50 protein-coding genes are annotated in these 52,820 nt (G+C 68.1%); 12 read left to right on the forward strand and 38 right to left on the reverse strand.

The window, feature by feature from the left end; translation table 11 throughout:
- Window positions 1-234 precede the first annotated feature (234 nt).
- The 3 genes from phnE to AC3WQR_RS22835 are packed head-to-tail and all read right to left on the reverse strand — an operon-like array spanning window position 235 to window position 2,974.
- Window positions 235-1,233 (reverse strand): phosphonate ABC transporter, permease protein PhnE, encoded by a 999-nt coding sequence (phnE, locus tag AC3WQR_RS22825; protein WP_492743850.1) that lies wholly within the window; start codon window positions 1,231-1,233, stop codon window positions 235-237.
- Window positions 1,230-2,030 (reverse strand): phosphonate ABC transporter ATP-binding protein, encoded by an 801-nt coding sequence (gene phnC / locus AC3WQR_RS22830; RefSeq protein ID WP_492743852.1) that lies wholly within the window; start codon window positions 2,028-2,030, stop codon window positions 1,230-1,232. The genes phnE and phnC overlap by 4 nt, the downstream gene beginning before the upstream one ends.
- Before the next feature lie 8 nt (window positions 2,031-2,038).
- On the reverse strand, window positions 2,039-2,974 hold the full coding sequence (locus AC3WQR_RS22835) for a phosphate/phosphite/phosphonate ABC transporter substrate-binding protein (RefSeq protein WP_492743854.1): 936 nt from the start codon (window positions 2,972-2,974) through the stop codon (window positions 2,039-2,041).
- A 187-nt stretch (window positions 2,975-3,161) separates the two neighbouring features.
- On the opposite strand from AC3WQR_RS22835, the gene AC3WQR_RS22840 reads away from it, so the two are divergent.
- Window positions 3,162-4,037 (forward strand): HAD-IIA family hydrolase, encoded by an 876-nt coding sequence (locus AC3WQR_RS22840; RefSeq protein ID WP_492743856.1) that lies wholly within the window; start codon window positions 3,162-3,164, stop codon window positions 4,035-4,037.
- On the opposite strand, the gene AC3WQR_RS22845 is transcribed toward AC3WQR_RS22840, so the two are convergent.
- Window positions 3,974-4,903, reverse strand: a complete 930-nt coding sequence (locus AC3WQR_RS22845; RefSeq protein ID WP_223301301.1) for a MurR/RpiR family transcriptional regulator — start codon at window positions 4,901-4,903, stop codon at window positions 3,974-3,976. The two genes, AC3WQR_RS22840 and AC3WQR_RS22845, sit on opposite strands and share 64 nt — an antisense overlap.
- 134 nt (window positions 4,904-5,037) lie before the next feature.
- Here AC3WQR_RS22845 and AC3WQR_RS22850 point away from each other — a divergent pair, with 134 nt between their 5' ends.
- On the forward strand, window positions 5,038-5,346 hold the full coding sequence (locus AC3WQR_RS22850; protein WP_492743858.1) for a hypothetical protein: 309 nt from the start codon (window positions 5,038-5,040) through the stop codon (window positions 5,344-5,346).
- A complete protein-coding gene (locus AC3WQR_RS22855) occupies window positions 5,343-5,696 on the forward strand; it encodes a VOC family protein (RefSeq protein ID WP_492743860.1) in 354 nt (117 codons plus the stop codon). Before AC3WQR_RS22850 ends, AC3WQR_RS22855 begins: the two co-directional genes overlap by 4 nt.
- 90 nt (window positions 5,697-5,786) lie before the next feature.
- Here the strand turns inward: AC3WQR_RS22855 and AC3WQR_RS22860 are convergent, their stop codons facing one another.
- From AC3WQR_RS22860 to urtA, 8 genes are all read right to left on the reverse strand, one after another.
- Window positions 5,787-6,137, reverse strand: coding sequence for a hypothetical protein (locus tag AC3WQR_RS22860; RefSeq protein WP_056582144.1), 351 nt, complete (start codon window positions 6,135-6,137; stop codon window positions 5,787-5,789).
- A gap of 231 nt (window positions 6,138-6,368) precedes the next feature.
- Window positions 6,369-6,713, reverse strand: coding sequence for a zinc ribbon domain-containing protein (locus tag AC3WQR_RS22865; RefSeq protein WP_095947570.1), 345 nt, complete (start codon window positions 6,711-6,713; stop codon window positions 6,369-6,371).
- Between the two features lie 4 nt (window positions 6,714-6,717).
- Window positions 6,718-7,950 (reverse strand): formamidase, encoded by a 1,233-nt coding sequence (gene fmdA / locus AC3WQR_RS22870; protein WP_492743862.1) that lies wholly within the window; start codon window positions 7,948-7,950, stop codon window positions 6,718-6,720.
- Between the two features lie 24 nt (window positions 7,951-7,974).
- Window positions 7,975-8,664, reverse strand: coding sequence for an urea ABC transporter ATP-binding subunit UrtE (gene urtE / locus AC3WQR_RS22875; RefSeq protein WP_062478384.1), 690 nt, complete (start codon window positions 8,662-8,664; stop codon window positions 7,975-7,977).
- A 15-nt stretch (window positions 8,665-8,679) separates the two neighbouring features.
- Window positions 8,680-9,423, reverse strand: coding sequence for an urea ABC transporter ATP-binding protein UrtD (gene urtD / locus AC3WQR_RS22880; RefSeq protein WP_095744996.1), 744 nt, complete (start codon window positions 9,421-9,423; stop codon window positions 8,680-8,682).
- Window positions 9,424-9,444: 21 nt separating this feature from the next.
- The gene (gene urtC / locus AC3WQR_RS22885) at window positions 9,445-10,641 is read right to left on the reverse strand and encodes an urea ABC transporter permease subunit UrtC (RefSeq protein ID WP_492743864.1); all 1,197 of its coding nucleotides are present in this window, start codon (window positions 10,639-10,641) and stop codon (window positions 9,445-9,447) included.
- 28 nt (window positions 10,642-10,669) lie between these two features.
- Window positions 10,670-11,584, reverse strand: coding sequence for an urea ABC transporter permease subunit UrtB (gene urtB / locus AC3WQR_RS22890; protein WP_354343384.1), 915 nt, complete (start codon window positions 11,582-11,584; stop codon window positions 10,670-10,672).
- 78 nt (window positions 11,585-11,662) lie between these two features.
- The gene (gene urtA, locus AC3WQR_RS22895; RefSeq protein WP_492743866.1) at window positions 11,663-12,931 is read right to left on the reverse strand and encodes an urea ABC transporter substrate-binding protein; all 1,269 of its coding nucleotides are present in this window, start codon (window positions 12,929-12,931) and stop codon (window positions 11,663-11,665) included.
- 244 nt (window positions 12,932-13,175) lie between these two features.
- Here urtA and AC3WQR_RS22900 point away from each other — a divergent pair, with 244 nt between their 5' ends.
- From AC3WQR_RS22900 to AC3WQR_RS22910, 3 genes are all read left to right on the forward strand, one after another.
- Complete coding sequence (locus AC3WQR_RS22900) at window positions 13,176-16,571, forward strand: hybrid sensor histidine kinase/response regulator (RefSeq protein WP_492743868.1); 3,396 nt, start codon at window positions 13,176-13,178, stop codon at window positions 16,569-16,571.
- Complete coding sequence (locus AC3WQR_RS22905) at window positions 16,543-17,436, forward strand: response regulator transcription factor (RefSeq protein WP_062474629.1); 894 nt, start codon at window positions 16,543-16,545, stop codon at window positions 17,434-17,436. Before AC3WQR_RS22900 ends, AC3WQR_RS22905 begins: the two co-directional genes overlap by 29 nt.
- Before the next feature lie 90 nt (window positions 17,437-17,526).
- The gene (locus AC3WQR_RS22910; RefSeq protein ID WP_492743870.1) at window positions 17,527-18,297 is read left to right on the forward strand and encodes a TIGR04325 family methyltransferase; all 771 of its coding nucleotides are present in this window, start codon (window positions 17,527-17,529) and stop codon (window positions 18,295-18,297) included.
- A 29-nt stretch (window positions 18,298-18,326) separates the two neighbouring features.
- On the opposite strand, the gene AC3WQR_RS22915 is transcribed toward AC3WQR_RS22910, so the two are convergent.
- Window positions 18,327-19,241, reverse strand: a complete 915-nt coding sequence (locus tag AC3WQR_RS22915) for an amino acid ABC transporter substrate-binding protein (RefSeq protein WP_492743872.1) — start codon at window positions 19,239-19,241, stop codon at window positions 18,327-18,329.
- 10 nt (window positions 19,242-19,251) lie between these two features.
- Entirely contained in the window at window positions 19,252-19,683 is a 432-nt protein-coding gene (locus AC3WQR_RS22920) for a VOC family protein (protein WP_062474623.1), read from the reverse strand.
- 109 nt (window positions 19,684-19,792) lie between these two features.
- Between AC3WQR_RS22920 and AC3WQR_RS22925 the strand changes: the two genes are divergently transcribed.
- The 5 genes from AC3WQR_RS22925 to AC3WQR_RS22945 all read left to right on the forward strand — a co-directional run bounded on the left by AC3WQR_RS22925 (window position 19,793) and on the right by AC3WQR_RS22945 (window position 23,587).
- The gene (locus AC3WQR_RS22925) at window positions 19,793-20,713 is read left to right on the forward strand and encodes a LysR family transcriptional regulator (RefSeq protein ID WP_095947563.1); all 921 of its coding nucleotides are present in this window, start codon (window positions 19,793-19,795) and stop codon (window positions 20,711-20,713) included.
- Between the two features lie 24 nt (window positions 20,714-20,737).
- The gene (locus AC3WQR_RS22930; protein WP_489057074.1) at window positions 20,738-21,634 is read left to right on the forward strand and encodes an SPFH domain-containing protein; all 897 of its coding nucleotides are present in this window, start codon (window positions 20,738-20,740) and stop codon (window positions 21,632-21,634) included.
- Between the two features lie 45 nt (window positions 21,635-21,679).
- Window positions 21,680-21,883 carry a type II toxin-antitoxin system antitoxin gene (locus tag AC3WQR_RS22935; RefSeq protein ID WP_062474617.1) on the forward strand — a complete coding sequence of 68 codons (204 nt, stop codon included), beginning with the start codon at window positions 21,680-21,682 and terminating at the stop codon, window positions 21,881-21,883.
- A 49-nt stretch (window positions 21,884-21,932) separates the two neighbouring features.
- Window positions 21,933-22,781 (forward strand): substrate-binding domain-containing protein, encoded by an 849-nt coding sequence (locus tag AC3WQR_RS22940; protein ID WP_492743875.1) that lies wholly within the window; start codon window positions 21,933-21,935, stop codon window positions 22,779-22,781.
- A 71-nt stretch (window positions 22,782-22,852) separates the two neighbouring features.
- On the forward strand, window positions 22,853-23,587 hold the full coding sequence (locus AC3WQR_RS22945; protein ID WP_369632557.1) for a transporter substrate-binding domain-containing protein: 735 nt from the start codon (window positions 22,853-22,855) through the stop codon (window positions 23,585-23,587).
- Between the two features lie 152 nt (window positions 23,588-23,739).
- Here the strand turns inward: AC3WQR_RS22945 and AC3WQR_RS22950 are convergent, their stop codons facing one another.
- The 24 genes from AC3WQR_RS22950 to alaS form a co-directional block, all read right to left on the reverse strand.
- Complete coding sequence (locus tag AC3WQR_RS22950) at window positions 23,740-24,147, reverse strand: hypothetical protein (RefSeq protein ID WP_492743877.1); 408 nt, start codon at window positions 24,145-24,147, stop codon at window positions 23,740-23,742.
- A gap of 85 nt (window positions 24,148-24,232) precedes the next feature.
- Window positions 24,233-26,470 (reverse strand): M1 family metallopeptidase, encoded by a 2,238-nt coding sequence (locus AC3WQR_RS22955; protein ID WP_492743879.1) that lies wholly within the window; start codon window positions 26,468-26,470, stop codon window positions 24,233-24,235.
- Window positions 26,471-27,126: 656 nt separating this feature from the next.
- Window positions 27,127-28,443 carry an MFS transporter gene (locus AC3WQR_RS22960; protein WP_487847162.1) on the reverse strand — a complete coding sequence of 439 codons (1,317 nt, stop codon included), beginning with the start codon at window positions 28,441-28,443 and terminating at the stop codon, window positions 27,127-27,129.
- A gap of 41 nt (window positions 28,444-28,484) precedes the next feature.
- Entirely contained in the window at window positions 28,485-29,642 is a 1,158-nt protein-coding gene (locus AC3WQR_RS22965; protein WP_492743882.1) for an alpha/beta hydrolase family protein, read from the reverse strand.
- A 15-nt stretch (window positions 29,643-29,657) separates the two neighbouring features.
- A complete protein-coding gene (locus AC3WQR_RS22970) occupies window positions 29,658-30,764 on the reverse strand; it encodes a porin (protein WP_492743884.1) in 1,107 nt (368 codons plus the stop codon).
- A gap of 57 nt (window positions 30,765-30,821) precedes the next feature.
- Complete coding sequence (locus AC3WQR_RS22975) at window positions 30,822-31,790, reverse strand: PDR/VanB family oxidoreductase (protein WP_492743886.1); 969 nt, start codon at window positions 31,788-31,790, stop codon at window positions 30,822-30,824.
- 35 nt (window positions 31,791-31,825) lie between these two features.
- Window positions 31,826-32,869: a Rieske 2Fe-2S domain-containing protein gene (locus AC3WQR_RS22980; protein WP_139701712.1), complete on the reverse strand. Its 1,044-nt coding sequence runs from the start codon at window positions 32,867-32,869 to the stop codon at window positions 31,826-31,828.
- 11 nt (window positions 32,870-32,880) lie between these two features.
- Complete coding sequence (locus AC3WQR_RS22985) at window positions 32,881-33,102, reverse strand: recombinase-like helix-turn-helix domain-containing protein (protein ID WP_062474598.1); 222 nt, start codon at window positions 33,100-33,102, stop codon at window positions 32,881-32,883.
- A 30-nt stretch (window positions 33,103-33,132) separates the two neighbouring features.
- A complete protein-coding gene (locus tag AC3WQR_RS22990) occupies window positions 33,133-34,296 on the reverse strand; it encodes an FAD-dependent monooxygenase (RefSeq protein WP_492743888.1) in 1,164 nt (387 codons plus the stop codon).
- 32 nt (window positions 34,297-34,328) lie between these two features.
- Window positions 34,329-35,315 (reverse strand): Bug family tripartite tricarboxylate transporter substrate binding protein, encoded by a 987-nt coding sequence (locus AC3WQR_RS22995; RefSeq protein WP_492743890.1) that lies wholly within the window; start codon window positions 35,313-35,315, stop codon window positions 34,329-34,331.
- A 14-nt stretch (window positions 35,316-35,329) separates the two neighbouring features.
- Window positions 35,330-36,301, reverse strand: a complete 972-nt coding sequence (locus AC3WQR_RS23000) for a VOC family protein (RefSeq protein ID WP_095947548.1) — start codon at window positions 36,299-36,301, stop codon at window positions 35,330-35,332.
- Between the two features lie 13 nt (window positions 36,302-36,314).
- Window positions 36,315-37,790, reverse strand: coding sequence for an aldehyde dehydrogenase (locus tag AC3WQR_RS23005; RefSeq protein ID WP_062474590.1), 1,476 nt, complete (start codon window positions 37,788-37,790; stop codon window positions 36,315-36,317).
- A gap of 8 nt (window positions 37,791-37,798) precedes the next feature.
- Window positions 37,799-38,599, reverse strand: a complete 801-nt coding sequence (locus AC3WQR_RS23010) for an aspartate dehydrogenase (RefSeq protein WP_354343357.1) — start codon at window positions 38,597-38,599, stop codon at window positions 37,799-37,801.
- A gap of 20 nt (window positions 38,600-38,619) precedes the next feature.
- Window positions 38,620-40,317 carry a thiamine pyrophosphate-binding protein gene (locus AC3WQR_RS23015; protein ID WP_492695778.1) on the reverse strand — a complete coding sequence of 566 codons (1,698 nt, stop codon included), beginning with the start codon at window positions 40,315-40,317 and terminating at the stop codon, window positions 38,620-38,622.
- On the reverse strand, window positions 40,310-41,149 hold the full coding sequence (locus AC3WQR_RS23020) for an SDR family oxidoreductase (protein WP_492743892.1): 840 nt from the start codon (window positions 41,147-41,149) through the stop codon (window positions 40,310-40,312). Before AC3WQR_RS23020 ends, AC3WQR_RS23015 begins: the two co-directional genes overlap by 8 nt.
- 17 nt (window positions 41,150-41,166) lie before the next feature.
- Window positions 41,167-42,000 (reverse strand): IclR family transcriptional regulator, encoded by an 834-nt coding sequence (locus AC3WQR_RS23025; protein WP_070060330.1) that lies wholly within the window; start codon window positions 41,998-42,000, stop codon window positions 41,167-41,169.
- Window positions 42,001-42,036: 36 nt separating this feature from the next.
- Complete coding sequence (locus AC3WQR_RS23030) at window positions 42,037-42,906, reverse strand: alpha/beta fold hydrolase (protein ID WP_159272146.1); 870 nt, start codon at window positions 42,904-42,906, stop codon at window positions 42,037-42,039.
- Window positions 42,907-42,925: 19 nt separating this feature from the next.
- Window positions 42,926-43,474, reverse strand: coding sequence for a cupin domain-containing protein (locus AC3WQR_RS23035; protein WP_492678473.1), 549 nt, complete (start codon window positions 43,472-43,474; stop codon window positions 42,926-42,928).
- A gap of 43 nt (window positions 43,475-43,517) precedes the next feature.
- Window positions 43,518-44,333 (reverse strand): SDR family oxidoreductase, encoded by an 816-nt coding sequence (locus AC3WQR_RS23040; RefSeq protein ID WP_492743894.1) that lies wholly within the window; start codon window positions 44,331-44,333, stop codon window positions 43,518-43,520.
- Between the two features lie 20 nt (window positions 44,334-44,353).
- Complete coding sequence (locus AC3WQR_RS23045; RefSeq protein WP_492743896.1) at window positions 44,354-45,337, reverse strand: Bug family tripartite tricarboxylate transporter substrate binding protein; 984 nt, start codon at window positions 45,335-45,337, stop codon at window positions 44,354-44,356.
- A 191-nt stretch (window positions 45,338-45,528) separates the two neighbouring features.
- On the reverse strand, window positions 45,529-46,788 hold the full coding sequence (locus AC3WQR_RS23050) for a D-amino acid dehydrogenase (RefSeq protein WP_369632546.1): 1,260 nt from the start codon (window positions 46,786-46,788) through the stop codon (window positions 45,529-45,531).
- A gap of 153 nt (window positions 46,789-46,941) precedes the next feature.
- Window positions 46,942-47,472, reverse strand: coding sequence for a MolR family transcriptional regulator (locus AC3WQR_RS23055; protein WP_492743899.1), 531 nt, complete (start codon window positions 47,470-47,472; stop codon window positions 46,942-46,944).
- A gap of 40 nt (window positions 47,473-47,512) precedes the next feature.
- Window positions 47,513-48,529: a 2-dehydropantoate 2-reductase gene (locus tag AC3WQR_RS23060; RefSeq protein WP_492743901.1), complete on the reverse strand. Its 1,017-nt coding sequence runs from the start codon at window positions 48,527-48,529 to the stop codon at window positions 47,513-47,515.
- A gap of 33 nt (window positions 48,530-48,562) precedes the next feature.
- Complete coding sequence (gene alaS / locus AC3WQR_RS23065) at window positions 48,563-51,187, reverse strand: alanine--tRNA ligase (protein WP_492743903.1); 2,625 nt, start codon at window positions 51,185-51,187, stop codon at window positions 48,563-48,565.
- A gap of 261 nt (window positions 51,188-51,448) precedes the next feature.
- Between alaS and AC3WQR_RS23070 the strand changes: the two genes are divergently transcribed.
- On the forward strand, window positions 51,449-52,270 hold the full coding sequence (locus tag AC3WQR_RS23070; RefSeq protein WP_492743905.1) for a ferritin-like domain-containing protein: 822 nt from the start codon (window positions 51,449-51,451) through the stop codon (window positions 52,268-52,270).
- Window positions 52,271-52,820 lie beyond the last annotated feature (550 nt).

Consider the following 52,820-nt stretch of genomic DNA (forward strand, 5'->3'; position numbering starts at 1 on the left):
GCCCCCCCCGCCGCCGCACGCGGCAAGGCTCAGGCACAGGAGAAAGCCCGCCGCAGCGAGGCCATACCGGGAAGAACGTGAGGTCATGAAGGTGTCCTTTTCTGGATCGAAGGGGCGTGGGAAGAAAAGCAGGGCGAAGCCGGGCCGTGCAGGCCTCGAAGGGCTTGCACCGGAACGGGAAGAAACGGGGAGAACTCGGGTGCCCGAAGTGGGCGGACGGGTGGGTGTCAGCGCTCAGGCATAGCGGCTGCGCAGCCGGGCTGCGACCCTGTCGAGCACGAGCACCGTGAGGAAGATCGCGATCAGGATCGTTCCGACGTGCGCGTAGTTGTACATGTCGTAGCGGCCCTTCAGCTCCTGGCCGATGCCGCCCGCGCCCACCAGCCCGACCACGGTGGCCATGCGCACGTTGCGGTCGAGGATGTACAGCGTGTAGGCGATGAACTGCGGCATCACCTGCGGCAGCACCGCGAAGCGCATCACCTTCAACTTGTTCGCACCGATGGCTCGCAGCGCCTCCTGTGGCTTGTCGTCGGCGGTCTCGATGTCTTCCGCGTAGAACTTGCCGAGGAAGCCCGCCGAATGCAGTGCGAGCGCGAGCACGCCGGCAATGGGACCGAAGCCGTAGGCGAGCACCAGGAACAGCGCGCTCACCAGCTCGGGCACCGCGCGGAACATGCCGACCACGCCACGCGCCAGCGTGTAGACGGCGCGGTTCGGCGTGTAGTTCTTCGCGCTGCACCAGGCCAGCGGCGCACTCAGCACAATGGCCAGCAGCGTCGCCCAGATGGCGATCTCGAAGGTCTCCAGCATCTTCACCGCCACGTGCCAGAGGTAGCCGAAGGGCTCGACCAGCACTTCGCGCCGGTCGACCACCTCTTCCATCTGCAACGTCTGCGGGTTGAGCTTGGGCTGGCGCGACTCCTCGGTCTCGACATGCGAGAACCACGGCAGCCGCTCGCGGTCGAAGCCCTCGATGCGCGACACCTCGGTGCGCTCCGACACCTGCGGCGGAAAGAGCGACCTGGCGATGGTGCCCAGGCCCGACAGCACCTGCGACTGGTCGCGCAGGCCGACGGCCGCGAGCACGCCCTCGCCCGTGAGCGACAGCATGCGGCCCATTTCGACGCGCTGGCCGGCGAAGAAGCCGACCACCACCACGAGCAGCAGCACGGCGAGGCTGCGGGCGCCGAAGGGGCGCGGCAGCTCCCAGGCGGATGCGGGGCGGCTCATGGCACCAGCTCCAGCGCGCCGGCATGCAGCGGCAACGGCGCTTCGGGCGCGGGCCGCGCGGGCGTCGGCGTACGGCCGTAGACCGCGTCGAACACCTTCGGGTCGAAGGCCGCGGGCGCGCCGTCGAACACCACCGCGCCGTGGCGCAGCGCGACGATGCGGTCGGCGAACTCGCAGGCCAGCTCGATCTGGTGCAGGCTGCACAGCACCGTGGTGCCGCGCTCGCGGGCCTGCGTGCGCAGCAGCGACAGCACGTCGTGGCTGGTCTGCGGGTCGAGGCTGGCCACGGGCTCGTCGGCCAGCACCAGCGGCGGCTCGAGCATGAAGGCGCGCGCGATGCCCACGCGCTGCTGCTGTCCGCCCGAGAGCTCGCTCACGCGGCGCAGCAGGTGCTGCTCCTGCAGACCGACCGATTCGATCAGCGCGCAGGCCTTGGCACGCTGCGCATCGGTGAACAGGCCGAGCAGCGCGCGCCATGTCGGCACCGCGGGCAGCGCGCCGGCCAGCACGTTGTCGGCCACCGTGGAACGCAGCACCAGGTTGAATTGCTGGTGGATCATGCCGATGCGCGGGCGGATGCGGGCCAGCGAGTGGGCAGCGATCTGCACGCCCTCGACCTGCACCGCGCCCTGCGTGGGCTTGACCAGCCCGTTGGCCATGCGCAGCAGCGTCGACTTGCCCGCGCCCGAGGCGCCCAGCACCACGCAGAACTGCCCCGCCGGCACCTGCAGCGACACGCCGTCGAGCGCGCGCGTGCCGTCGGCGTAGTGCATGGCGACCGATTCGAAATTCAGCATGGCGACGCTCAACGCTCGGCGGACTTGGCGAGGATGCGGCCCTTGAGCTCGTCGGTCAGCAGGCCGAGCTTTTCGGCGGCGACGTTGAACTCGGCTTCCGAGAACTTGGTGTCGTAGCCGTCGATCTTGCCGCCGCCGTAGCCGCGGATCATGTCGGGCGTGACGCCGGGGGCCTTGTTCACGGTCTGGAAGGCGTCTTTCAGCTTCGCCTTCAGCGGCTCGGGCAGCTTCGAGTTGAGCGCCAGCGGCGGGTACGGAATGGCCATGCTGCGCGCCACCACCTTCACCGTCTTCGGGTCGACCACGCCCTGCTTCACCGCCTTCTCGTAGGAGTCGAACGAGAGCGAGGCCACGTCGACCTGGTCCTGCACCAGCGCGGCCAGGCTGCTCGCGTGGCTGCCGGTCATGCGGATGGCGCCGAGGTCCTTGGCCGGATCCATGCCGGCGTCGAGCAGCATCGCGACCTGGAAGGTGAAACTCGAGGCCGAGTTGACGTCGCCGAAGGCCACGCGCTTGCCCTTGAGGTCCTTGACCGAGGAGATGGGCGCATTGGCCTTGGCGAACATGCCCGCGTAGTACACCGAGGCGCCCTTCTCCACGCCCACGGCCAGCAGCTGCGCGCAGCCGCGCTTGTTCGCCTGCACGTACGACACGGGGCCGAAGAAGGCGATGTCGGCAAGCTGGTTGCACATGCCCTCGACCACCGCGCCGTACGACTGGCCGACCTTGAGGTCGAAGTTCAGGCCGGTGCTGCGCGTGATGGCGTTGAACACCGGCGCGTAGTCGGCCTTGGTGCCCGACTCGGTGCCGCCGTCGGCCGGGATCAGCAGCACGCGCAGCGGCCGCTCGCGCGAGCCGTCGGCCACCGATTGGGCCTGCGCGGCCAGCGGCAGCGCGGCAGTCAGCGAGAGGGCGGCGGCCGCAAGGGCCAGGAGCTTTTTCATGGTCGGTTCCTTCGTTTGGAAAGCGGTGGGCGTGCGGTTGCAACGCCCCGATGAAGAGAACTTTAGGAGCCGCAGATGACAGGGAAATGAAATAAGCTCATTTCAAAATTCAAATCTCACTGAGCAATATTCAATAGAATCCGCCGCCACGGCCGAGCCCTCACGACGGCCCCACTCCCGGAGATCCATGAGCACGCATCACACGACAACAGGGACCATGAACAGCAGCGGCATCCAGGCGCTGGCGCAGGCCCGCCACCTGCTGGTCGACCTCGACGGCACGCTGGTGCGCCAGCAGGAAGCCATCGACGGCGCGGCCCGCCTGCTGGCGCACTTCCACGACCGCTACGCCATCGTGTCCAACAACTCCACGCACACGGCGCAGGGCCTGTCGGTGCGGCTGCGCAAGCTGGGCCTGCGCGTGCCGCCCGAGCGCATCGTGCTGGCCGGCGAACTCGCGGTGCGCCAGCTGGTGCAGCAGCATCCGCAGGCGCGCGTGCTGCTGGCCGCCAGCCCTGCCCTGCAGCGCTACGCGCGCGCGCAGGGCTGCCGGCTGGTCTCAGCGGAGGCCGAAGCCGACGTCGTGCTGCTCGCGCTGGACATGCACTTCAGCCACGCGCGCCTGTCCGTCATCGCGAACGCGCTGCGGCGCGGTGCCAGGCTGATGGTGACCAATGCCGACGCCACGCACCCGGGCCCGCACGGCCGCGTGGTGCCCGAGACCGGCGCGCTGCTCGCGGCCGTGGTCGCGGCCAGCGGCGTGCAGCCGTGGTGCGTGGTCGGCAAGCCCGCGCCGCTGCTGTTCGAGGAAGGCCTGCGCCGCCTCGGCGCGCACGCCGGGCGCACGGTGGTGGTCGGCGACAACCCGCTGACCGACGGCGAAGGCGCCGCGCGGCTCGGCCTGGCCTGCGTGCTGGTGGGTGAATCGCCGGGGGCCGTGGCGCCCACGGTGGCCGGACTGCTCGTGCCGCCCGTCTCAGAAGCAGTGGAACCCGCGCCTCAGTACCGCTTGAGCGAGAGCACGTCGAAGGTCTGGCGCAGCGTGCGCACCGAGGTGTCGTAGTCCGACAGCGCCAGACAGGCGATCAGCACGTCGATGATCGCCAGCTGCGCGAGCCGGCTCGTCATCGCCTCGGTGCGGAAGTTGGTTTCGCGCGCCATGGTGAACAGCAGCACGTCGGCAAAGGCCTGGATCGGCGACTTGCCGAAGTTGGTGATGCACACCGTGGCCGCGCCCGCCTCCTTCGCGAGGCGCGTGGCCGTCACCGTCTCGTGCGTGCTGCCCGAATGCGAAATGGTCAGCACCGCCGTCTTCGCATTCGTGAGCGAGGCGCTGATGGCCTGCACGTGCGAATCGACCACCACCTTGGCATTGAGGCCGATGCGCAGCATGCGGTAGTGCGCGTCCTCGGCGATGGTGGCCGAGCTGCCGATGCCGTAGATCTCGATGCGCTCGGCCTTGCGAAACAGCTGCACCGCACGCTCCATCGCCTTCGCGTCGAGCATCGACTGCGTGTCGTGCAGCGTCTGCACGTTGCTCTGGAAGATCTTGCGGATCACCGCGTCGGCCTTGTCCTGCGGGTCGAGGTCTTCGTGGATGAACTGCACCGGCCGCACGATCTCCTGTGCCAGCGCGATCTTGATCTGCTGGAAGCCCGTGGCACCCAGGTTCTTGCACAGGCCGACGATGCTGCCCTCGCTCGAGCCGGTGCGCTCCGCCACCTCGCTGACCGACATGTGGACCACCTCGCGCGGGTTCTTCACGATGAAGTCGGCGATGCGCTGGCCCACGGGGCCCAGCGAGGACCAGAGGGTTTCGATGCGCGCCAGCACGGCGGACACCGGAACGTCGGATGCCTCGGCGGCGGGCGCCGCGGCAGCCTTGCCGCCGGTGGACTTGGACGTGCGGGGAGTGCTGTTGCGCTTCATGGGCCGCGAGCTTACCCGCCCTCGATGGCGGTTTCACGCACGCGGCTGGCCAGGCACATGCTGGGTCTTCTATATTCGGCCGCTCCTCATTCGGAATTGGCTGCCTTGTGGTGACACCCGCCCCCTCATCTCTCATGACCACCGCCCTCCCCATCGACCGCCGGCTGCAACTAATCTCCGACACCCAGGTCGAGATCTACTGGTTCGCATCGAACGGATTCCTTCGCGCGGTGCTGGGCACGCACGATGGCCCACAGTGCGCGCCGTCGTTTCGCTACCGGGTGCTTTCCGGCGACAGCATCGAGCTGATCGGCGCCGACGGCATCATCGACACGTGGACCCGCATCCGCATCGAAGGCGACCTGCTCCATGCCGAATCCGGCGGCAAGCCCAAGGCTTTCCGCATCGCACCCGAAACCGCCGAGAAGAGTTCCAAACAATGAAAGTCAAACGACTGGTCGCCAACTTCGCGACGCAGGATGTGGCACGCGCACAGGTCTTCTACGCCGACGTGCTCGGCCTCGATCTGCTGATGGACCACGGCTGGATACGCACCTACGGTTCGCAGGCCGAGATGAGCGTGCAGGTCAGCTTTGCGTCTGAAGGCGGTTCGGGCACGCCGGTGCCTGACCTTTCCATCGAAGTCGACGATGTCGACACCGCGCTTGCGCGCATGCGAGCTGCCGGCTTTGCCATCGAATACGGCCCGGTCGACGAACCCTGGGGTGTGCGCCGTTTCTATGTCCGAGATCCGTTCGGGACGCTCGTCAACGTCCTTGCACACGCCGCCTGACGCGCGACGTCCCAACGAAAAAACGGGCCCAAGGGCCCGTTCGTTCTTCAAGCAGCCGATGCAGGCACCGGCTTGCCGCAGCGACCTGGCTTACAGGCCAGCCTGGCGCGTGAACGACACGCTGGGCTTCTTGTAAGCAGCCGGCACTTCGTCGCGGTAGAACGCGCGGCGGTCGAGGCTGGCGAGCGGGTCGTGGGCCTTGGCGACGGCTTCAGCGCGGATCGTCGAGCGGTCGGCGGTCGAGGTGAAGGTCTGTGCGCCGGCGGTGGCGCCGTCGCTGTACTCGTTGCCGGCGCGGGCGGCGGCCACGGCTTGCGACGCGACTTCCGAACGCGAGAGGGTCGAGTTCACGGTGTGCACGCCGTCATAGGTTTCGGCGTGGGCACCGGCAACAGCCAGGAGCGAGAGCGCAACGGCGGCGAGGGTCTTCGAGGCATTCATTTCAATCTCCTTCAGGTGGTGTGTCGATGGGATGAAGTTTGAGCCTGAAGCGCCCCAAAAAACGGCAGCAAAAGGAATCGCGGCGTTCACGGGATTGAAACAATCGCGCGCCGCCCGCGCATGCGATGCGGCGGATGGAACCCGCCCCTCCAGAGGGAACGCACGAGAAAGTTCTCGCTACCGGCATTCCTTGCATGCGTTGTGCGCATGCAAGAAATGCACGCCGGCCCCTCAGTGCGAGATCATCCAGGGCCGCCGCGACGGGGCCGATTTCGCCCCGTTCGGCGCGGTCTGCGTGGCACTGCGCCGCGACGATCCCGAGCAGCAACCGCAGCCCGAGGGATGCCTCAGCCGCGCATAGTCGCGCGAACTCGCGGGCTCGTGGCGCGCGCGTTCGTTGGTGGCCATCGCGTGGCGCGTGTCGGCGGCCATCAGTGCCAGGCGCGGCGCGGCCGTGAACACGCGCGGCGAGGCGCTGCCGCAGTCGGGGCAGGCAGCGGGCTCGTCGCGCTGGCCCGAAGGCCGCAGCGATTCGAAGCCGCCGCACTGCCCGCAGGCGTAGTCGTAGGTCGGCATGGCTTCAGCGCAGGTCGTGCGACAGCGGCATGTCGATGCTGCCGTCGATGAACTTCACCGGGCCCGAGGCATTCGGGTTGATGTCGAAGTCGAAGATGCCCGTGGGCAGCCACAGCGTGGCGCACGAATTGGGCACGTCGACCACGCCGCTGATGTGGCCCTGCACCGGTGCCGTGCCCAGGATCGAATAGGCCTGCGCGCCCGAGTAGCCGAACTTCTTCAGGTACTCGATGGCGTTCAGGCAGGCCTGGCGGTAGGCCACGTTCACGTCGAGGTAGTGCTGCTTGCCGCTCTCGTCGACCGAGATGCCTTCGAAGATCAGGTAGTCGTTGTACTGCGGCGTGATCGGGCTGGGCTTGAAGATCGGGTTCTTGATGCCGTACTTGGCCATGCCGCCCTTGATGAGCGTGACCTTCATGTGCACCCAGCCGGCCATCTCGATGGCGCCGCAGAAGGTGATCTCGCCGTCGCCCTGGCTGAAGTGCAGGTCGCCCACGCTCAGGCCCGCGCCATCGACGTACACGGGGAAGAACACCTTCGAGCCGCGCGACAGGTCTTTGATGTCGCAGTTGCCGCCGTGTTCGCGTGGCGGCACTGTGCGCGCGCCTTCCGCTGCGGCCTTCGCCCTCGCCTCGCCCGTCATCTTGCCCATGTGGGCGGTGCCGGCAAACGGCGGGTTGGCCAGGCCGGGCACGCGGTCCGGGTCGGTGGCGATGAGTGCCTTCTCCCGCTCGTTCCACATGTCGAGCATCGGCTTGTCGGGCAGGCAGCCGATGAGGCCCGGATGGATCAGGCCCGCGAAGTTCACGCCCGGGATGTGGCGCGAGCTCGTGAACATGCCCTTGAAATCCCAGATCGACTTCTGCGCTTCGGGAAAGTGATCGGTGAGGAACCCGCCGCCGTTCTTCTTCGAGAAGAAGCCGTTGAAGCCCCAGAGACTGTCCTGCTTGGCACCGATGTCCAGCAGGTCGACCACCAGCAGGTCGCCGGGCTCGGCGCCCTTCACGCCCACCGGGCCCGAGAGGTAGTGCACCGTGCTCAGGTCGATGTCGCGCACGTCGTCGGCGCTGTCGTTGTTCTTGATGAAGCCGCCGGTCCAGTCGAAGGTCTCCAGGATGAAGTCGTCGCCCGGGTTGACCCAGCAGGCCATCGGAATGTCCGGGTGCCAGCGGTTGTGGATGTTCTCGTTCTCCGTGGGCGGCGTGGTCAGGTCGACCTTGATCAGCGTGTCCGTCATGTGCAGTGGCTCCTGGGGTTGTGGTTAGACAGAGAGATAGGCTTTGATGTGTTCCACATCGGTCTTGTCGCGCGCGGTCTCGTGCACGAGCCGGCCGCCTTCGATGACGAACAGCCGGTCGGCCACGTCCATCGCGAAGCTCAGCACCTGCTCGGACACGACGATGGTGATGCCGCGCAGTTTGCGGATCTCGTTGAGCGCCTTGGCGATGTCCTTGATGATCGAAGGCTGGATGCCCTCGGTGGGCTCGTCCAGCAGCAGCACCTTGGGGTCGGTGACGAGCGCGCGCGCAATGGCGAGCTGCTGCTGCTGGCCGCCAGAGAGATTGCCGCCCTTGCGGCTTTTCATGTCCCACAGCACGGGGAAGAGCGCGTAGATTTCTTCGGGGATGCGGCGGGTCTTCGAGTTCTCCAGGCCGGTCTGGATGTTCTCTTCCACCGTCAGCGTCGGGAAGATCATCCGCCCTTGCGGCACGTAGGCGATGCCCTTGGCCACGCGCCTGAAGCTCTCATCGCGCGACACGTCCTGCCCCGCCACCTCGATGCGCCCGCTCTTGATCGGCAGCACGCCCATGAGGCTCTTGAACAGCGTGGTCTTGCCCATGCCGTTGCGGCCCATGATGGCGATGGTTTCGTTGGCATGGCCCACGAACGAGATGCCGTGCAGCGCCTCGCTCTGGCCGTAGGCGGTGTGCAGGTCGTCGACCTTCAGCATGATGGTGCTCATGGTTCAGTGGCCCAGATAAACGTCGATGACCTTCGGGTCGGCCTGCACCTTCTCCATCGGCCCTTCGGCCAGGATCTTTCCCTGGTGCATCACGGTGACCTTGTGCGCGATCTGCTTGACGAAAGCCATGTCGTGTTCGATGACGATCACGGCGCGGTTGCGGCAGATGCGCTGCAGCAGGTCGGCCGTGAGCTCGCGCTCGCGCGCACTCATGCCGGCAATGGGCTCGTCGAGCATCAGGAGCTCGGGCTCCTGCATCAACAGCATGCCGATCTCCAGCCACTGCTTCTGGCCGTGGCTCAGGAGGCCGGCTTCTGTGCCGAGCTTGTCGGCCAGGCCGATCTCCGTGGCAATCGCCTGCACCTTGCCCTTGACCTCGTCGTCGCACTGGAAGGCCAGCGCACCGAACACCGAGCGGCCCTTCGGAAAGGACACCTCCAGGTTCTGGAACACGCTGAGGTTCTCGTAGATCGACGGCGTCTGGAACTTGCGCCCGATGCCCAGCCGCACGCGCTTGTGCTCGGCCATCTTGGTGAGTTCGGTGTTCTTGAACTTGATGCTGCCGGCGCTGGCGCGCGTCTTGCCGCAGATCAAATCGAGCAGCGTGGTCTTGCCGGCGCCGTTGGGGCCGATGATCACGCGCAGCTCGTTGCGGTCGATGTACAGCGTCAGGTCGTCGATGGCCTTGAAGCCGTCGAAGGAGACGCTGAGGTCTTCCACGGCGAGGGCGAAGTCGGTGTTGCTCATGGGGTGGGACTCCGGGTTCGGTCAGGCGCGCTGGCGGCCGATGCCTTCGGGCAGCACGGCCTCGGCCTGCGGCGCAGCGACGGGTGAAGGGGCCGACACGGCGGCGGGCGGCGGCTTCGTCGCGGCGTCGCGCAGGGCCTGGCGGCGCGAGGCCCACCACGGCTTGATCGTGTCTTCCCACAGGCCCGCCAGGCCCATCGGGAAGGCCATGGTCACGCCGATGAAGAGCGCGGCCATCAGGAACAGCCACAGGTCGGGAAAGCTCTCGGAGAACAGCGTCTTGCCCGCGTTCACCAACAGCGCGCCGTACACCGCGCCCACCAGGCTCATGCGGCCACCGACGGCGCAGAAGATCACCATCTCGATCGAGGGCACGATGCCCACGAAGCTGGGCGACATGAAGCCCACCTGCAGCGCGAACATCGCGCCGCCGATGCCCGAGAGCCCGGCCGCCAGGCAGAAGGTGAAGACCTTGAAGTTCGACACGTCGTAGCCCGAGAAGCGCACGCGGTCTTCCTTGTCGCGCATGGCGAGCAGCAGCGTGCCCAGTTTGCTGGTCTGCACCCAGCGGCACAGCACGATGCTGGCCACCAGCAGGCCCACGCAGACGTAGTACAGGATGTACTTGGCGCTGTCGGTGCGGGTGTCCCAGCCCAGCAGCGTCTTCAGGTCGGTCATGCCGTTCACGCCGCCCGTGTAGCCCTGCTGGCCGATGATGAGCACGGTGCAGATCAGCGCCACCGCCTGCGTGATGATCGCGAAGTACACGCCGCCCACGCGGCGCTTGAACATCGCGAAGCTGACGAGCCAGGCCAGCGCCATCGGCGCGAGCACCACGAGAGCGAGGCTCAGCGGCAGGCTCTTGAACGGCAGCCACAGCGCGGGCAGCTCGGTGATCTGGTTCCAGTCCATGAAGTCCGGGATGCCGGGCGTCGACTGGATCTTGGTCGTGATGGGGTCGGAGGCTTCGAGCTTGAGGAACATCGCCATCGCGTAGCCGCCGATGCCGAAGAACACGCCCTGCCCCAAGCTCAGCACGCCGCCGTAGCCCCACACCATGACGAGGCCCACGGCCACGAAGGCGTAGCTGAGGTACTTGCCCACGAGGTTGAGGCGGAAGATGTCGAGCGACAGCGGCAGCACCACCGCGAGCAGCAGCACCAGCAGCAGGAGGCTGCCGAGCTGGTAGCGCCGGATCGAGGCCTTGAGGAAATTCATCGAGAGGTTCTCCGGGAAGGAATCGGGTTCAGCGGCGGACCTTGACTGCGAACAGTCCCTGCGGTCGCATCATCAGGATCAGCACGATCAGCGACAGCGTCAGCACCTTGGCCATCGAGCCGGTCATGAAGAACTCCGAGATCGACTGCGTCTGTGCAATGCCGAAGGCCGAGACCACGGTGCCCAGCAAGCTGGCCGCACCGCCGAAGGTGACGACCAGGAAGGCGTCGACGATGTACAGCGAACCCGAGGTCGGCCCGGTCGAGCCGATGGTGGTGAAGGCCGCGCCCGCCACGCCGGCGATGCCGCAGCCGATGGCGAAGGTGAGGCGGTCGGTCTTCTTGGTGTCGATGCCGGTGGCATTGGCCATGGTGCGGTTGGCCACGGTGGCGCGCACCCGCAGGCCCCAGCGGCTCTTGTGCAAGGCGATGAGCACGCCGCCCGTGACCAGCGCCGTGAGCGCCAGCACAAAGAGGCCGTTGATCGGAATGTCGAGACCCTCGTGCGGCGTCCACGAGCCCATGAGCCACTCGGGCAGCGTGGGGCTCACTTCCTTCGGGCCGATGAAGGTGCGAAAGATCTGCTGCAGGCCCAGGCTCACGCCCCAGGTGGCGAGCAGCGTGTCGAGCGGCCGCTTGTACAGGTGGCGGATCAGCGCCCACTCCACGAGCCAGCCCGCGATGAAGGCGAACACGAAGGCCAGCCCGATCGCGATCGGAAAGTAGTACGGCATGAGCGAGGGCGCCATGCGCTCGGTCACCTGCGCGGCCAGGAAGATCGAATAGGCGCCGATGGTCATGAACTCGCCATGCGCCATGTTGATCACGCCCATCTGCCCGAAGATGATCGCGAGCCCGAGGCCCATGAGCAGCAGCACCGCGAAGAGGCTCAGCCCCGCGAAGCCCTGCATCAGGCCGATGTTCATCATGTCCGACAGCGTCATGGCGGAAGTTCCGGAGTGTGGGTATTGGCGCCCTCTCCCGTACGCGGGAGAGGGTTGGGGTGAAGGCCGGCGGCCGGCTTACTGGTAGCCCTTGGGGAACGGATCTGGCTTGATCAGTTCGCCCGACTCCGCAACGACCTTGAAGCTGCCGTCGAGCTGCCCCTGCCCGATGCGCGCCTTGCTCCACAGATGGTGGTTGGCGTCGAGCTTCACGTAGCCCTCCGGCGCGGTCTTCAGCTCGATGCCCGGCGACGCCGCCACCACCTTGTCGATGTCGAAGCTGCCCGCCTTCTCCACCGCCGCCTTCCACAGCCACGGGCCGAGGTAGCCCGCCTGCGTCACGTCGCCGATCACCGCGTCCTTGCCGTACTTGGCCTTGAAGGCGGCCACGAACTTCTTGTTGTTCTCGTTGTCCAGCGTCTGGAAGTACTTCATCGACGAGTAGAAGCCCGCGAAGTTCTCGCCGCCCACGCCGGTCATTTCGTCTTCGGTGACGGCCAGCGTCAGCAGGAACTGCTTGTCGCCCGTGATGCCCGCGGCCTTGAGCTGCTTGTAGAAGGCCACGTTCGAGCCGCCCACCACGGCCGCGAAGATGCAGTCGGGCTTGGCGACCTTGATCTTGTTGATCAGCGAGTTGAAGTTGGTGTGGCCCAGCGGGTAGTACTCCTCGCCCTTGACCGAACCCTTCTGGAAGTTCTCGATGTGCTTGCGCGCGATCTTCATCGAGGTGCGCGGCCAGATGTAGTCGGAGCCCACCAGGAAGAAGGTCTTGGCCTTCTTCTCCTTCGCGCCCCAGTCCAGGCCCCAGATGATCTGCTGCGTGGCCTCCTGCCCCGTGTAGATCACGTTCTTGCTCTGCTCCAGGCCTTCGTAGAAGGTCGGGTAGTACAGCAGGCCGTTCTCTTTCTCGAACACCGGCAGCACGGCCTTGCGCGAGGCGCTGGTCCAGCAGCCGAACACGGCGGCAACCTTGTCGTTGACCAGCAGCTTCTTCGACTTCTCGGCGAAGGTCGGCCAGTCGGAGGCGCCGTCTTCCTTGATGACCTTGATCTTGCGGCCCAGGATGCCGCCCATCGCGTTGATCTGGTCGATGGCCAGTTGCTCGGCCTGGATGGAGCCGGTCTCCGAGATGGCCATGGTGCCGGTGGACGAATGCAGCTGGCCCACCGTGACTTCGGTGTCGGTCACCGCGAGCTTGGTGGTGTTGACCTTGGCCGTGGGGAACTGACCCTGGCCGAAGCTCAGGCCGCTCAGGCCCATCACGGGCAGCGCGGCGGCGCCCTGCAGCAGGCGGCGGCGGCGCAGTGCCATGGCATCGAGGGAAGAAGAATCGGAATCACGCGACATCAGGAACTCCAGGCAGGTTGAAAGAAGAGTGAGCCGCGCACCATCGCAGTGCATCGGACGGTGCTGCGAGCACCATGGCTGGTACTTTAGAAATCACTTGCGTACTCGCGAATACGTCATTCAACGTAGCGATGCGCCCCTGCCCGGGCCGCAGACTCGCGAGCAGACAAGGCACGGGACAGCAGGGAGCGCTTCTTGCTGTACCTGCCGCATGCCACCGTTGCCGCCGCCGCGAGAACCCGCCATGACATCCGTCTCCGGACAGAAGATCTTTCGCATCCGCCGCGACTACAACGCCTGGGTCGCGAACGAAACGCTGGAGGACTACGCGCTGCGCTACACGCCGCGCAGCTTTCGCAAGTGGTCGGAATTCCGTGTGGCCAACGCGGCCTTCGGCGCCACCTCGTTCCTGGCGCTGGAGGCCATCGGCGGCGCCATCGCGCTGAGCTACGGCTTCTCGAACGCGCTGTGGGCGATCCTGGTGGTGGGGCTCATCACCTTTCTCACGGGCCTGCCCATCTCGTACTACGCGGCGCGCCACGGCGTGGACATGGACCTGCTCACGCGCGGCGCGGGCTTCGGCTACCTGGGTTCCACGCTCACCTCGCTGATCTACGCGAGCTTCACCTTCATCTTCTTCGCGCTCGAAGCGGCCATCCTCGCGCTGGCGCTGCAGATGTACCTGGACTGGCCGCTGTGGCTGCTGTACCTGGTGTCGTCCATCGTGATCATTCCGCTGGTGGCGCGCGGCATCACGCTGATCTCGGGGCTGCAGCTGTGGACGCAGCCGATCTGGATCGTGCTGTTCGTCTGCCCCTTCATCGCGGTGATGGTGAAGAAGCCCGAGCTGTATGCCGACTTCACCGGCCTCGTGGGCCGCACCTCCGACAGCAGCGGCTTCGATCCGCTGATGTTCGGCGCGGCGGCCACGGTGGCGTTCTCGCTCGTGGTGCAGATCGGCGAGCAGGTCGACTACCTGCGCTTTTTGCCCGAGAAGACCGCCGCCAACCGCGGGCGCTGGTGGACCGCGGTGCTGGTCGCCGGGCCGGGCTGGATCGTGCCGGGCATGCTGAAGATGATGGGCGGCGCATTCCTCGCCTTCCTGGCGCTGCAGCACGAGATACCGGCCAACCACGCGATCGAGCCGACGCAGATGTACCTCACGGGCTTCTCGTACGTGCTGCGCGATCCGGCGTGGGTGCTGGGCATCACGGTGCTGTTCGTGGTCGTGTCGCAGATGAAGATCAACCTGACCAACGCCTATGCGGGCTCGCTCGCGTGGTCGAACTTCTTCGCGCGGCTCACGCACAGCCACCCGGGGCGCGTGGTGTGGCTGGTGTTCAACGTGGCCATCGCGATCCTGCTGATGGCGCTGGGCGTGTTCGCCGCGCTGGAACACGTGCTGGGCTTCTACAGCAACATCGCCATCGCCTGGGTGGGCGCGCTGGTGGCCGACCTGGTCATCAACAAACCGCTGGGCTGGAGCCCGAAGACCATCGAGTTCAAGCGCGCGCACCTGTACGACATCAACCCCGTGGGCCTGGTCGCGATGCTGGTGGCGGCAGCGCTGGCGATGCTGGCCTACTCGGGCGCGCTCGGCCAGTGGGCGCGGGCCTTCTCGCCCTTCATCGCGCTGGCCACGGCCATGGCGGTGTCGCCGCTGCTGGCGTGGCGGACGCGCGGGCGCTACTACCTCGCGCGCACCGACATCGACCGCTGGACGCCGGGCCAGAGCGTGAAGTGCTCGGTGTGCGACAACAGCTTCGAGTCGGAAGACATGGCGCATTGCCCGGCCTACAGCGCGCCGATCTGCTCGCTGTGCTGCACGCTCGAATCGCGCTGCCACGACCGCTGCAAGACCGACTCGCGCGCCGCCGAGCAGATGAGCGGCTGGCTGCAGGCGCTGCTGCCGCCGGCGCTGTCGGCACGGCTCAACTTTCGCGTCGCGCACTACCTGCTGGTCGCCACCTCGCTCATCGCGCTCTTGGCCACGGTGGTGGGCGTGGTCTACGCGCAGGAGGCCATCGCCGGCACCATCGATTCGGCGATGGCGACGGCCTTTCTCAAAGTGTTCGCGCTGCTCTCGGTGGTGGCGGCCGTGGCCGCGTGGTGGGTGGTGCTGGGCAGCGAGAGCCGGCAGATGGCGCAGGAGGAATCGAACCGCCACAACAACCTGCTGGCCCTGGAGATCGAGGCGCACCGCCGCACCGATGCCGCGCTGCAGACCGCCAAGGAAGCCGCCGAAGCCGCCAACCAGGCCAAGACCCGCTACGTGGCCGGCATGACGCACGAGCTGCGCACGCCGCTCAACAGCATCCTGGGCTACTCGCAGATCCTGCTCAAGGGCGGCGACGCGGCCCTGCCGCCGCGCGAGGCGGTGCAGACCATCCACCGCAGCGGCGAGCACATGCTGGGCCTCATCGACGGCCTGCTCGACCTCGCGCGCATCGAGGCCGGGCGGCTGCAGCTGGAGCCCTCGCCACTGGCGCTGCCGGCCTTTCTCGACCAGGTGGTGCAGATGGTGCGGCCGCAGGCCGAGGCCAAGGGCCTGGCGTTCGTCTACACACATGCGGGCCGGCTGCCGCCGTGGGTGCATGCCGACGTGAAGTGGCTGCGGCAGATTCTCATCAACCTGCTGACCAACGCCGTGCGCTTCACCGACAGCGGCACCGTCACGCTGCATGTGGACGCGCGGCGCGAGGTGCTGCGCTTCGACGTGGTCGACACCGGCATCGGCGTGGCGCCGCAAGACCGCCAGCGCATCTTTTTGCCCTTCGAGCGCGGCGCCGCAGGCCGCCGGCGCGGCGAGCCGGGCACGGGGCTGGGTCTCACGATCACCGGGCTGCTCACCTCGCTCATGGGCGGCGAGCTGAAGCTGGCGTCGACCTCCTCGGCGGGCAGCACCTTCAGCGTGCGCGTGTACCTGCGTGAGGTGGCTGACCCCGGCCCGCAGGCGGGCTCACGCGAACCGGTGTCGGGCTACCTGGGCGAGCGCCGCACGCTGCTGGTGGTGGACGACCAGCCGGTGCAGCGCCAGATGCTCGCCGGCATGCTCGCGCCGCTGGGCTTCACGGTGCGCGAGGCCGCCAGCGGCACCGAGTGCCTCGACAGCCTGCGCGAAGAGCTGCCCTCGGCCATCCTGCTGGACCTGACGATGGACGACATGGACGGCTGGCAGACCGCGCGCTCGGTGCGGGCCTCGGGCTTCGCCGAACTGCCGATCATCATCGTCTCGGCGAACATGTTCGAGAACCAGGCCGACCGGTTGCGCGCCGCGGGCTGCCAGGCCTTCGTGGGCAAGCCGGTGATCGAGTCGGAACTCATCGCCACGCTGGAGCGGCACCTGGGCCTCGAATGGCTGGCGACCGGCGACGCAATGCCGCCGCCCGCCGACCCCGACCTGGCGCCGCCGCGCCCGCCCCTGCTCGCGCTCAACGAAGACGACCGCGCCGACCTCATGCGCCTGGTGCAGATGGGCCATGTGCGCGGCCTGCACACCGCGCTCGACCGGCTGGCCGCGGCCTCGCCCGCCGCGGCCGCCACCTGCACCTGGCTGCGCGGCATGGTCGCGCGCTTCGAACTCGACAACCTCCGCAACGCACTGGCAGAAGATGCAGACACTCCCCTCGCCCGGTCATGAATCCGAACGCCCCGTCGTGCTGGTGGTGGACGACGCCCCCAGCAGCCTGGGCATGCTGTGCGACACGCTCGAGGCCAGCGGCTACACCGTGCTGGTGGCGGCCGACGGCGAGGCCGCGCTGCAACGGCTCGAGCTGGTGGTGCCCGACGCGATCCTGCTCGACGGCCTCATGCCCGGCCTCTCGGGCTTCGAGACCTGCCGGCGCATCAAGGCCAACGCGGCGCTGGCGCACATTCCGGTGCTGTTCATGACGGGCCTGTCGGAAACCGCGCACGTGGTCGAGGGCTTCGAGTGCGGCGGCGTCGACTACGTGGTGAAGCCGATCCGCGCGCAGGAGGTGCTGGCGCGGCTGCACACCCACACGCGCAATGCCCGCATCACGCGCATGGCGCGCGACGCGGTCGACGTGGCGGGCATGGGCGTGGTGTTCGTCGATACGCGCGGGCGCATCGCCTGGCGCTCGCCGCAGGCCGCGCTGTGGTTGCATGCACTCGAAGACCCGGTGGCGCCGGGGCGCCTGCCCGCGTCGGTGGAGCCTGCGCTGGCGCCGGGCGCGTCGATCGCCATCGGCACCGCCACGGGCATGCGCCTGTCGGTGCGCAACCTGGGCGCGGCGGCGCTCGGCGAGACCATGCTGCTGTTCGCCATCCAGCGTGAAGGCCCGGCCGCGCGCCTGGCCGACGCGGCCCTCACGCCGCGCGAGACCGAGGTGCTGTCCTGGCTCGCCAAGGGCAAGACCAACCGCGACATCGGCGAGATCCTGGGCACCAGCCCGCGCACGGTGAACAAGCACCTGGAGCACATCTTCGAGAAGCTGGGCGTGGAGACCCGCGCGGCGGCTGCGGCACTGGCGAGCGGCATGTAAACCCCCACGGGGTAACCGCCCCCGCGGCGCTGGGCTATCGCCCCAAAGGCGCCGGTTGCGCTCAGAATGCGAAAGCCACAGGAGAGAGACATGCTTTCAAGCCTGCTGACCTTCCCGCCCCGCGAAAGCGCCTACCGGCGCAAGTTCCTGAACAACACGGACGAGAACCTCTTCATGGGGTCGTTCGAGAGCTTCGAGGCGGCCGAGGCCGGCGCGCCGCCCAGCAAGGCCGTCGGCTACGCCAACGCCGACGCGGGCGAGCTCTACAGCCCGCAGATCTATTTCTACGACTATCCCGGCCTCTTCTGGCTGGGCCGCTCCATCGATGCGGGCCTGACGCGCGTGTTCGACCTGGGCGGGCACGTCGGCATCAAGTACTACGCCTTCCGGCGCGTGCTGAGCTACCCCGACACCCTGCGCTGGACGGTGTGCGACGTGCCCGGCGTGGTCGAGAGCGGCCGCGCGATGGCCGTCAAGCGCGAGGCGACCGCGCAGCTCGGCTTCACCACCGACTACCGCGACGCGAGCGGCTGCGACGTGCTGTATGTGTCGGGCAGCCTGCAGTACCTGCCGATGCGCATGGACGCCATTCTTTCCGCGCTTGCCGTGAAACCCCGGCGCATCGTCATGAACACCACGGCCGTGCACCCCGAGCGCACGATCTACACGCTCAACAGCATCGGCGTGGCCGTGTGCGCCTACCGCATCCAGCACCACGACGAGCTGCTGGCCGACCTGGCACGCTCCGGCTACCGCAAGCGCGACGTGTGGCGCAACGAGGGCAAGCCGATCGAGGTGCCCTTCGTCGATGGCGGCGACAAGCCGTACTACGCGGGCTGCTGCTTCGACCTGATCGTCTGATTCGACCTCGTCGCCTTGCGGGTGTCGCCCTATCGCACCTCGTAGTCTTCCATCGGCTTGTCGCTGGGGTTGGCCCAGGCGGCCTTGGTCAGGGCGCTGGCCGGCAGCCCCACCTTCGCGCCGTGCGGCGCAATGGGTTGCATGAACCACTTGTCGTAGAGCCGCGCGGCGTCCCCGCTCCTTGCCAACGCCAGGACGCTTTGATCGACCAGCTTCTTGAACGCGGCATCCCCCTTGGGAATCATGATCGCGATCGGCTCGACGCTGAGCACCTGGTCGAGCAGCCGGTACTGCGCCGGCTCCTTGCTCCTGGAAATCAAGGTGGCAAGGATCTGCCCGTCGGCGACGAAGCCCTCCGCGCGGCCCGATTCGAGCAGCAGGAACCCTTCGCTGTTGTCCTTGGCGTACACCTCCGCAATCTCCGGGGCGTTGTCGCGCTTGAGTTTTCTCAGCAGCTGGACGGAGGTGCTCCCCGTCGTGACGGCCACCGCCTTGCCGGCGAGCTGAGCCACAGAAGCAACGCCGGATGTCGCCTTGACCGCGATGCGAACCCCCTCGACATAGAGCGTCGGGGCGAACGCGACGTCCTTCTGGCGCGCCGCATTGTTGGTCGTGGTGCCGCACTCGATGTCGACCGTTCCGTTCTGCACGAGGGGCATGCGGTTCTGCGGCGTGACGAGCTGGTACTTCACGTGGATCTTGCCGATCTGCAACGCCTTCCCGATGTCGGCAATGACACGTTCGCAGACCTCGACGTGAAAGCCCGTGTAGCTGCCGGGCCCCAGGGTGAAGGACATGGCGCCCGAGGCGTCGCGCACACCCATGGTGATGGCGCCAGACTCCCTGATCTTCTTCAGCACGTCGGTTTGGGCGGATGCACGCCCGGCGCTCAGCAGGAGTGCCGCGGCCGTTGCGGCCGCCAGAAGGCAGTGGGTTGTTTTCACGTCGGCGCTTTCAGACGGCGAACAGCGAATCCAGGTCCGCAAAGGACTTCAGCTCGATGGCGTTGCCCGACGGGTCGAGAAAGAACATCGTCGCCTGTTCGCCGGGCTCGCCCTTGAACCGGATGTAGGGCTCGATCACGAATTTCGTCTGGCGTGCAATGAGCTTGTCGGCCATCGCCTGCCACAGGTCCATCGGCAGCACGGCGCCGAAGTGACGCACGGGCACGTCGTGGCCGTCCACGGCGCTGTGCGTCTTGTGGCCGCATTCGTCGGGTGCCAGGTGCGCCACGATCTGGTGGCCGTGGAAGTTGAAGTCGACCCACTCGGTCGAGCTGCGGCCTTCGGGACATTCGAGCAACTCGCCGTAGAAGGCGCGCGCCTCGGCGATGTCGCGCACGGGAAAGGCCAGGTGGAACGGGATGCGTGCAGTGGGGGTGCTCATGGGGTTCATCGATCAAGGAGTTCAGGGTGAGCAAACTCTAAGCAGCGAGCCACATAACCGAAAACGATATATTTCATCGCTGAGCACCACCCATTTCGATGAATACCGAATGATCACCGAGCTTCGAACCTTCATCGCCGTGTGTCGCCACGGCACATTCGCCGCGGCGGGAGAGCGCATCGGCCTCACCCAATCGGCCGTCAGCAGCCAGATCAAGCGGCTCGAGGAATCCCTCGGGTTCCCGCTCTTCGATCGCACAGGCCGCTCTGCCACCTTGAATGCGGCGGGCGAGACCACGCTGGGACGGGCGGAAGAAATCTGCGCGCTTTACGCCAAGCTCGGCGAGTTGCCCGACGACGCCGCGAACGCCGGGCTGCTGCGCATCGGCGCCATTGCGTCCGCGCAGCCGACGCTGGTGGCGCGCGCGCTCGAGAAACTGCGCGCCGGCTTCCCCCTGCTGCGCGTGCACATCTCGCCCGGCGTGTCGATGCGGCTGATGGACGACCTGGACGCCGGCAGCATCGACGCGGCCGTGATCATCCGGCCGCCTTTCGGCATTCTTCCCGAGCTGACGTGGCAGACCCTGGTGCGCGAACCCTATGTGCTCATTGCCCCCGCGAACGTGCCGGGCAGGAACTGGCGCACCCTGCTGCTGGAACAGCCGTTCCTGCGCTACGACCGTGCATCGTTCGGCGGACGCATGGTCGAAAGATTCCTCCAGCGCGAAGGCCTCGTGGTCAGCGAAGCCATCGAGGTCGACGAAATCTCCGGGCTCATCCACCTGGCCTCCAAGGGCCTGGGCGTTGCGCTCGTGCCGTGGGTCGAGGCCCACCTTCCACTGCCGCCGGGCGTGCGCATGCTGTCCCTGGGCGAGGCCACGTTCCATCGCGAGATCGGGCTGCTGCAGCGCAAGCCACGGGCCAGCCCGCCCCTCGTCGCGCAGTTTGCGCAGTGCCTGCGCGAGGCGGCCGAACCGGCGAAGGCAGGCCGAAAGAAAGCCTTGACGACCTCCAAAAAGATATTAAAGTGATATCACTTTCAACAGGAGGCCTTCATGCACGAGCAGACCCCGTCCATCCCTCGCCCGGTCCGCAGGGAGCGGCCGTATCGGTCCGTCAACGGATACGGCATCGTCGCCGTGGCGCTGCTGATCCTTGCGGTCGGCGCCTGGGTTCTCGTGCGGCGGATGATGCCGCTGCCCCTGAGCATCTTGCTGATCGTCGTCGGCGTCTCGCTGCTGCCGGGCCTGTACATGCTCAAGCCCAACGAGGGCATCATCCTCACGCTCTTCGGCAAGTACCAGGGCACCGACCGCAGCGAGGGCCTGCGCTGGACCAACCCGTTCCAGTCGGGCCAGAAGATCTCGCTGCGCGCACGCAACCTGAACACGCCGCCGCTGAAGGTGAACGACAAGCGCGGCAACCCGGTGGAGATCGGCGCGGCCGTGGTCTGGCGCGTGCACGACACGGCGCAGGCCGTGTTCGAGATCGACGATTACAACAAGTTCGTCGCCATCCAGTCCGAAGCCGCCATCCGCCACCTGGCCACGCTCTACGCCTACGACAGCGGCGACGACCTGCAAAGCGACGAGGTCACGCTGCGCGCCGGCCTGGACGTGGTGGCCGACGCCCTCAAGGCCGAGCTGAACCAGCGCTTTGCCAGCGCCGGCGTCGAGGTGCTCGACGCCAAGCTCACCCACCTGGCCTATGCGCCCGAGATCGCCCAGGTGATGCTGCGGCGCCAGCAGGCGGTGGCGATCGTGAGCGCGAGGCACCAGATCGTGGCGGGCGCGGTGGGCATGGTCGAGGCCGCCCTCAAGGGGCTGTCGGAGCGCAACCTCGTCGTGCTCGACGACGAGCGCAAGGCCTCGATGGTGTCGAACCTGCTGGTGGTACTGTGCTCGGACCGCGAAACCCAGCCCGTGGTCAACACGGGCACGCTCTACACCTGATGCATCCACGGCACCTGATCACCGCCGCCACGTCGTTGTTCCCTGATGGCCAGTCCCGGTAAGAAGTCCTACCCGCTGCGCATCGATCCGGCCCTGTGGGCCGAGATCGAGCGGCTGGCGGCCCAGGAGCTGCGCAGCGCGAACGCGCAGGTCGAGTTCCTGCTGCGCGAAGGGCTGGCGAAGCGGGGGCGCCTGCCGGCGGCTGCGGCGCCCGCCAAGGACGCGGACCCGCCCAAGCCCTCGCGCTAGTAGTAACCCCGAATTTCCTGAAGGCCGATTGACAGCCTCGGCCCCTACGATGGCACGGCACGATCTTCAGGAGACACACGCCGTGACAGCCTTCGCCTTCCCCCGTTCCGCCCTGACCCGCCGCGCCGCCCTGGCGCTGGCCGCCTCCTTCGCGCTCGCCGGTTGCGTCAGCACACCACCCGCCGCCACAGGCGACATCCACGTCATGACCTCCGGCGGCTTCACCGCCGCCTACAACGAGCTGCGCCCCGGCTTCGAGCGCAGCACCGGCCGCAGCGTGAAGACGGCGTACGGCGCGTCGATGGGCAATGCCAGCGATTCGATTCCCAGCCGCCTGGGGCGCAACGAGCCGGCCGATGTCGTGATCCTGGCGCGCCCCGCGCTCGATGCGCTGGTGGCACAAGGCAAGGTGGTGGCGGGCAGCCAGGTCGACCTGGTGCGTTCGTCGATCGGCTTCGCGGTGCGCAAGGGCGCGCCCAAGCCGGACATCGGCACGGTCGACGCGCTCAAGCGCACGCTGCTCGCGGCGCCGTCGATCGCCTACTCGGCGAGCGCGAGCGGCACCTACTACGAGACCGAGCTGCTCAAGAAGCTGGGCATCGAGGACCAGGTCAAGCCCAAGAGCAAGCGCATCCTCAGCGAGCGCGTGGGCACGGTGGTGGCGCGCGGCGACGCGGCCCTCGGCCTGCAGCAGGTGAGCGAGCTGCTGCCCATCGAGGGCATCGACTACATCGGCCCGCTGCCCGCCGAGGTGCAGCGCGTGACGGTGTTCTCGGCCGGCGTGGCCACGGCCTCGAAGCAGCCCGAGGCGGCGCGCCAGCTGATCCGCTACCTCAACGCGCCGGCGGCGGCGCCGACGATCGCGAAGACGGGGCTGGAGCCGATGTCCGCGCGCTGAAGCAGCGGCTTCACGGCCCGTAAACTGGCGGCCTTCATCCCCTCCTTCCGCCTTCCCGACGAACGGACGCCATGACCACATCGCCCTCTTCCGCCCTCGTGACCGCCTTCGCGCCCAGCGGCACACTGCGCGCCTCGATCAACCTCGGCAACCCGATCCTGGCCAACAAGGACGCCACCACGGGCGAACCGGTCGGCGTCTCGATTGACCTGGCCCGCGAGTTCGCGCGGCGGCTTGGCGTGGGCATCGAGCTGGTGGTGTTCGAGAAGGCCGCGGCCTCGGTGGACGCGGTGAAGAACGAGAAGGCCGACATCGGCTTCTTCGCGGTCGATCCGGCGCGCAGCGAAGGGCTGCGCTTCACGGCGCCTTATGTGCTGATCGAGGGCAGCTACCTCGTGCCCGAATCCTCTGCGCTGACCGACAACGCGCAGGTCGATGCCCAAGGCCACCGCATCTCGGTCGGCTCTGGGAGCGCCTACGACCTGTTCCTCACGCGCGAGATCAAGGCGGCGGAGATCGTGCGCCTCCAGGGCGCGGGGCCTGCACTCGCTGCATTGCGCGCGGGCCAGGTCGAGGTGGCGGCGGGCATCCGCCAGCTGCTCGAAGGCGAAGCGGCCCGCGCGCCGGGCGTGCGTGTGCTGCCGGGGCGCTTCATGGTGATCCAGCAGGCGATGGGGACGCCGGCCAGCCGGGGGGCCGAGGCGCAGGCGCTGCTCTCTTCCTTTGTCGAAGAGATGAAGGCTTCAGGCTTTGTGGCCGATGCGTTGAAGCGCCATCGCATCGAAGGTGCGATCGTTGCGCCCTGATCGAGCGCGCTCGTTCAGGGCGCGTGCACAGGCCACCGGGTACTTCCCTCCGCGAATGTCCCCCGGCCTTCGGCCTCCTCCTTGATTTCGCTGCGGGAAGCACCCAGTGTCCTGCGCACACTGGGCGCTGTCGTGATGATGGTGGCGGCCGATCAGAGCTTGTGGGCCTCCACCGGTCCCTGCGAATAGAACAGGAAGTAGCCCGTCTGCGTCTTGAAGCCGTTCTTCTGCCAACCGGGCGGCACCTTGAAGATGCCGAGCTGGTCGCTCGAGATGCCGACGAAGGACGTGTTCTCCGTGTCGGTGGTGATGCGGCTCCAGCGCTCGCGCGTCACCGGCTGCAGTTGCATCTTCGGTTCGCTCCACTCGGGCGTGCGCACCTTGTCGCGCATGACGTAGCGGTCGCCATCGCGTTCGATCTTGACGACCTCCTTGAGCACGCCGTTGCGCTCGACGGCGTAGACGCCGACCAGTTCGGTCTCGGGCCCGCCGCGCGCGCCGCAGGCCGAGAGCAGTGACACGCAGGCCACTGCCAGCAAAGAATTCAGAAGAATTTTCATGAGGTTCGGATGAAGTGGTGACGCATGCGCCGCCGGCGGCGCATGCGGGGTTCACGAAAGAAGGCTCAGGTCAGTTCCATCCGACTCAACGCTTCTGGTTCTCGCGCAGCGGCAGCTTGCCCTGGAAGCGCAGCGCGTGCGGGTACTCTTCCTTACCGCCCGCGTCCACCGCCGCCATCTTCTGCTGGCTCAGCTGCGTCTTGGCGAGCAGCGGCGCCGGCAGGTTGAGCACGCCCTTGATCTGGTCGTACTGCGCCTGCGTGATGCGCCCCACGCCCAGCAGGCGGAAGGCATCGCGCTCGATGTTCAGCAGCAGCGGCTTGTTGCCCGCGAAGTTCTGCACCTTGGCCAGCAGGTTGCTCCACGACGGCGCGCTGTAGTTGCTCACGTAGTAGTCCTGCCCCGTCGGCCCGGCCAGCACCGCGGTGCAACCCGGCAGCTCGACCTGCGTGGCGTTGTTCGACATCACGAAGGTCTCGCGCTTTTCCATCGCGTCGCCGTACGCCAGCGTGACGGGAATGGTCCACGTCGAGGCCGGGAACTGGTTCTGGTTGGGGAACGACTCCTGCGTGATGTTCACGTAGGTGCGGTCGCCGGCGCACTGCGCATCGACCGTGAGCAGCGGAATGCCGGTCTGGCGGATGAAGCTGTCGCCGATCTCGCTCACCTTCTTGCCGCCGGCGGCCTTCTCCAGCGAGGTCCACAACCGCGTGGGCGTGACGTTGCCGAACGCGTAGTCCTTCAGGTAGATCTGCAGGCCCTTCTGCATCGCCTCTTCGCCGATGTAGTTCTGCACCATCTCCAGCACGTGGCTGCCCTTGTTGTAGACAAAGATCGCCGGGCTGATGAAGCCGAAGGAGCCTGCGTCGTTCAGGTTGCGCTGCACCGGCACGGCGGAGGGCTTCAGGTCGGCCACGATCACGTTGTGCTTGTCGAGCACGTAGTCTGAGAAGCTGTAGTACTCGGGGTGGAACTTGATCGTGGTGCGCCGTTCGAACCAGCGCGCGAACGACTCGTTGAGCCACACGTTGTCCCACCAGTCGAGCGTGACCAGGTCGCCGAACCACTGGTGCGCCACCTCGTGCGTGACCACGGTCACCGAGTACAGCGTGGGCTTGTCGCCGGGCTTGGTGAGCACCGCATCGGCAAACTCGAAGATCGCGCCCCAGTTCTCCATGCCGCCAAAGCCGGTGTTGGGCTTGTTGTCGTAGCTGTCGTTGGCGGCCACGGTGTCGAACTTCTTGAAGGGCAGCGAGATGCCGGTGTACTTGTAGTAGTAGTCCATCGACACCTTGGTCCACTCCATCGCGAACTTGGCCCAGTCGGAGCGGCCCGGCGGCGTGAACCAGCGCAGCGCCATGTCGCTGCCGTCCAGCGGGTTCTTGAAGGTGTCGGCCAGGATGTCGAACTTGCCGCCGCCGAAGAAGGCCAGGTACATCGGCATCGAAGGCGTCTTCTCGAAGGCCACGCGCTGGTAGCCGTCGGGCAGTTTCACGGCCTCGGTCTGCGCGCCGTTGGACACGGTCTTCCAGTCGCCCGGCACCTCGGCCGAGATCTCGAAGGTGTGGCGGAAGGCCGGCTCGTCCCAGCCTGGGAACCACTGGCGTGCGAAGTTGGTTTCGCCCTGCGTCACGATGGCATCGCTGCTCACGCCCTCGGGCGTCGACAGGCCCACCTTGAAGATGCCCGACGCGGCCGAGCACAGCGGGTTCTTCGCCATCACCTCCGGCGTGCAGTACTCGGCGTCGGAGAACTGGATCTTGCCGTCCCACTCCATGTGCAGCAGGTACTTGCCCTTGGCGATCTGGCCGTCGTTCAGCCGCAGCTGCACGAAGTCGCCACGCGTCTGCGGCGTGGGAATCAGCGGGATCGCCTCGCCCGGCTTGGACACCTTGCGCAGCGTGGTGCGCCCGCGCGCGAAGTTGAGGTCGTGCGCGGCGACGACGATGGCGTCGACCGGCTTGAGCACGTCGATCTCCACGTCGGCGCGCCCCACGAACGTCTTGAGCGCCGCATCGGGGCGGAACCACAGCTTGTAGTTCACGGGCCAGACCGTGTCGGGCAGCTCCATCGGCCGGGCCGAACGATCGACCGCGGCCGCCGCCGAGTCGCGTGCGGTGGGCACGCCGTCGTCGGGGGTCTTCTTGGTGGTGTCGCCGCCGTCGGCCGCGGGCGCGTTGGCCAGCGACGGCGCATTCAGGCCGGAGCCGCCGAACGATGCGCCACCGCCGCTGTCTCCGCCGCCGCCGCAGGCCGTCAACGCGGCAAGGGTCACGGCCGTGAGGGCCAGGCAATGAACGACAGGTGTATTCAGTGATTTCATGATCGCCTCTGGGTACTCTTGGTAAGGAACATGCGCCGCACCGCAGGCACCGGCGGATAGCCGGCGATGCACGTGACGCGCGCGGAATGAGTGGAACGACAGATCAACAGGAAATGCGGGCAGCACAGCGCCCTCCCGGCGAACAAACCGTTCGTCAGGAACGCAGGCTCAGGCCGGACCGCACCGCGTGTGCAGCGGTGGTCCCAGGATGCGCGGGGCGAGCGGCGCCATTCCCGTCAAGACGCGGGGTGTGGGGGGGAGCGTGTGAACGCGGTGGGGTGTCGCGGGCCGGGCTCAGTGCCCGTGCATCGACGCGATGCGTTCACCCGTCAGGTGAACGGCCGGGGCCATGGCGAAAGCGATGGCGACGGCAAGACTGTCTGCGGCTCTTGTGGTTGATTTCACGCGCATTCCCTCGTCCGTTGAAGTGCACGCAGTTGTAGCTGATCGATGCAATGAGCTCAACGATCCGCGGAACTTTTCTCTCTCCAATTGTTCGCGCGCGATAGGCCGAATGGCGTCATGGCACGCGACGCATGCCATGCACTACGAAGATGGTTCTGCGACCGAAACACCTGCTCACGCAGATGACGAAAACGAAGTACGTTCACTGTGACGAAGCGGCCACAGTACGAAGGTTCAAGCCGCGGCGAAGGCTACGAAAGCTGTGAACCAGAGACTGCAGCAGTGCGTTGCGCGCGCTCGCGCCACCACAGCAGAAAGCCGCATGCGAACACGACGACCTGCGTGCCGATGAGCAGTGCAAAGCCCGCGAAGAAACCCGCCGCCGACGAGGCCGCGGTGACCGCCGTGTTCGCTGCGCCCGAGCCATGCGACACCGCGCTGATCACGCCGCCCATCAGCGCCGGCATGAAGCCCGCCACGAGGCTGCCCACGCCGTTGGTCACGCCGAAGGCACTGGCCGTGTGCTCGGGCCGCGAGCAGTGCTGCACCGTGCTCGGAATGGCGGGGCTTTGCAGGCCCCAGAAGAAGTTCGCCGCCACGAGGCAGGTCGCGGCCATGTACGGGTCGCGCGCATTGATGGCCAGCAGCACCGACAGCGCCACGCCCGCGCTCGCACCCATGAAGATGAAGGGCACGCGGTCACGCCCGAGCTTGTCGATGAGCACGCCGCCCGTGAACACCGCGAGCACGGTGGCGTACTGCGGCAGCGAGGCGATCCAGCCCATCTCGCGCAGCGAGAAGCCGCGCGCCTCGCGCAGGTAGGTCGGCAGCCAGTTGCTGCTGCCCCAGAGGTAGGCCAGCGCCGCCGAGGTCAGCAGCGTGATGAGGAACAGGTGCCGCGTGTGCAGCGCGCCCTTCACGATGCCGGCCACGCGCGACATCGCATCGCCCAGCGACGAAGGCTTGATGCCGTCGCCGTGCCCCGCGGGCATGCGCACGAAAGCCAGCACCAGCGGAATGCCCAGCACGATGTTGAGCACGCCCAGCACGTGGAACGAGCTGTCCCACTCGAACTGCGTGAGCAGGTAGCCCACCAGCGGATAGCCCACCGCCAGGCCCAGGCCCGTGCCCATGTTCACCAGCGCGTTCGGCTTGCCGTTCTCGTCGCTCTTGAAGTGCGCCTTGATGTACGACGAGGCCAGCGAGAACAGCGGCCCTTCCGACACGCCCAGCAACACGCGCGAGGCCAGCAGCAGGCCGTAGCTGTTGAACATCGGCGAAGCCCAGGTCACCACGCCCCACAGCACGAGGCCGTAGATCAGGCTGCGCCGCACGCCGAACAGCGCCGAGCAGAACGGCGTGAGCACGAAGGCCGAGATGCCGTAGCCCAGCATGAAGGCCGTGGCCAGCAGGCCTTGGCTCACGCGGTCGGAGGCGTCGATGCCCACGTGCTTCAGAAAGGCCGCATCGGTGATCAGCACCGCGATGTTGATGCGGTCCACGTAGGAGATCGCGACGATCACGAACAGGGTGACGACCCCGTACCAGCGCATGGCCTTGGATGACATGGGATTCTTCTCAGGTGGGTTGCACGGGGGCCGGCGCGGCGTCAGGGGCAGTCGCTCGCCGGCCTGCCTGCGTCGAGGACCGTTCGGGCGAATCCGAACGCGTCGGATTGCGAGGCGCCGATGACCGACCGGTGGGTCTGTCCGGCGTACTGCTTCAGTTGCACCGTCGCGCCGCGCGCGCACAGGCTACGCACCATCGCCGCCGTGGTGTCGGGCGTGACCGTCGTCTCGTCCTTCTCGCCCTGGATGACCGACACGGGCACCCGCATCGTGAGCGACGAGGCATCCTGCGCGGCCAGCAGCCGGGCCATCGCGTCGTACGCCGCGCCGGGCTTCAGGTACGGGCCCGGCGGCAGCGGCGGCATCGCGAACAGCCCCGAGAGGCAGGCGGAGCCCATCGCCTCGAGGTGCGGGCGCAGCGCGGGCGAGGTCAGGGCCTGCACGTCGATGGCCGGATTCATCGCCTTGGCGCTCATCACGGTCAGCGACACGAAGGGCAGCGCCGGAACGGCCACCGCTTCGCCGCGCATCACGCTGTCCATGAACCGCAGCACGCCGGGCCCCGTGGGCGCGATGGCGATCGCCGCCCGCAGCGGGTAGCGGCCGGCGCTGCGGTCCGGCAGGCCGGCGGCCCACAGCACGGCGCCGCCGCCCTTGCTGTGGCCCACGGCGATCCAGTCGGGGCGCAGCTTCACGCCGTCCAGCGCATGCGCGGCCGCCACGGCATCGGCCAGGTTCTCGGCGTTGCTGCGGCTGTGCAGGTCGGGCACGGGCCCGAAGGCGCCCCACCCCGCGTAGTCGGTGCGCACCACGGCATAGCCTTGCTGCACCCAGGCGTTGAGGAAGGCATCGCGCTCGCGGTTCACGACCAGCGAGGGCGCGCACTGCGGCGCGAGCCCGGTCGAGCCGTTGGCCCAGGCGATCACGGGATAGCCGCCGGCGGGCGCGGGCGTGCGCGGCAGTGCCACCTGGCCGACGACCACCGCGTTCGCGCCGTCGAAGGCGGTGGACGCGTACGACATGACCCAGTTGCGCCCTGCGTCGGGCAGGCCGTGCAGCTTGTCGGGGCTGGCCAGCAGCAGCTGGCCGGGCGCGGGCGGCGCCGCCGGGGACATGCCGGCGCAGCCGGCCACGAGCAGCGATCCGAGGGCCAGCGCCGCGAGGCGCCGCACCTGCGGCCAGACGGGGGTTGCGCGCATGCCGGCCCCTTCCCGTCAGAACATGTGCCGCATGCCGAACTCGACGCCGCTGGAGGCGCGGTTGGGCATGGTGATGGCGCCGGCCAGGGCCTGCGTCGCACCGTTCTTGTTGCTGATGCGCGCGATGGTGCCGTACACCGCCGTGCGCTTGGACAGGTTGTGCACGTAGCCGATGGCCAGCTTCGACGACGTGGGCTCGCGCACCGCGTTGGCGGGCTCCAGCTTGTAGCGCGCGTACGAGGCCTTGATCTCGCCCGGCCCGATGGGCAGCTGGAAGCCGACCAGCACGCCCTTGGCGTCGGTGCTGCCCTTCGATTCCTTGTACAGCTCGCTCGTGAGCTTGAGGTTCATGAGCGCCGCATCGAAGGTGTAGGACGCACCCAGGTTGGTCACGCGCAGGTCGCCGGCGGCGTAGCGCGTGCGGCCGGTGGCAATAGCCACGTTGAGGCCGCCGCTCTGGTAGCCGAAGCGCGCGCCGGTGTGCTGGCCGTCGCGCTTGTTCGACACCTGGGTGCCGGGCAGCACCGAGTTCGAATCGTTCTCGCCCATCGCGTACATCACCTGGCCGTAGAAGCCGCCCAGGTTGGCCGGCAGGAAGTAGCCGATGCTGTTCGAGGCGCGCGTGCCGGTGGGTGCCACCAGGCCGCCCAGGCCCGAGAAGTAGATCTGGTTGGCGCCGATGCCGCCGCCGGTGCCGAAGGGGTCGAAGATCGCGGTGTTCCAGAAAGCCGGCACGTAGTCGCGGCCCAGGCGCACTTCACCGAAGGGGCCGGCCAGGCTCACGGTCGAACGGCGGTTGAAGCTCAGCACGCCGGGCGTGCCGTTGCCGCTGGCCTGGTTGTTGGAGTTCGACGGAAAGCCCGTGCCGCTGTCGTTCTGCAGGCCCATCTCGAGCCAGAAGTTGGCCGAGTAGCCGCCACCGAGGTCTTCGGTGCCGCGAAAACCGAGGCGGCTGAACATGTTGCCGCTGTTGCCCAGCTGCGTCTTGTGCGCCGATCCGTTGCCGCTGCCGCGCGTGTAGACCACGGAGGCGTCGACGACGCCGAACAGCGTCACGGAAGATTGGGCCAGCGCTCCGCCAGCCGCGGTGGCCGCAGCCACCGCGATCAAGTACTTTTTCATTGAATGTCTCGGTTGGTTTTCTTCTCTCGGCCGTCTTTTAGGTTGTGGCCTTGTTGCTCAGATATCCAGCACCAGCCGCTCGCCCTTGCAGCGAGAGACGCAGATCATCATGGTCTTGTTGGACGCACGTTCGATCTTGGTGAGGATGCCGTCGTGGTGATCGACTTCGCCCTCGAGCACCGCCGTTTCGCAGGCGCCGCAGACGCCTTCCTTGCAGCTGTGGTCGGGGTTGAGGCCAGCGTCGATCAGGCTGTCGAGAATCGACTTGCCCGGGGGCACCTCGACGCTCTTGCCGCTCTTGGCGCACTGCACCACGCAGGTCTGTGTAGCGCTGGGCGCCTCCACATGCACGGCGGCGAAGCGCTCGATGTGTGCGTTGGCATAGCCCAGTTGCTCGCAGCTCTTTTCAAAGGCGTCGAGCATCGGCGTGGGGCCGCAGCAGTAGTAGTGGCTGGTGGCGCCCTTGCCACCCAGCAGCGATGCGAGGTCGGGCGGCGCGCCCTTCTCGTCGTCGAAGTGCCAGGTGAGCTGCACCGACTTCTCGGTGGCCAGCGCCTCGATGGCGTCGCAGAAGGCGGCCTCTTTGCGGGTGCGCGCGCAGTAGACGATTTCGACCGGCTTGCCGATGGCAATGAGCCGCTGCAGCATGCACCAGATGGGCGTCACGCCGATGCCGCCGGCCACCAGCACCGAGCGCTCGGCGCCCTCTTCCAGCTTGAAGTTGTTGCGCGGTGCCGAGATGGGCAGCGTCATGCCCACGCGCAGCTGCTGGTGCACGTAGCGCGAGCCGCCGCGACTCTTGCGGTCGTTGAGCACGCCCACCACGTAGCGCTGGCGGTCGCTCGAAGGGTTGCACAGCGAGTAGCTGCGCACCAGCCCGTTGGGCAGGTGCAGGTCGATGTGGGAGCCGGCCTCGAAGGCGGGAAAGTCCACCGCCGGCGTGGCCGGCCGGAACTCGACGCTGACGATGCCGTCGGCCTCGTAGCGCATGGTGTGCACGAGGGCGTTCAGCGTGGGAGAAGACATGGCGATGCTCGCTTGCTTACGTACTTGCTTGCAGTTCAGGCCGTGGCGGCCTCGGCTTGCGCCAGCTGCGCCTGCGCGAGGTTGCGCATGTGGCGACGCAGGCGGACGATGCCCAGGTCGTGCTGGTACAGGTTCTCGTGCTGGTTGGCGTCGGCTTCCATCTCTTCGAGCATCACGCGGTCTTGTTCCAGCACGTGCCAGTGGCGCGCCTCGAGGCGGTTCTTGTAGAGGAAGCGCCAGGTGTCGCGCTCCCAGCCCGGCGCCAGCTTGCGTGCGCGCCAGAAGAAGGTGGCGGTCATGCCGTTGGCCATGGGCGAGAAGGCGCCGATGATGATGAAGTTGCCGCCGGGGCCGCCGGTCTTCGGGTACGGAATTTCCAGGCGCATCCAGTGGATGCCGGTGTCGGCCCACTCGGTCCAGTCGAAGTTGACGTTGCGCTGGCCTTCCTTCTCGAACACGAAGCCGATGTCGGTCGGGCGCACACCGAACTTGGCGCTGGAGTCGCCCTCGGCCATCGAATGCGACTGCTTGTGCAGGTACGTGCCGTGCATCGGGTCCATCACGTTGTCCAGCACGTAGCGGTAGTCGCCCTTCCACTCCGTGTAGCACAGGAAGTTCGAATACTCGGCCTCGTCGGTCAACTGCTCGGGCAGCACCAGCGGAGGCGGCACGTCGACCGGCTCCTTCGAGTTGTAGAGGAACACGGCGCCCGCGCGCTCCTGCACATGGAAGTGGCGCGTGGCGCGCGAGCCTTCGAGCTTGCAGCCGGGGCTGCCGGGCACGCGCGTGACCACGCCGTCGTGGCGCACTTCGACGCCGTGGTACGGGCACGAGAGGCGGTCGCCCAGCACCACGCCCTGCGACAGCGGCGCGCCGCGGTGCGGGCAGCGGTCTTCCAGTGCATGCAGCACGCCTTCGCCGTCGCGCCACAGCGCGATCTTGCGGCCGAGGCGGCGCAGGGAGATGGGGTTCTCCTTGATGAAGTGCGAGGGGCAGATCGGGTACCAGAGGTCCTTCAGGCCGATCTCGAGCAGATGGTCGACCGGATCGGCGGGAACGGGATGGATGGCGATGGTCATGGTGGTTCTCCTCAGGCGGCCAGCGTGGCCATTTCCTTGCGGTACAGCGCCTCGGTCCATGCGAGGCCGCCCGGCGTGGCCAGGCCGCTGTCGTTCAGGCGCTGCACCAGGCCCGGCAGGTCGTGGATGCCGTCGGCGTAGGCGCGTTCGATGACGTCGCCCAGCAGGTCTTCGTAGGTGGTCGCGGGGCGCTGGCGCGCCTGGTGCGGTTGGAGAAAGCGGTCTTGTTGCATCGTGAGCCTCCGTAAGCGAGGGGAAAAATTTCAGGCAGCGACAGCGCCCTGCGCCGGCACGCCCAGCGGCGCGGCCCAGGCGTCGTAGGCGTACACCCAGTCGGCGTTGCCGCCTTCGCGCAGCCAGTTGTTGCCGCGCGAGCCGAGCTGCACCTGGCTGGCGCGTTCGATCCGCGCCGTCTGGTAGGCCTGCAGCGCGGCGGGGATGCCGGCCATGGCCACGCCGTCGAGGTGGCGCGACAGCACCACGGCGTCTTCGATCGCCATGCCGGCGCCCTGCGCCATGAAGGGCAGCATCGGGTGCGCGGCATCGCCCAGCAGTGCCATGCGGCCCTGCGCCCAGGCGGGCATGGGGTCACGCTCGTACAGCGCGGTCTTCAGCACCGTGTCGCAGGCGTCGAGCAGTGCGCGCGCCTCGGGGTGGTAGGCCACGTACTGCTCGCGCAGCTCGTCGACGCTGCCCGGCGCGGTCCACGACTCGAGGTGCCAGGTGTCCTGCGGCGTGGTGGCGAAGATGAAGATGTCCTTGCCGCGGTTCAGCGGGAAGGTGACGATCTGGCTCTGCGGGTTCGGGCCCCACCACTTGGTGAAGGCGCCCAGGTTGGGCACGCCGGCCACGCGCTCGGCGGGCACCACGGCGCGGTACGCGACGATGCCCGTGAAGCGCGGGCTCTCGGCGCCGAACATCGCGGTGCGCACGCCCGAGTGAATGCCGTCGGCACCAATGAGCGCACCCACGCGGGCGCTGGTGCCGTCGCTGAACGACAGGGTCACGCCCTGGCCGTCGGCCGCGATGGTCTCGGCGCGCTTGCCCAGCGCCACGCGCTCGGCCGGGAACATGTCGGCCAGCGCAGCCAGCAGGTCGGCGCGGTGGATGGTGAGCTGCGGCGCGCCGTAGCGCTGCTCGGCCGAGTCGGCCATTTCGAGGCGCGAGGTTTCCTCGCCGCTGTCGTAGGTGCGGCTGATGCGGTGCGACGGGCGGGCCGCCGTCACGCGGGCGGCGTCGCCTACGCCCAGGCCGTCAAGTGCGCGCACGGCATTCGGCGTGAGGTTGATGTCGGCACCGACGCGGGCGAACTGCTTGGCCTGCTCGAACACGACCACGTCGTGCCCCGCGCGGCGCAGTGCGATGGCGGCGACCAGGCCGCCGATGCCGGCACCGACGATGCCGATGGTGGATTCGCTTGTCTGCATGGTCTGTGTCTCTCTTTGTTCTTGGGGGTGGCTCACTCGGCCACGATGTTGCGGGCCTTGATGATCCGGGCCCAGACGGCCGTCTCATCGCGGATGTGGGCAGCGAACTCGGCGGGCTTCATGGCCGCATCGGTCATGCCCTGCGCCTTCAGGCGTTCGCGCACGTCGGGCTGGGCCAGCATCTCGGCCGCGTCCTTGGCGAGCTGCTCGACCACGGCGGACGGCGTGCCCTTGGGGGCCAAGAGGCCATACCACGAGGTCACGGCCACGCCCTGGATGCCCTGCTCCGCCAGCGTGGGAATGTCGGGCGCGGCGGCGCTGCGCTTGGCTTCGGTCACGCCCAGCGCGACGAGCTTGCCGTTCTTGATGAAGGGCATGGTCGCGGGCAGGTTGCTGAACATCAGCGGCACCGAGCCGCCGAGCACGTCGTTGAGCGCGGGCGCCGTGCCCTTGTAGGGCACGTGCAGCAGGTCGATGCCGGCCTGCTGCTTGAACAGCTCGCCCGCCAGGTGCAGGCCGCTGCCCACGCCGGGCGAGGCATACGACAGCGTGTTGGGCTTGGCCTTGGCCATCGCCACCAGTTCCTTCGCGCTCTTGATGCCCGAGGCCGGCGCGGCCACCAGCACGTTGGGCGCCTTGGCGAGCATGGTGACGGGCACGAAGTCCTTCTCGATGTTGAACGGGAAGTTCGGCATCAGCGTCGGGTTGATCGTGAGGTTGCCGGCCGGCACCACGAGCAGCGTGTGGCCGTCGCCCTTGGCGCGCTTGACCTTGTCGATGCCGATGTTGCCGGCCGCGCCCACCATGTTCTCGACCACGGCCGCCTGGCCGTAGCGCTTGGCCAGGCCGTCGGACAGGATGCGCGCCAGCGTGTCGACCGGGCCGCCGGGCGGGAACGGCGAGACGATGGTGAAGCGGTCGCTCGACAGCTGCTTGTGCGCGTCGCTCTGTGCGTGCGCGGGCAAGGCGATGGCCAGCGCCGCGGCGGCCAGCAGGGAGAAAGAAAAACGTCGTTGCATGAGGGTCACCGGGTTCACTTCTTCTCGGTCAGGAAAGCACCTTTCGGGCCTTCCGCGTTCTTCTGGCGGCGGGTGTGGCCATCGAGGCCGCCATCGACCGCCCATTCGGCGAACACGGTCGGGCCGGGTTCGAACTCGCGCGGCTGCCAGTCGGCGGTGAGCTGGTCTTCGTCGGCGTAGTACTCGATGAGGCCGCCGGCCGGGTTCTTGAAGTACCAGAAGTACGCCGACGACACCGGGTGGCGGCCCGGGCCCAGCTGGGTGTCCCAGCCGCAGCGCGAGAAATGCAGGCCACCGCCGAACACCTCGTGGATGTCGCGCACGGTGAAGGCCACGTGGTTGAGCCCCCGCTTGCCCGAAGGAATCTGCAGCAGGAACAGGTCGTGGTGGCCGCCCTCGGGCGCGCAGCGCATGAAGGCGCCGCGGTTCGGATAACCGTCGGACGACACGAAGCCGAAGCGCTGCGCATAGAACGCGCTCGTGCCCTTCACGTCGCTCACGAAGAACACGACGTGGCCGACCTCGATCGGCGTGGCGCGTTCGTAGATCGGTGCGGGCTGGTTCACGCGCGGCTTGGCGTTCCAGGTGTTCATGGCGCCGCAGTCGACCTCGACCGCACGCTTGCGGCTGACCTGCAGGCGCACGGCCAGGCCGTTGGGGTCGGTGCAGCCGATGCGGCGCGCGCCGTCGACCGTGGTGTCGGTGAAGGCCGGGTCCTGTGCGATGGCGGCGGCGTAGCGGTCCAGGTCGGCGTCGCTTTCCACGCCCCACACCACTTCGCGCAGCGTCGGGCCCTCTTCCATCGCGGGCGGCAGGCCGGGCTTGTCCCACGCCGCAACGACCACCTTGCAGCCGTTGAGGCACTCGAAGACGAGTTCGTCGGCGGCTTCGGACACGAGTGAAAGGCCCCAGTCCTGGAAGAACTGGCGGCAAGCGGGCAGGTCGTCCGCGCCGTAGGTGATCTGGTCGATGCCAAGTACGCTCATCGTGTGCTCCTGTTCAGTTCGCCCACGGGAGCGGTTGTTCGTTGGTGCCCCAGTACATGCTCTTTTGTTCCATGTACTGGAAGATGCCTTCGCGGCCCTTCTCGCGGCCCAGCCCGCTGTCGCGCCAGCCGCCGAACGGCGTCGAGACCGAGAACTGCTTGTAGGTGTTGACCCAGACCGTGCCGGCCTGCACCGCGCGGCCCAGCTTCCAGGCGCGCTTGAAGTCGCGGCTCCACACGCCCGCGGCCAGCGCGTAGACGCTGTCGTTGGCCTGCGCGATCAGTTCTTCCTCGTTGTCGAAAGGCATCGCGACCAGCACCGGGCCGAAGATTTCTTCCTGGCTGATGCGGGCGTTGTTGGTCAGGCCTTCGAGGATGGTCGGCTGGTAGAAGTAGCCCTTGTCGTAGTCGGCGCCGTGCGGGCGCACGCCGCCCGTGCGGATGCGCCCGCCCTCGGACACGCCCAGGTCCACATAGCGTTCGATGCCCTCGCGGTGCTTGGCCGTGATGAGCGGCCCCATCTGCGTGCGCTCCGAGGCCGGGTCGCCCACGCGCAGCGCATTGGCGCCTTCGGCCAGCCGCGTGAGGAACTCGTCGTAGATGCCACGCGCCACGAACAGGCGCGAGCCCGCGATGCACGACTCGCCCGACGAACTGAAGATGCCGTACAGCACGCCGTTCACCGCATGGTCGAGGTCGGCGTCGTCGAGCACCATGGTGGGTGACTTGCCGCCGAGCTCGAGCGACACCGGCATCATCTTGTCGGCCGCGATGTGGGCGATGTGCTTGCCGGTGGTGGTGCCGCCGGTGAACGACACGCGCTTGACCAGCGGATGCTTGGTGATCGCATCGCCGATCACCGAGCCCTTGCCCGGCAGCACGCTCACGATGCCCTTGGGCACGCCGGCCAGCTCGCAGATGCGCGCCAGTTCCAGCGCCATGAGCGGCGTGACCTCGGCGGGCTTCACGACCACCGCGTTGCCGGCCGCCAGCGCGGGCGCCAGCTTCTGCGCTTCGCTCGCGATGGGCGAGTTCCACGGCGTGATGGCCGCGACCACGCCCATGGGCTCGTGCACGCTCATCGTGACGAAGGCACCGCGCGAGGGGGTGATGGTTTCTTCGAGCGTCTCGAGCGCGGCGGCGAAGAACTGGAAAGTGCCCGCGGCACTGGCCACGAGGTTGCGGGTTTCGCTGATCGGCTTGCCGTTGTCCAGGCGCTGCTTCTGCGCGAGCGACTCGCCCTCTTCGCGGATCAGCTGGGCCACGCGGTGCAGCACGGCAGCGCGCTCGTGCGGCAGGCGCTGGGCCCAGCCGCTGGTGCGAAAGGCGTGGTCGGCGCGCGTGATGGCTTCTTCGACGTCGGCCAGGCTCGCGGCCTTCAGGCGCGCGATGGGCTCGCCGGTGGCCGGGTACAGGCTTTCGTAGACGTCGCCGCCGCCCAGGCGCCATTCGCCGGCGATGCAGATCGGAAGGAGTTCGGTGGAGATCATGGGGTGGCTCAGATGGCAAGGGGCGCGACGCGGTTGCGCAGCGCGCGCACGGCGCTGTACACGGTCAGGGCCGAGGTCTTGGGGTTGGCCGCGAGCGGCTTGTTGCGCATGGTCAGCGCGAAGCTGCCGAAGGCGCCTTCAGCTTCGACGGTGTGCACGTTCTCGGTGGTGGCCGGGTCGGCAATGAGGCGCACCAGCGTCTGGTCCAGGCCCAGGCCCGCGAGCGAGACGGTGGCCGCCACGTTGGCGTTCTTCGGATAGAGCAAGGCGGCTTCGCGCGCGCTGCCTTCGAAGATCACCGTTTCGTGCGCCAGCGTGTCCAGGTTGCGGCCCTGCTCGGCCGGCGTGCCCTTCCAGGCCTGCGGCGGCTTGCGGCCGGTGTAGCGCACGCTGTCCAGGCCGCCGATGCGGGCCGCGGCCAGTGCGTCGATGCCGCCGATGGCGCCGGGAATCAGCTGCACCTGCGTGCGGCCGGCAACGGCGGCGGCTTCGAGCTTCTCGGCGAAGCCCGTGGCCGACAGCGCGCCCACCGAGGCCACCACGCAGGGCGTGCCGCGTGCCAGCGCGGGCAGCACGTGCTCCTCGATGGCGGCATGGCCGGCGGTCTCGACCACGAGGTCGATGCCGTCGGCGGGCACGGCGCTGCCCACCTGCGCGTCGGGCGCGGCCTTCTGCGCGGCGGCAATGCCTTCGGCCGGCACGACGATGGCCACCACCTTCAGGGCGGGATCGCCGCGCAGCAGTTCGAGCACCGAGGTGCCGATGGCTCCGCAGCCGACGAGGGCGATGCGCGTGATGGCAGTGGTCATGCGTGGGGCTCCGCGTTCGCTCACTTGGCCGCGCCGAGCGCGGGAATCTGCGTGACCGTGTTGGTCGGCGGGCCGGCGAAGCTGGTCTTGAAACCGCCGATCGACAGCATGTCGATCTCCAGCAGGAACGGGCCGTTGGCGGCGAGCGCCTGGTCCAGCTGCGCCGGCAGGTCGGCCAGGTCTTTCACGCGGGCGTGCGGCAGCGCGATCGACTTGCACAGCAGGTCGTAGTCGGGCGTGTGCAGCTCGGCGTAGCACTGGCGGCCGCCGTACTGCGCGTCCTGGATGTTCTTGATCACGCCGTAGCTCTTGTCGTTCATGAGCACGATGACCATGGGCGCCTTCTCCTGCACCATGCAGGCCAGCTCGCCCAGGTTCAGGATGAAGCCGCCGTCACCGGCCAGGCAGAAGGTCTTGCGGCCCGAGCCCGTCACCGCCGCGCCGATGGCCGCGCCGATGGCCATGGGCATGCCCTGGCCGATGCCGCCGCCCGTGGCGTGCACGCCGGCGCTGGGTTCGAACACGCGCAGCTCGCGGTTGCCCCAGGTGCTGTTGGACACCGTGACGTCGCGCACCCAGTTGAACTTGCGGCCGGCCACCGACTGCAGCTGGCGCACGAGCTCGGCGTACGGGCCGAGGCCGTCGCGCAGCGTGGCCACGGCCTGGTCGTGCGCGGCGCGCAGGTCGACCAGCAGCTGCGGGTCGGCCTGGTACTTCGCGGCTTCGAGGCGGTCGGCCAGGCCGTCGAGGGCCAGCGCGGAATCGCCGCAGACAAAGGCCTCGGACGCGTAGCAGCGGCCTTCGGCGGCGGCATCGGCGTCGATGCGGTACAGCGGGCGCGGCAGCTTCAGTTCGTACTTGAGCGTCTCGTTGCCGCGCAGGCGCGAACCGACCACGAGCATCGCGTCGCAGGTCTGGTAGAAGGCCTCGACGGGCTTCTGGATGTTGTAGGCGCCGAGCGAACCGGCGTCGTCCTCGGGCACCGTGCCGCGGCCCTGCGTGGTCGTGACCACGCCGAAGCCCAGCTTCTGCAGGCGCTGGATCGCGCTGCGCGCATGGCGTGCACCGCCACCGACCCACAGCAGCGGGCGCTTGGCCGTGGCCAGGCGCGCGGCCAGTGCATCGAGGCCGGCGGCCGAAGGCACGGGGCGCTCGATGGGCAGCGGCGACAGGTCGGCCGGCATGGTCGTGAGCGCCGACTGGATGTCGATCGGGATCTCCACGCTCACCGGGCCGGTCGGCGCCGTCATCGCGAGCTGCACCGCGCGCTTGAGCGTGCCCAGCACCGTCTCGACGCTGCGCACGCGCAGCGCGGCCTTCGACACCGCCTTGAGCATGGTGAGCTGATCGGGCGCCTCGTGGATGTACGACATGCCCTTGTCCAGGTACGGCGTCTCGATCTGGCCCGTGATGTGCAACAGCGGCGCACCGGCCGTCAGTGCCTCGACCATGCTGCCCGCGATGTTGCCCGCGGCCGGGCCGGTGCTGGTGATGCACACGCCCAGGCTGGCGGTGGAGCGCGCATAGGCGTCGGCCATGTTGCCCGCGCCGGCTTCGCCGCGCGCCGAGATGAAGCGCACCGTGCCGCGCTGCGCGAAGGCATCGAGGATTGGCATGTTGTGGATCGAGATCACGCCGAAGGCTGCCTTGACGCCGCACTGCTCGAGAAACGCGGCGACGACGGCGCCGACCGTGACGGTGTTGTTGGGGTTATGCATGGCGTGAATGGCCTCCGGAAATATCGATGTGGCTGCCCGTCGTGTAGGAAGCGAGCGGTGAAGCAAGGAAAAGGATCGCGCGCGCGGCTTCGGTCGGAAGCCCCAGGCGACCCAGCGGGATGTGTTTGGTGGTGGCGAGCTGGCGGCTCCAGGCGGCCCAGTCCTGCGACTTGTCTTCGCGCGCTTCGAAGCGGCGGCGCCACTGGCCCGACTCGACCAGGCCGATCAGGATGCCGTTGACGCGCACGCCCTGCGGCGCGAACTCGGTGGCCATGGAGCGCACGAGGTTCAACAGGCCCGCGCGCGCGGCCGAGGTGGCGACCATGTGCGGCTCGGGCTGGCGTGCCAGCAGCGAGTTGGCGCAGACGATGGCGGCATCGCCCAGCACCGCGCGCTGCGCCGTGAGCTGCGGCAGGAAGGCGCGCGTGGGGTGGATGACCGAGAAGAACTTCAGGTGGAGCTCTTGCATCCAGGCCGCGTCGTCGGTGTCGGCGAAGGTGGAGACACGCCCCTGCCCTGCGTTGTTGACCAGCATCGAGGCCGGGCCGAGCGCGGCCTCGCTGGCGGCGGCGAAGGCGCGCACCGAGGCGGCGTCCAACACGTCGCAGGTCTGCGCGAACAGCTTGGCGTCGGGGTACTGGGCACGCAGGCCGGCCACGGCGGCATCGAGCCGTTCGGCGTTGCGCCCGCACAGCGCCACGGCGGCACCGCAGCCGAGCAGCAGCTCGACGGTGGCCAGGCCGATGCCCGACGACCCGCCCGTGACCACGGCCACGCGGCCGGCCAGTGCGTCGGCGGCGAAGAAGGAGGAGGAAGGGGCGGAGGTCGTCATGATCGAAAAAAAGCGTGTCAGGCGCTGCGCAGCGGAACCACCTTGCTGGTGCGCGCGGGCGAGTAATTGAGCAGGCCCGAGATCTCGTCGGCGGTGCCGCGCACGCGCTGCACCATCTCGTCCATGCGGTTCTCGTCGATGTGGCCCGAGGTGATGGTGGCGCCCAGTGCCGCCACGATGTGGCCGCTGTGGTCGCGCACCGGTGCGGCGATGGTCGAGATGTTCGATTCGAAGAAGCCCTCGCCCAGCACATAGCCGCGCTGGCGGTCGGCCTGCACCATGTCGAACAGTTCGTTCACGGTCTTGGGCGTGCTCGGCGAGAAGGTCTCGAGCTTGTCTTCGGGGTACAGCGCGCGCAGCTGCGGCAGCGTGAGGTCTTCCAGCAGGATGCGGCCCAACACCGTGGCGTGGGCCGGCAGGCGCGTGCCCACCGTCACCGAGCTGGCAAACGGCGTGGCCGGCGCCACCTTGGCGACGTAGACGATCGAACGGCCGTCGCGCACCACCAGGTTGCAGGGCGTGCGCAGCTCGTCGCACAGGCGGTTGAGCAGCGGCGTACCGAGCTGCGTGAGCTCCAGCGAAGCCAGGTATTCGAAGCCCAGGCGCAGCACGGCCAGGCCCAGGCGGTAGTCGCGTCCGCCCTCGGCGCGCTCGAGGAAGCCCATGTTCTCCAGCGTGGTGAGCAGGCGAAAGACGGTCGAGCGCGGCAGATCGAAGCGGCGCGCCAGCTCGGGCGCCGAGAGCGTGCGGCTCTCGCGGCTGAACTCGCACAGCACGCGCAGGCCGCGCTCCAGCGCGGGCACGTTGTAGCGGTCCGCGCCCTCTTCCATCACTTCGTTGTCGGTGGCCATCTTGGAATTCCTCTCGGTTGTCTTGTTCGTGTCGGGTCAGCCGGCGAGCGATTCGCGCAGCAAGGCGGCGACGGCCTGCGGTTGTTCCACATAGCCGGCGTGACCCGCATCGTCCACCAATTCGAGGGGCACGCCGCAGCGGCGCGCGACTTCTTCGCAGGCGGCGGGCGGCGTGACGACGTCGAGCGCACCGCAGGCCACGCGCACGGGCATCGGCGGCGGCAGGTCGGCCAGCAGGTCGGCGTTGCACAGCAGCTCGACGGCCTGGCGGTAGCCGTGGTCGTTCAGGCGCGCCATGTTCCAGCGCACCCACTGGCGGGCGTGTTCGCTGGCACCGTCGGACACGAGCCGGCCCGCGCGCTTGGCGGCCATGCCGGCAATGCCGAGGTCGTCGAGCGTGGCCAGGCGTTCGGCGCGCACCTTGGCGCGGGCGTCGATGCGCGCGGCGGCGCCATAACCGATGGCGGGGCTCACGAGCACGAGGCGGCGGATGCGGGCACTGGCGCTCGCATCGCTGCGGGCGGCCGACGCGGCCACGATGGCGCCCAGCGAATGGCCGACCAGCACGCAGGAGCGGATCGACAGCGCATCGAGCATTTCTTCAAGGCGTGCGGCGTAGTCGGCGGCGGTCGGCGCGGCCGAGGCCAGCGGCGTCGAGCGGCCGTAGCCCGGTGCGTCCCAGGCGATGAGGCAGGCCTGCGGCGCCAGTAGCGCCGCGGTGTCGAGCCACGAGGCCGCGCCCGAGCCGATGCCGTGCAGGCACACGATGACCGGGCCCTGCCCGCATTCGCGCACCGACACCACCGCGCCGCCGCCGACCGCGACGTCGCGGGCCGGAAAGCGTGCGTCGAGCCGCGCCAGCTCGGAAGCCGGCAAGGTCTGCGCGGAGATGTCGACGGTGCTCATGGCCTGTTCGCTCGCTCGTTCAGCGCTTGATCTTGGCCAGCGGGTGGTCGGCGGGGTACGTGGGCGTGACCGGCTTCTTGGCGCCGAGCATCACGCACATCAGCGCGTCTTCGTCGCCGATGTTGATCTCTTCGCGGTACACGCCGGGCGGCACCGAGATCAGGTCGCGGTCGGTCATGATGGTTTCGAAGCGCTCGCCGTCCTTCTCGATCACGACCTTGAGCTTGCCGCGGATCAGGAAGAACACCTCTTCCACGTCGGTGTGGATGTGCGGCGGGCCTTCGTGGCCGGCCGGGATCACCATGGTCGAGAAGGTGAAGTGCTCCGAGGGCACGGTGTTGGTGTCGGCCGCGACACCGGTGCCGCCGGTGCCCACGTAGCGCATCTGCGCGCGGCGGAACTTGGGGTCGAAGTCGGCCTGGAACTTCAGTGCGTCCCAGTCGTACTTGCGGGTTTCATAGCGGGCAATGCGGGTGTTCATCCACTCGGCCAGGCTGCTGCCCTCGGGCTGCGCCAGGGTGTTCGTGGCGGCGGTGTTGATCTTCTGCTGTTCGGACAAATCGCTCATGGGTGTACTCCTTGGTCGGGAAATTCGGTCGGTGGTGACGGGTTCAGTGCATCGCGAAGCCGCCGTTGACGGCGAGCAGCTGGCCGGTGACGAAGCGCGCCAGGCCGGACAGCAGGAACACGGTCGCGCCGCAGACGTCGGCCGCCTGCTGCTCGCGCGGGATGGCGCGGCCTTCGAGGTACTTCTGGTGGCGCGCCATCGGCACGTACTCGGTGGCCTCGACCAGCGTGAGGCCGGGCGCCACGGCGTTCACCGTGATGTTGTCGCCGCCCCATTCGCGCGCCAGCGAGCGCGTCATGGAAATGACGGCGCCCTTGCTCGACGCATAGGCCAGCAGGTTGGGCGCGCCCCACAGCGCCGTGTCCGACGCCAGGTTGACGATGGCGCCACGGCCGCTGGCCGCCAGCGCGGGGCGGCAGGCGCGGCCCATGAGCCAGCTGCCGCGCACGTTGACGTTCATCACGCGGTCCCACATGTCGATCTCGAGCTGGTGCGCATCGCGACCGCCTGAGTTGGTGATGGCGGCGTTGTTGACGAGGCCGTCCAGGCCGCCGAGCAGGCGCACCGCCTCGGCCGCGCCCGCCTCGATGGAAGCCGGGTCCGACAGGTCGATCGCCAGCGCGTGCGCCGTGCGGCCGGCATCGCGCAGCGCCTGGGCTTCGGTCTCGGCCAGCTCGCCGAGGATGTCGGCCAGCACCACGCTCGCACCCGCCGCGGCCACGCACTGCGCGAACGCCAGGCCCAGCCCGCGCGCACCGCCGGTCACGAGCACGCGGCGGCCGGCCAGCAGGTTGGCGGGCATCTCGGCCAGCAGGGCCTGCAGGCTGGAGGGATCGGCGATGGCTTTGAGGTCGGTCATGGCGGGCGTCTTTGTGAGGTTCAGTCGGCCTGGATGCCGAGTTCCTTGATGACCTTGCCGAAGCGCGCGAAGTCGGCGGCGTTGGTCTTGGCCAGCACGTCGGCGTCGCCGCCCACGGGCGTGGTGCCCAGCACGGCCATGCGCGCGACGATCTCGGGCATCTTCAGGATCTCGTTGAAGTGGCCGTTGAGCGTCTTCACGATCTCGGGCGGCAGGTTGCGCGGGCCCCACAGGCCGTTCCAGGCGGTGAGCTCGACGTCCTTGTAGCCCAGCTCGGCGAAGGTCGGCACCTTGGGCGCGAGCGGCGAACGCTCGCGCGAGGCCACGGCCAGCGGGACCATCTTGCCGTTGGGCATGTACGGCGCCACGGGGCCGAGCGTGATGAAGGTCACCGGCACGTGGCCGCCGAGCACGTCGTTGACGGCGGGTGCCACGCCCTTGTACGGCACGTGCGCCAGGCTGGTGCCCGAGGCGCGGGCGAACATCTCGCCTAGGATGTGCATCGGCGAACCGCTGCCCGGGCTGGCGTAGCTCAGCGACTTGCCGCCCTTGGCCGCGGCCACCGCGTCCTTCAGGCCGGTGTAGCCCTTGGCGCCGCTGGCCACGAGGAAGAGCGGCAGGCTGCCGGTCTGCACGATCGGCGTGAAGCCATTGAGCACGTCATAGCCGGAGGCGCTGCCGGTCTTGAGCACCAGCTGCGCGATCGAGAAGGTGCTGGGCGCGAGCAGCAGTGTGTAGCCGTCGGGCGCGGCCTTCGACACGAAGGCGCTGCCGATGATGCCGCTGGCGCCGGGACGGTTGTCGACCACCACGGGCTGGCCGACGCGGGCCGAGAGCTTCTCGGCGTACAGGCGCGCCAGGGCGTCGGTGTCGCCACCCGCCGGATAGGCAACGACCAGCGTGATCGGCTTGCTGGGGTAGGTGTCTGCCCAGGCGAGTCCTGAAGCGCAAGCGGCGGCCAGGGAGACGGCAGCGGCGATGGCGAGGCGGCGAGTGTGTGTCATCGAGGGTCCGTGGAATCGGTGGTTTGTTTCACTAACGAAACAACGATTTATTAATGGAACACCGCGAGAATACCGACGAAGACAACTTCATGGCTAGGTAAAAACCCTAGTTGAGGTGACACCGGGGTGCGCGGCCCACGAAAAAGGGCGGCCGTTTCGGGCCGCCCTTCGAGGGTGGGAGCGGGGTTGGGCTACCCGCCGTAGCGCGCCACGGTCAGGCCTTCCATGTCGATTTCGGGCGCCCTGCCCGCGACCAGGTCGGCCATCACGCGGCCGGTGCCGGCCGCCATGGTCCAGCCGAGCGTGCCGTGGCCGGTGCTCAGCAGCAGGTTGGGCACGCGGGTGGCGCCGATCACCGGCGTGCCGTCGGGCGTCATGGGGCGCAGGCCGGTCCAGAAGGAGGCGTCGCGCACCGGGCCGCCGCGCGGGAACAGGTCGGTCACGACGTGCTCGAGCGTGTCGCGCCGCCGCGCGTCGAGCGCCAGGTCGAAGCCCGAGAGCTGCGCCGTGCCGCCCACGCGGATGCGATCGCCCAGACGCGTGACGGCGACCTTGAAGGTCTCGTCCATCACGGTGGATTCGGGCGCGCCGCTCGCGTCGGTGATGGGCACCGTGATCGAGAAGCCCTTGACCGGGTACACCGGCAGGTCGATGCCCAAGGGCCGCACCAGCGCGGGCGAGTAGCTGCCGAGCGCGACCACGTAGCGGTCGGCGGTGAAATGGCCCTGGTCGGTGCGCACCCCGGTCACGCCCTTCCCCGCTTCGTGTTCGATGGCCTGGATGTTCACGCCGAAGCGGAATTGCACGCCCTCGGCTTCGGCCAGCTTGGCGAGTGCCTGCGTGAACTTGAAGCAATCGCCGGTCTCGTCGCCCGGCAGGCGCAGGCCGCCGACGAACTTGTCCTTCACGGCGCCGAGCGCGGGCTCATGCAACACGCAGCCGTCGCGGTCGAGCACCTGGTAGGGCACGCCCGACGCCTTCAGCACCTCGACGTCCTTGGCGGTGCCGTCGAGTTGTGCCTGCGTGCGAAAGAGCTGCAGCGTGCCCTGCATGCGCTCGTCGTAGCGGATGCCGGTGTCGGCGCGCAGCGCCTTCAGGCAGTCGCGGCTGTATTCGGCCAGCCGCACCATGCGGCCCTTGTTGAGTTCGTAGCGCGCCTGCGTGCAGTTGCGCAGCATCGACAGACCCCAGCGCCACATCGCCGGATCGAGCATCGGCTTGATGACCAGCGGGCTGTGCTGCATGAGCATCCACTTGATCGCCTTGACCGGCACGCCGGGCCCGGCCCAGGGCGCCGAATAGCCGGGCGAGACTTCGCCCGCATTGCCGAAGCTGGTTTCGAGCGCGGGCGCCGGCTGGCGCTCCAGCACCGTCACCGCATGCCCGGCGCGCGCCAGGTAGTACGCCACCGAGGTGCCGATGACACCGCTGCCGAGAATCAGGACCTGCATGACAACCCCTCCCTCTTGAAAGCCGCCATGGGCCGAGGGTACAGGGTCGGCGACCTGCTGCGCACGACATCTCGCGGGCCTTGCGCGAGAAGGTCGATGGAAAGCAGCACCCAGGCCTCGTCGACGGCCCGGCAGCTTCGGCGGATGCGCCCGTCAGAGGGCGTTCAACACGGCCTGCATCGAGGTCAGGCGCGCTTCGTTCTCGTCGGCGTGCGGCCAGCCGGGATGGCGCACACGGGCGCGCTCGTTCAGCGCCAGTTGGCATGCGATGGCGGCCAGTGCCTCGTCGCGCATCGCGGGATCGACCTCGCCCGTGATCTTGAGCTGCCCGAAGGCCGTCGCGACGCGCGCGCGGCATTCGGACTGCAGGAAGGTCTCGTGCATGTCTTCCTCGGCCAGCCATGTCTCGCGCACGTCGGCATCGGCCCGGTGCATGGATTCCGGCACGCCGAAGTCCCAGTCGGCGAGCATTGCCTTGAGGAAGCTCGCGACCTTGCCGTTCTTGCCGCCGTCGCGGTACCAGTCTTCGAGCGACGAGAGCGTGTCGTTGCCGTCGTCGCTGCCGAAGGGGCTGAAGTCGTCGGCCTGGTCGTAGTAGAAATCGTCGGCGGCGAGCGTCACGAAGCGTGGGTGACTGGTCTCGCGGGCGAGGCCTTCTTCGGGGTCGTCGAAATGGTGGGGCATCGGGTGGCTCCGGCGGAGTGAATGTGCGGATGAACGGGCTCTAGAGACCCAGCGAGTCCTGCAGTTCGCGCGCCGTCCAGCGCTTCGGCTGTTGCGGCCAGGCCTCGAGCAGCGCGACCATGCGCGCGTTGCGCGGTGCGCTCAGGCCGTGCTCCTGCGCGAGCCGCACCACCTCGCCGCTGAGCGCGTCGATCTCGGTGCGACGGCCCAATGCCAGGTCGTCGGCCATGCTGGAGCGCGCCTTGGCGTCGATGCGCAGCATGCGCGCCGCGACGATGCGAAACAGCCAGTCGGGCAACCGCAGCAGGCCCGGCAAGCGCCGCGCGGGCACGGCCGCCACCTGCGCGGGCACGATGCCGCCCGTACGCAGCACGTCCAGCGTTTCGTCGATCAGCGCCGCGAAGCAGCGGCGGTAGCCGCGCTGCATGAGCTCGTCGCGCAGCGGCAGGCCCGACAGCGCATTGACCGGGTTGTTGAGGTTGAGCAGCAGCTTGCCCCACTGCACCGGCAGCAGGTCGGCATGCAGGTCGAGCGGCACGCCGGCGCGCTCGAACACCGACAGCCAGTCGCGCAGCGCGGGGTCGTCTTCCGCGGCCAGCCGGCCAGGCGTGCCGCGGTGGAAGGCGCCGTCGTCGATCTCGGCCACGTTGTACGGCACCATGCCGGCGCGGATGTTGAGCGACGGGCCGGCCTGCCCCGCGGCGGCGCAGTTCGAGATGCCGTTCTGCAGCGAAACCACCGTGGTGCCGGCCGGCAGCGCAAAGGCCAGTTCGCGCGCCGCCTCGGCCGTGGCGCCGCTCTTCACGCACAGCAGCACCAGCGCGGGCCGCGCGCCCACCGGCACCTGCTCGCACAAGCGCAACATGGGCGCCGCCAGCTTGTGTTTGGCGCCGTCGAGGTCGGTGAGCGTGAGGCCGTGGCGCGCGAGCTTGTCGAGCACGCGCGGACGGCCGACGAAGGTGACGGGCACGCCCGCCGCCGCCAGGCTGCCGCCGATGAAGCAACCGATGGTGCCCGCCCCCATCACGAGCACTTCACCGGGGATCGCGTCGGACATGAAGTGCTGTGTGGGTAGTGAGCGGAAAGGACCTCAGGTCCGTTGGGCGACCCAGGCCTGCACCGATTGCAGCGCGGCCGGCAGGCCCGCGGCGTCGGTGCCGCCGGCCATGGCCATGTCGGGCTTGCCGCCGCCCTTGCCGCCGACCTGCTGGGCCACGAAGTTGACCAGCTCGCCGGCCTTGACCTTGGCGATGCTGTCGGCCGTGACGCCGGCGGCGATCTGCACCTTGTCGCCATCGACGGCGGCCAGCACGATGGCGGCGGTCTTCAGCTTGTCCTTGAGCTTGTCCATGGTGTCGCGCAGCGTCTTGGCGTCGGCGCCGTCGAGCTTGGCCGCGAGCACCTTGATGCCGTTGACGTCCACCGCCTGCGCGATGAGCTCGTCGCCCTTGGACGACGCGAGCTTGCCCTTGAGCGCGCCCACTTCGCGTTCGAGCGTCTTGACCTGCTCGAGCACCTGCGAGAGGCGACCCTGCAGCTCGGCGGCCGGCGACTTGAGCGTGGCGGCCACGCTGTGCACGGTCGACTCGAGGTCCTGCAGGTACGACAGCGCATTGGCACCCGTGACGGCCTCGATGCGGCGCACGCCGGCGGCCACGCCGCCTTCGCTGACGATCTTGAACAGGCCGATGTCGCCCGTGCGGCCCACGTGGGTGCCGCCGCACAGTTCGCGGCTGGTGCCGATGTCGAGCACGCGCACGGTCTCGCCGTACTTCTCGCCGAACAGCATCATGGCGCCGGTCTTCTGGGCCGATTCGAGGTCCATCACGCGCGCCTGCGTGGGCGCGTTGTCCAGGATCTCGGCGTTGACGCGCTTTTCGATCTCGAGAATCTGCTCGCGCGTGACGGGGGCGTTGTGCGCGAAGTCGAAGCGCGTCTTGTCGACGTCGACCAACGAGCCCTTCTGCTGCACGTGGTCGCCCAGCACTTCGCGCAGGGCCTTGTGCATCAGGTGGGTGACCGAGTGGTTGCGCATGGTGGCGGCGCGGCGCGCGGTGTCGACTGCGGCCTTGACCGCGTCGCCGACCTTCAGCGTGCCTTGCGTCTGCGTGCCGTGGTGGCCGAACACGTCGGCCTTGATCTTCTGCGTGTCGTCGACGCCGAACTGCACGCCTTCGGCCACGAGCACGCCCTGGTCGCCGACCTGGCCGCCGCTTTCCGAATAGAACGGCGTGGTGTCGAGCACCACGATGCCGCTCTGGCCTTCCTTCAGCTCATTGACGGCCACGCCGTCGAGGTAAAGCGCGACGACCTTGGCGTTTTCTTCCAGGTGGTCGTAGCCGGTGAAGGTGTTGCCCGCGCCGGCGTACTCGACGTTGCGGTCCATCTTGAACTTGCCGGCGGCACGGCCCGCGGCCTTCTGCTTTTCCATCGCGGCGTGAAAGCCCGCTTCGTCGACGCTCAGGCCGCGCTCGCGGCACACGTCAGCCGACAGGTCGAGCGGAAAGCCGTAGGTGTCGTGCAGCTTGAAGGCGACGTCGCCCGGCAGCACCTTGGCATCGCCGGCCAGCGCCGCGTCGAGGATTTCCATGCCGTTGGCCAGCGTTTCGAAGAAGCGTTCTTCTTCGGCCTTCAGCGTGTCGATGATGCGTTTCTCGTCGGCCACCAGCTTGGGGTAGGCGTCGCCCATGAGCTTCACGAGGTCGGGCACCAGCTTGTGGAAGAAGGGCTTCTTCTGGCCCAGCTTGTAGCCGTGACGGATGGCGCGGCGCACGATGCGCCGCTGCACGTAGCCGCGGCCTTCGTTCGACGGAATCACGCCGTCGGCCACCAGGAAGGAGGTGGCGCGGATGTGGTCGGCGATCACGCGCAGCGAGTTGTTCGACAGGTCCTGCGTGCCGGTCTCGCGGCCGGCGGCCTTGATGAGCGCGTCGAAGATGTCGATCTCGTAGTTGCTGTGCACGTGCTGCAGGATCGCCGCCAGGCGCTCCAGGCCCATGCCGGTGTCAACGCAGGGTGCGGGCAGTTTCTTGACCGAGCCGTCGGGCTGCATGTCGAACTGCATGAACACGTTGTTCCAGATCTCGATGTAGCGATCGCCGTCTTCATCGGGCGAGCCGGGCGGGCCGCCGGGGATCTCGGGGCCGTGGTCGTAGAAGATCTCGGAGCACGGACCGCAGGGACCCGTGTCGGCCATCATCCAGAAGTTGTCGGACATGTAGCGCCCGCCCTTGTTGTCGCCGATGCGCACGACGCGCTCGGGCGGCAGGCCGATTTCCTTGGTCCAGATGTCGTAGGCCTCGTCGTCCTCGATGTAGACGGTGGCCCAGAGCTTTTCGGCCGGCAGCTTGTAGACCTGGGTCAGCAGCTCGAAGGCCCACTTCAGCGAGTCGCGCTTGAAGTAGTCGCCGAAGCTCCAGTTGCCCAGCATCTCGAAGAAGGTGTGGTGGCGCGCGGTGTAGCCCACGTTCTCGAGGTCGTTGTGCTTGCCGCCGGCACGCAGGCAGGCCTGCACCGAGGCGGCGCGCACGTAGGGGCGCTTGTCTTCGCCGAGGAACACGTCCTTGAACTGGACCATGCCCGAGTTCGTGAACATGAGCGTCGGGTCGTTGCCCGGCACCAGCGAACTCGAAGGCACCACCGTGTGGCCCTTGGAGGCGAAGAAATCGAGAAAGGTCTTGCGGATGTCCGCGACCGTGAATGTGGGCTGGCTCATCTTTGGATTTCGTCTGCTGTCGGGGGCGGCCTGGCGATGGCGACCCTGCGTCGAAACCACTGCGTTGAACCGGCCTAACTGCTTGATTTGCTTGAACAATCGATTATAGGTTTGCGCATGGTGCCCGGGCCCGCCGCGGGCCTTGCGCACGCGCGATCCGGGAGCCGGGGCTAATATGGACGGCTGAAGCGGTGCGCGCCCTCCCCGGCTGCAGCCTGTTTCTTCCCTGTTTTCATCGGCAACATGAATCAAGGAGCACGCATGGCGGGTCAGGCGTCGGAACACTGGAAGATCGAAGACCTCGATTTCTCCCGCATCGCACGCGAGCAGGTGCGCACGGACGAAAACCTCTTCTACCTGGTGGCGTCGGCCTCCTTCATCGAGAGCGGCTCCGACCTGTACACGCAGAACCTGGTCGATTTCTTCCGGGGCGACGACGAGGTCACCGAGTGGCTGTCGACCCACTGGGAGCAGGAAGAGCTGCAGCACGGCCGGGCCCTGCGCGCCTACGTGGACCACGTCTGGCCCGAATTTCCCTGGGAGACCGCCTACCGCGGCTTCCTCGACGAGTACGCCACCTACTGCAAGGTCGAGCTGCTGGCCCCGACCCGCGCCCTGGAAATGACCGCCCGCTGCGTGGTCGAGACCGGCACCGCCACCTACTACCGGGCCATGGCCCGCAGCACCACCGAACCGGTGCTGCGCGACCTCGCCACCCGCATCGCGACCGACGAGGTCAACCACTACAAGCACTTCTACCGGTTCTTCCGCCGCTACCGCGCGCAGGAGCGGCTGAACCGTTTCCGCGTGATGGGCACCATCGGCCGGCGCACGCTGGAGCTGAAAAGCGAGGACGCCGACTGCGCCGTCCGCCACGTGCTGCAGGCGCGCGCTCCGCACCGCGCCGGCGACGCGGCCTACGTGCAGCAGCTGAGCGCGCACATGAACCGCACCATCCGCACCCACCTGAGCCCCGCCGCCACGCTGAAGATGCTGATGCGCCCGCTGGAGCTGCCGGCCCGCGTGCAGACGGTGATCCAGTACCCGATCCGGCAGTTCATGGAGCATGTCTTCCTGCGCTGACGGACCTAAAACCCCAGAAAACGCCGGAAAACGCGCAAAAAAAACCCAGCACGATGCTGGGCTGAATCTCTGGATTGCTGTCACGCACAGAGAACCCGCACTTGAAGCGAGTCCGCAAAATTTAGGGCCCGGGCCGCCCCCGGCTTGTCGGACAACACCGACAGTTCTGCACGATCGTGCGAACCGCGGGTATCCCCCGAAGCTCGAAAAAGTGCCAAATTCTTCACACTTTTTAACTTGTCCTACGGTTACGACATTTTTCAGCTGACATGCTGGGCGCGCGTCCTCGCCGAGGATGCACTTGCTGTCACGCAACAGGGCCGCAAAAGAAGAGCTCTCTGTTTGCCTTAGAGCGCGCCCCTTCGGGGGCCCCTCGAGATACCCGCTCCGGCGGGTATTTTTTTGCCCGCCGCCGGGCCGCCCGTCGCCCTACCACATCGCTATGACGGGTTTTCCCAATCCGGTGGGGACAATGCTGTGGAAAACCGTGTGTGCAGCGCGCGAAACCCTTGCCTGGCGGGGCCTGCAACGCGGTGCCTGCGAAAGAGGC

This window comes from Variovorax sp. FW305-3-2-15-B-LB1 (assembly GCF_058787635.1).

What these genes read in the sequence shown, in the direction of transcription:
- AC3WQR_RS22935 (WP_062474617.1), top strand. Translation starts at nt 21,680, where the DNA reads ATGGCCAGTCCCGGTAAGAAGTCCTACCCGCTGCGCATCGATCCGGCC.
- phnE (WP_492743850.1), bottom strand. Translation starts at nt 1,233, where the DNA reads ATGAGCCGCCCCGCATCCGCCTGGGAGCTGCCGCGCCCCTTCGGCGCC.
- fmdA (WP_492743862.1), bottom strand. Translation starts at nt 7,950, where the DNA reads ATGACGGACACGCTGATCAAGGTCGACCTGACCACGCCGCCCACGGAG.
- urtB (WP_354343384.1), bottom strand. Translation starts at nt 11,584, where the DNA reads ATGACGCTGTCGGACATGATGAACATCGGCCTGATGCAGGGCTTCGCG.
- AC3WQR_RS22955 (WP_492743879.1), bottom strand. Translation starts at nt 26,470, where the DNA reads ATGAAATCACTGAATACACCTGTCGTTCATTGCCTGGCCCTCACGGCC.
- AC3WQR_RS23015 (WP_492695778.1), bottom strand. Translation starts at nt 40,317, where the DNA reads ATGCATAACCCCAACAACACCGTCACGGTCGGCGCCGTCGTCGCCGCG.
- AC3WQR_RS22900 (WP_492743868.1), top strand. Translation starts at nt 13,176, where the DNA reads ATGACATCCGTCTCCGGACAGAAGATCTTTCGCATCCGCCGCGACTAC.
- AC3WQR_RS23020 (WP_492743892.1), bottom strand. Translation starts at nt 41,149, where the DNA reads ATGACGACCTCCGCCCCTTCCTCCTCCTTCTTCGCCGCCGACGCACTG.
- AC3WQR_RS23025 (WP_070060330.1), bottom strand. Translation starts at nt 42,000, where the DNA reads ATGGCCACCGACAACGAAGTGATGGAAGAGGGCGCGGACCGCTACAAC.
- AC3WQR_RS23030 (WP_159272146.1), bottom strand. Translation starts at nt 42,906, where the DNA reads ATGAGCACCGTCGACATCTCCGCGCAGACCTTGCCGGCTTCCGAGCTG.
- urtD (WP_095744996.1), bottom strand. Translation starts at nt 9,423, where the DNA reads ATGAGCAACACCGACTTCGCCCTCGCCGTGGAAGACCTCAGCGTCTCC.
- AC3WQR_RS22940 (WP_492743875.1), top strand. Translation starts at nt 21,933, where the DNA reads ATGGCACGGCACGATCTTCAGGAGACACACGCCGTGACAGCCTTCGCC.
- AC3WQR_RS22910 (WP_492743870.1), top strand. Translation starts at nt 17,527, where the DNA reads ATGCTTTCAAGCCTGCTGACCTTCCCGCCCCGCGAAAGCGCCTACCGG.
- AC3WQR_RS22970 (WP_492743884.1), bottom strand. Translation starts at nt 30,764, where the DNA reads ATGAAAAAGTACTTGATCGCGGTGGCTGCGGCCACCGCGGCTGGCGGA.
- AC3WQR_RS22860 (WP_056582144.1), bottom strand. Translation starts at nt 6,137, where the DNA reads ATGAATGCCTCGAAGACCCTCGCCGCCGTTGCGCTCTCGCTCCTGGCT.
- AC3WQR_RS23000 (WP_095947548.1), bottom strand. Translation starts at nt 36,301, where the DNA reads ATGAGCGTACTTGGCATCGACCAGATCACCTACGGCGCGGACGACCTG.
- AC3WQR_RS22985 (WP_062474598.1), bottom strand. Translation starts at nt 33,102, where the DNA reads ATGCAACAAGACCGCTTTCTCCAACCGCACCAGGCGCGCCAGCGCCCC.
- AC3WQR_RS23005 (WP_062474590.1), bottom strand. Translation starts at nt 37,790, where the DNA reads ATGATCTCCACCGAACTCCTTCCGATCTGCATCGCCGGCGAATGGCGC.
- AC3WQR_RS23045 (WP_492743896.1), bottom strand. Translation starts at nt 45,337, where the DNA reads ATGACACACACTCGCCGCCTCGCCATCGCCGCTGCCGTCTCCCTGGCC.
- AC3WQR_RS22845 (WP_223301301.1), bottom strand. Translation starts at nt 4,903, where the DNA reads ATGAAGCGCAACAGCACTCCCCGCACGTCCAAGTCCACCGGCGGCAAG.
- urtC (WP_492743864.1), bottom strand. Translation starts at nt 10,641, where the DNA reads ATGAATTTCCTCAAGGCCTCGATCCGGCGCTACCAGCTCGGCAGCCTC.
- AC3WQR_RS23050 (WP_369632546.1), bottom strand. Translation starts at nt 46,788, where the DNA reads ATGCAGGTCCTGATTCTCGGCAGCGGTGTCATCGGCACCTCGGTGGCG.
- AC3WQR_RS22960 (WP_487847162.1), bottom strand. Translation starts at nt 28,443, where the DNA reads ATGTCATCCAAGGCCATGCGCTGGTACGGGGTCGTCACCCTGTTCGTG.
- urtE (WP_062478384.1), bottom strand. Translation starts at nt 8,664, where the DNA reads ATGCTGAAGGTCGACGACCTGCACACCGCCTACGGCCAGAGCGAGGCG.
- AC3WQR_RS22865 (WP_095947570.1), bottom strand. Translation starts at nt 6,713, where the DNA reads ATGCCGACCTACGACTACGCCTGCGGGCAGTGCGGCGGCTTCGAATCG.
- AC3WQR_RS22975 (WP_492743886.1), bottom strand. Translation starts at nt 31,790, where the DNA reads ATGTCTTCTCCCACGCTGAACGCCCTCGTGCACACCATGCGCTACGAG.
- AC3WQR_RS22925 (WP_095947563.1), top strand. Translation starts at nt 19,793, where the DNA reads ATGATCACCGAGCTTCGAACCTTCATCGCCGTGTGTCGCCACGGCACA.
- AC3WQR_RS23040 (WP_492743894.1), bottom strand. Translation starts at nt 44,333, where the DNA reads ATGACCGACCTCAAAGCCATCGCCGATCCCTCCAGCCTGCAGGCCCTG.
- AC3WQR_RS22995 (WP_492743890.1), bottom strand. Translation starts at nt 35,315, where the DNA reads ATGCAACGACGTTTTTCTTTCTCCCTGCTGGCCGCCGCGGCGCTGGCC.
- AC3WQR_RS23070 (WP_492743905.1), top strand. Translation starts at nt 51,449, where the DNA reads ATGGCGGGTCAGGCGTCGGAACACTGGAAGATCGAAGACCTCGATTTC.
- AC3WQR_RS22930 (WP_489057074.1), top strand. Translation starts at nt 20,738, where the DNA reads ATGCACGAGCAGACCCCGTCCATCCCTCGCCCGGTCCGCAGGGAGCGG.
- AC3WQR_RS23055 (WP_492743899.1), bottom strand. Translation starts at nt 47,472, where the DNA reads ATGCCCCACCATTTCGACGACCCCGAAGAAGGCCTCGCCCGCGAGACC.
- AC3WQR_RS22855 (WP_492743860.1), top strand. Translation starts at nt 5,343, where the DNA reads ATGAAAGTCAAACGACTGGTCGCCAACTTCGCGACGCAGGATGTGGCA.
- AC3WQR_RS22840 (WP_492743856.1), top strand. Translation starts at nt 3,162, where the DNA reads ATGAGCACGCATCACACGACAACAGGGACCATGAACAGCAGCGGCATC.
- AC3WQR_RS22950 (WP_492743877.1), bottom strand. Translation starts at nt 24,147, where the DNA reads ATGAAAATTCTTCTGAATTCTTTGCTGGCAGTGGCCTGCGTGTCACTG.
- AC3WQR_RS22850 (WP_492743858.1), top strand. Translation starts at nt 5,038, where the DNA reads ATGACCACCGCCCTCCCCATCGACCGCCGGCTGCAACTAATCTCCGAC.
- urtA (WP_492743866.1), bottom strand. Translation starts at nt 12,931, where the DNA reads ATGTCGCGTGATTCCGATTCTTCTTCCCTCGATGCCATGGCACTGCGC.
- AC3WQR_RS22965 (WP_492743882.1), bottom strand. Translation starts at nt 29,642, where the DNA reads ATGCGCGCAACCCCCGTCTGGCCGCAGGTGCGGCGCCTCGCGGCGCTG.
- AC3WQR_RS22905 (WP_062474629.1), top strand. Translation starts at nt 16,543, where the DNA reads ATGCAGACACTCCCCTCGCCCGGTCATGAATCCGAACGCCCCGTCGTG.
- AC3WQR_RS23035 (WP_492678473.1), bottom strand. Translation starts at nt 43,474, where the DNA reads ATGAGCGATTTGTCCGAACAGCAGAAGATCAACACCGCCGCCACGAAC.
- alaS (WP_492743903.1), bottom strand. Translation starts at nt 51,187, where the DNA reads ATGAGCCAGCCCACATTCACGGTCGCGGACATCCGCAAGACCTTTCTC.
- AC3WQR_RS22920 (WP_062474623.1), bottom strand. Translation starts at nt 19,683, where the DNA reads ATGAGCACCCCCACTGCACGCATCCCGTTCCACCTGGCCTTTCCCGTG.
- AC3WQR_RS22945 (WP_369632557.1), top strand. Translation starts at nt 22,853, where the DNA reads ATGACCACATCGCCCTCTTCCGCCCTCGTGACCGCCTTCGCGCCCAGC.
- phnC (WP_492743852.1), bottom strand. Translation starts at nt 2,030, where the DNA reads ATGCTGAATTTCGAATCGGTCGCCATGCACTACGCCGACGGCACGCGC.
- AC3WQR_RS23060 (WP_492743901.1), bottom strand. Translation starts at nt 48,529, where the DNA reads ATGTCCGACGCGATCCCCGGTGAAGTGCTCGTGATGGGGGCGGGCACC.
- AC3WQR_RS22990 (WP_492743888.1), bottom strand. Translation starts at nt 34,296, where the DNA reads ATGCAGACAAGCGAATCCACCATCGGCATCGTCGGTGCCGGCATCGGC.
- AC3WQR_RS22835 (WP_492743854.1), bottom strand. Translation starts at nt 2,974, where the DNA reads ATGAAAAAGCTCCTGGCCCTTGCGGCCGCCGCCCTCTCGCTGACTGCC.
- AC3WQR_RS23010 (WP_354343357.1), bottom strand. Translation starts at nt 38,599, where the DNA reads ATGACCACTGCCATCACGCGCATCGCCCTCGTCGGCTGCGGAGCCATC.
- AC3WQR_RS22980 (WP_139701712.1), bottom strand. Translation starts at nt 32,869, where the DNA reads ATGACCATCGCCATCCATCCCGTTCCCGCCGATCCGGTCGACCATCTG.